Origin of the sequence: Adhaeretor mobilis (assembly GCF_007741515.1) — a bacterium.
Classification (GTDB): domain Bacteria; phylum Planctomycetota; class Planctomycetia; order Pirellulales; family Lacipirellulaceae; genus Adhaeretor; species Adhaeretor mobilis.
On sequence record NZ_CP036263.1, the window covers coordinates 3604630 to 3662300 of the forward strand.

Below are 57671 nucleotides of genomic sequence, written 5' to 3' on the forward strand. Positions count from 1 at the left end.
TCGGCATCTTGGAAAACGATTACCTAACCAATGGCGACACATCATTGTGGATTCAACTGAAGGCCACGGTAATTATCTGTGGTTGGTCGTTTGTCACCATGTTCGTGCTGTTCTCCATCATGAAAGCTGTCGGCATCCTTCGCGTGAGCGAAGCCGAAGAGCAACAAGGCTTGGATATCAGCGAGCATGGCATGAGCGCCTATACCAACTGATAGCGACGATGACTCTCGCCGCTTGCGGCTTAGCTTCCAATCCGAGCTAGGTCGCAGGCGGATAAATCAAACTAGAAGCATTCGACTCTTGCCTGGGTCGAAAGAGAAGTCCCAACGGCTTGACCGCTGATTGCCGCCAAATACGCGGTCAAGCCGGGACTTCTTGCATACAACGGCGGCTCTCTAAGGGCCCCATTCTTAATTCTTTCGTCGATAATTCCTACGAGCTTCGTAAGTTGGCGAGATACCTCCAGAAGGATGCCCCAGCTTGCCCCGAGCGTGCCTAACCGCCTTAGCACGTTCGGGGCGGGGTGTCCTATGAGGTGAATAGGGATTAGGTTATTAGGTATTAGGGTTGAGTTGGTCGCCTCCGATGAAAGCTCCAGCTGTGCCCTATCACCTAATCCTCTAACCCCTATTCCCCTATCATGAAGCTCATCATTGCCGTTATTCAGCCGAACAAGCTGGAAGATGTGAAGCAAGCCCTCTCCGAAGTTGAAGTGGTACGACTCACCATTATGGACGTACAGGGCTTTGGTCGGCAGAAGGGGCAAACCGAGATTTACCGCGGACGCGAGCTTTCGGTCAACCTTCTACGAAAAGTGCAGCTTCAAATTGCCGTGAATGACGACTTCGTGGAAGCGACTGTCGACGCCATCTTGCAAGGTGGACGAACAGGTGACAGTGGCCAAATTGGCGACGGCAAGATCTTCGTGCTGCCGCTGGACGACTGCATCCGCATTCGCACTGGTGAGCGTGGTGAAGAAGCGATCTAGCCTGCTGAACATGCCATCGCAGTCTCTACCGTCGCGCACTTTTCGAGAATGCATCCCCATGCTTCGCTTAGCCTTATCGTTTCTTTATTCGTAACACCTCACCCGTCTGAAGAGTTACCTATTTTCCTTTGGCTCGATTTTCCCCACTTGGAAGTAAGTATTGTGAAACTCTATCGCACGCCAGCACTGTTAGTCCTCCTGCTGTTGGGAGCGTCGGAACTGTCCGCATCCGAACCGGCGAAGTTTGTTGACCTATTCAACGGCAAAGACCTGACCGGATGGGCTAACGTCAACACGGCGAAAGACACTTGGACCGTTCGAGACGGCCTGCTCATATGCAGTGGCCACCCAATTGGCGTCATGCGCACCCAGAAACAATATGAAAACTTTCTGCTCCACATCGAGTGGCGTCACATGGAAGCTGGCGGCAACTCGGGAGTGTTTGCCTGGAGTGAAGGGACGGTTCCGGCAGGGGCGAACCTACCGAAGGGCCTTGAAATTCAGATGCTGGAGCTCGACTGGGTTAAGCTGCATCAGAGTCCTGATGGCACGCTGCCCCCGATCGCGTATGTACATGGCGAGCTCTTTGGGGCGGGCGGATTGGAGACTGTCCCAGACAACCCACGAGGCGTCCGCAGTAAATCGATTGAGAACCGCTGCAACGGGAAGGGGCAGTGGAATGAATACGACGTGGTTTGCGTCGATGGGGTCGTCAAACTCTCAGTGAACGGGAAATTTGTCAACGGAGTAAGAAATTCGACAATCAAGAAGGGCTACCTGTGTCTTGAATCGGAAGGTGCCGAGATTCACTTCCGAAATATCCGAATCTTGGAGCTTCCCGACGGTGTCACGACGGAAGAGCAGCAGGCAGCAATCGTGAGTGATTGAACGAGTTCGGAGCGATCAGTCGGGAGAGCCCGCTTGCGGCTTAGCTGCCACAAGCGAACGGAGGTGAAAGCCAAAACGCTCTATTTCCGCTTCGCAACCCGCAACTGAGCTCGCAGCTGAGCTACGGACTTTTCACTTAGAGCAATTTGCTCGTCACCAGCGGAGACACTATGTACTTCAGTCAAAATTTCTTGAGCTAGCTCATCCGCTTTGAGCTTCGTCGGGAGCTTGGCCTGGTTAGTCAACACAGACACGACGTTGTCCGCAACTTGGACGAAGCCGCCATCAACGTAGAAGCGTTTTTCGCCCTCAGAAGTACGAATGCGCAACTCACCGTAGCCAAGTCGGCCGATCATCGGGGCGTGATGCTTGGCTACGCCCAACTCGCCATCAAACAGCGGAAGCGCCACGAAGTCTGCCTCCGTTTCGAGAACGGTTTCCTCAGGAGTCACGACGACGCAGCGGAGGTTTGAGGTTGTAGCCATAATTGTCTAGTTCGGGAGAATGCTACCTGACGGCTCTTTGGTTGGCCGATGCCAATCTTAACTTCCTAATACCTAACCTCCTACTTACCCTTAGCTTGCAACTTCTTGAACTGCTCTTCAGCTTGCTCGATCGCACCGACGTACATGAAGGCATCTTCGGAGAGGTGATCCCACTTACCATCACATATTTCTTCGAAGCTGCGGATCGTATCTTCCAGTGAAGTGATCTCACCCGGCTTGCCGGTGAACACTTCGGCCACGAGGAATGGTTGCGACAGGAAGCGTTCGATGCGGCGAGCACGATGCACGATCATGCGATCTTCTTCGCTCAGCTCATCCACACCAAGAATTGCGATGATGTCCTGCAGTTCGCGATAGCGTTGCAAGGTCGTTTGCACACGACGAGCACAGTTGTAATGCCGTTCGCCCACATATTGCGGATCCAGAATACGGCTCGATGAAGCCAAAGGATCCACGGCAGGGTAAATACCCTTCTCTGAAATCGAACGTTCCAGATAAAGGAACGCGTCGAGCTGGCCAAACGCGGTAGCCGGGGCAGGGTCGGTAGGATCGTCCGCCGGTACGTACACGGCCTGCACAGAGGTAATAGCACCGTTCTTGGTCGAGGCGATGCGTTCCTGCAGCGCGCCCATTTCGCTAGCGAGTGTCGGCTGGTAGCCCACAGCAGAAGGCATGCGACCCAGCAGCGCGGACACTTCCGAACCGGCTTGGGAAAAGCGGAAAATGTTATCCACAAACAACAAGGTGTCAGCACCCGTTTTGTCGCGGAAGTACTCCGCCATCGTGAGTGCCGAAAGTGCCACACGAAGACGTGCACCTGGTGGCTCGTTCATCTGGCCAAACACCATACACGTTTGATCGATAACGCTCTTGCCGGTATCGCCGATCTTGGCTTCCTGCATTTCCAGCCACAGGTCGGTTCCTTCACGCGTGCGCTCGCCTACACCGGCGAATACCGAATAACCACCGTGGGCACTGGCGATACGAGCAATCAACTCCGTGAGAATAACCGTCTTGCCGAGGCCAGCACCACCAAACAGACCAGCCTTACCACCACGCACAAACGGCGTGAGTAGATCGACCACCTTGATACCCGTTTCGAAGAGCTCGGTTTTGGTGGAGAGGTCTTCCAGCGGGGGAGCATCTCGGTGAATCGACCAGTGTTCGTCCGCCTTGACTTCGCCACGTCCATCGACTGCATCGCCAAGCACGTTGAAAACGCGACCGAGAGTTGCCTCGCCCACGGGAACGGTTACGGGCTGACCAGTATCGACACACTCTTGGCCACGAATCAAACCATCCGTCGACCCTAGTGCGATACAACGCACCCGGCCACCGCCCAGCTGTTGCTGAACTTCGCCCGTGAGATCGATCTTCACGCCCTTGGTTTCCGACTGAACCCTCAACGCGTTGTAAATAGCGGGGAGGCTGTCCTCGGCAAATTCGACATCGAAAGTCGAACCGATGATTTGAGTGATGTGACCAACGTTGTTAGCTGTTGCAGTTGCCATAAGAGTTGCTTGGCGCGGGTTGTGGGTGGTGAGTCAGTGTTTTAGGACGGCGATCAGTTCAGCGCTTCGACGCCGCCGATCAGGTCCATAAGTTCGGAAGTAATCTGCCCCTGACGGGCACGGTTGTATTGCATGCTGAGTAACTTGATGAGGTCGCCGGCGTTTTCGGTAGCACTCTTCATCGCGACCATGCGAGCGATCTGCTCGCTGACCGCTGAGTCGAGGAAACATTTGAAGAGCTTCACTTTGAAACTCGTCGGCACAACCTCTTCGAGGATACTCTCTGGCGAGGGCAGGAACTCGTACTGAGATTGTGCACCCTCGTCCCCACCGCCAGCCCCATCATCGTCGCCGATCGAACCGAGCGGAAGCAACGTTTCTACGGCGACTTCTTGCCGGGCGATGGTATTGAACTTCATGTAGACGACATCCAATCGATCGAGTTTCCCTAAGGTGTACTCTTCGAGGTAGCGATTAGCGATCACGTCGACTTCGGCAAAAGTCGGCTTGTCTTCAAAATGCGTGAAGGCTTTGTCAGGCATATGACCGCGAAATTCAAACCCTCCGATGCCTTTCTTACCTGCGAGTTCCAGCGTGCAATTGGGCACCTCCGCTTGGATTTCTTTCCAGCGTTTGAGCCCAGCACGAGTCAGGTTGCCATTGAAACCGCCGCACAGTCCGCGATTCGCAGTGAGGACCAGAAGCTTACCGTTGGTAATCTCTTCACGCTTTTCCAGCAGCGGGTGACTTACTTCCAGGCCTGTCTTGGTGAGATCGCGGACCAACTGAGTGATGCGTTCTGTGTAAGCCGTGGCTGCAGCGGCACGATCCATGGCTTTCTTGAATCGCGCAGTGGCGATCAACTCCATCGTCCGCGTGATCTTGCGGATGTTGCGGATCGACTTACGCCGTTTATCAAGTGCTCTGGAATTGGCCATGGTATTTCTTGTCGCGTCTGTGGCTCACTAAATTTCGCAAGGCAAAAATAGCCGCAAGCGAACAGCCCGCTGGTAATTTGCTTGCAAACCTCGACTCGTACTAAACCCTACTGGTAGGCACCGGCGACCTGTGACATCGCGGCTACTGAATCTTCTGGCGACACTATGCCGTCGCTACTGCTTCCTCGTCAGGAACGAAGTCGTTCTGCTGCTCGAACTCCTTGAGCGCCGTCTCAAGCTGCTCGATGATATCGTCCTTGAGATCGCCCGAGTCTGTGATCGCTTTGCCAACTTCCGGCTTTTGGTCGCTCATGAACTGCAGGAACTTCTTTTCCCACTCGTCGATACGTTCCACGGGTACCTTGTCAAGATGGCCACGAGTACCGGCATAGATCATGAACACTTGATCGACCACGCCGAGGGGCTGGTATTGGCCCTGCTTCAGTAGTTCCACCATGCGATAACCGCGATCGAGCCGTGCCTGGGTGGCTGGGTCGAGGTCGGTACCCAACTGGGCGAACGCTTCGAGCTCGCGGAAGGATGCCAAGTCGAGACGCAAACCGCCGGCTACCTTCTTCATAGCCTTAATCTGAGCGGCACCACCCACACGCGAAACCGAAATACCAGCGTTCATAGCGGGCTTAATGCCGGCGAAGAACAGGTCTGGTTGCAAGTAAATCTGACCGTCGGTAATCGAAATTACGTTTGTCGGAATGTATGCGGAGACTTCGCCTTCGAGCGTTTCAATGATGGGCAACGACGTGATCGAACCCCCACCGAGCGATTCGCTGAGCTTCGCGGAGCGTTCCAGCAAGCGACTGTGGCAGTAGAATACATCGCCAGGGAACGCCTCACGCCCTGGTGGGCGTCGCATGAGCAACGATAACTGGCGATAGGCCACAGCTTGCTTGGAGAGATCGTCATACACAACCAGGGCGTGACCGCCGTTGAACATGTACTCCTCTGCCATGGCCGTACCGGCGTAGGGAGCAATGTACTGCAACGGAGCAGGGTCGCTCGCCCCCGCTACGATGACAGTGGTGTAGTCCATGGCTCCCGATTCGCGTAGTTTCTCGACCACGCCTGCAACCGTCGATTCCTTCTGACCAATCGCCACGTAAAAACACTTCACGCCAGAATCGCGTTGGTTAATGATTGCGTCGATCGCGATGGCCGTCTTGCCTGTCTTGCGGTCGCCAATGATGAGCTCCCGCTGTCCGCGACCGATGGGTGTCATCGCGTCGACTGCCTTGATGCCCGTTTGCAGAGGCTCGCTCACCGGTTGCCGCTCGGCTACACCCGTGGCGATGACTTCCACATCGCGACGCTTGTTCGTGACGACCGGCCCCTTGCCGTCTAGCGGCACGCCAAGCGGGTCGACTACGCGACCCAACATCTCGTCGCCAACGGGGACACTTAGCAGCTTGCCCGTAGAGCGAACTTCCTCCCCTTCGTTGATCGCCAGGTAATCGCCCAAGATGATGATACCGACGGAATTCTCTTCCAGGTTAAATGCTAACCCGATTACGCCGTTGGCGAATTCGACCATCTCGCCCGCCATGACACCGGAAAGTCCGTAGACCTGGGCGATACCATCACCCACTTCCAGAACACGGCCGACTTCACGGACGTCGATTTGTGCGGAGTAGTTCTCGATCTCTTTTTGAATGACCGAGGCGATTTCGTCGCTATTAAATTTCATAGTTCTATGACTAGTAACAGGTTACTTATGACTAATTGTAATAATCGTAATATCCAATTTCGCTACTCAACGGTGCGATCAATAAATTGCTCAGGGTGCTGCTGGATTGCCTCGATGGCTTGCACAACCATGCTCTGATGTGACTTTTCCAGTCGGGTGCGGACCGAAGCGTCATACACCTTGTCGCCTACGCGAACCACGAACCCTGCAAGTAGGTCGGGATTAATGCTCGTTTCGACTTGTGGGTCAGCGCCGAGCACTTTGCCTAGCGAAGCGAGGATCTCGTTTTGCAGCGCATCGTCTATCGGCTTGGGCAATTCCAACTGTACGCGAACCTTGCCGGCGCGATCCTCCCACATCTCGAAAGCACTGCGGGCCACATCGCGGACCATCCCCAGGCGGCCATGTTTGGTCATGACCTTAAGAAGATTGAGCAGCGACTCGGAGGCTTTGCCGCTGAAAATATGGTCCAGCAGTTCTAACTTCTCCTCTTTGGAAATCAGCTCAGAGCGGAAGATCTCTTCCATCTCTGAGTGTTTCTCCAGGACATCGGCCACAACACTATTCAACTCTTCCGCCAACGACCCCTGAGCGGACAAATCACCCGCTGCATCCAAACCCGCTTGAGCGTAGACACGCGCGAGGCGTTCGGCATCGACGTCGAACACATTATCGTGCCGAGATTCGTCGAGTTGGAGTTGGTCAGACAAGTCTGCCATGAGTGACTCTAATCCTTGAAGGCGTGCTAATTGTTGCTGGCCAATTGTGCTAACGATTCGCGAACCAAAGCGGCTTGGCGATCAGCGGAGATATTCTCGCCGATCACCTTTCCTGCCATTTGAATCGCCAAGTTCGCGCTATGCTCAGCCAGGTTCTTCATCGCTTGGTCCGCAGCAAGCTCAATCTCGCGAATGCCACGCTGCTGCTCTTGTTCAGCGGCAGTGCGTGCTTCTGCAACGATTTGCTCTTTCGTTGCTTCCGCATCTCGACGCGCCTCTTCCAACATGGCACGCACTTCGTCAGCCGTACTGGCGAGCCTCGCTTCGTGCTCGGCAAGCAAACGCTTTGCTTCCTCGTGCTTGCCCTCTGCCGCAGCAATTTGGCCTTCGATGTGCTTCTCTCGTTCAACGAGAGCAGAACTAATCTTGGGCCAAGCAGCTTTGGCGAGAATGGCCAGCAAAAGCCAAAACACGACGAACGTGTAGACGGCCAGTTGCGTGCTCCACTCGGCGGGGCTTTCCAGCCCTGCGTTTGCGTTCATGTGACCTGGATCATCGGAAGCATGGCCACCGTGACCAGCGCCACCCGCATCCTCAGCTACGGCAGTAGTGGCGAGCACAGCTACCGTCAGCAGGAAGGCAAACACACGGCGCAGGCTGTGCGATACAAAGTTACTCATCGTAATCCTCAAGAAACAACCAGAGCCAAACCAGTCCAGGTCTTCACGCGGCGATCTCAGTGGAACCGAGACTTAGCTAGCCCAGGGATTCTGTTGCGAACAGATGAACAATGCGTAGAAGGTGAAACCTTCGATCAGGGCTGCCGCAATAATCATGGCAGTCTGAATGCTACCAGCAACTTCAGGCTGGCGAGCCATGCTCTCTAGAGCGGAGCCAGCCAACTTGCCGATGCCCATGGCAGCACCAAGTGTTACTAACCCAGCGCCAATCGCACCTGAGAAGCTAATCAAAGAATCACCTTCAGCCGCGGCGGCGGGCGAAGCCAATACCACTAGCGCAACCAAACTCAACGCAATAGTTTTCGTTACCTTAATCACGAAACCAACTCCTTATAGACTTTAACTTCCCCCGCTTGTCGCCAAAGCTGAACACCTTAATGGTGATGCACAGCAGAGCCAATAAACAGGGCGGACAAAAATGTAAAAACGTAGGCCTGCAAAAAGGCTACGAACAATTCGAGCACACTAAACAAGGCTGATCCGATAATTGCTATCGGAGCGGCGGTAAACCATGTTGAGGTTCCTGCAGCTGCAACTGCCAATCCCATAATCGCAAGCAGCACCAAGTGACCAGCAACCATGTTGGCTACCAGTCGAACTCCAAGCACTGCATGTTTGATGAATAGTCCCAACACTTCAATCAGGAACAACATGGGTACGATGGGAATCGCCAAAGGGAGCGGCAGGCCCATCGAAGGAACTTGATTCTTCCAGAAGCCGACAATCCCAAAGCGGATGGAACCGGCTACGATCACCGTAGCAAACGTAACCAGAGCCAAGCCCATCGTTACACTGAAGCTACCGGTCGGAGCACCCAGCCACGGGAGCATGCCTAGCAAATTACAGCCCAGCACGAACAAGAAGATCGTCCAAAGGAGCGGCACAAAGCGGTCTGCATCGTGCTTGCCAATGGCGGGGCGGGCGATTTCATCGCGGATGAAAAGCAGGAACGTCTCAAACATGTTCCAGAGCTTGCCCTTCGCGGGTCGCCCGTTCTCAACCTTCTTGGAGAGGCGGCTGAACGCCCAGACAATCGCTCCGGCAATGAGGAGCATCAGAATCATGAACTTCGAGATACCAAAGCCCGACTCGACTTGATAGTTGTTTTGCAACTTGCCGAACGGCTGAGGAATCAGGATCTTGCCGTCGAGGTGGTCGTTGTACTCACGAATCTTCTCGGCACCCCAAGCGGGCGTTTCGCTGTAATAGGCTTCCAGGTTCTCTGCCTGAGCCTTAGCCACACGCCAGTCTTCTTGGAGCGTTTTGCCAGAAGCCTCGCGCGAACGCCAGGCATCGCTGGTTTCGCCAACTTCCTCACCAGTCTCTTTATCAATTTCACTCTGCTGCTTGGAGAACCTGCCTAGTGCCAACTGTTCTTGGAACCAACTCTGGCTGTCGGCTTCTTCCAGGAAGCGATCAAACGGCTTGCCATGATGAGCTTTCCCATGGCGCCAATGTGCGTACTCTTCGGTCAGGCTTTCGAGAGTCGGAACGCCTTCCAAACCCTTCATCTCGCCGAGCGACTCGTACAACCGGAGCGCTTCCCAATCCTGATATCCAGAATCGTTACGCACGAAGTGACTGGGAAATTCTTCTCGCTTGGACTTCTCTGAGCGCCACAACTGCTTGGGCACTTCGAAGTAGAAGGTGTCTTTGATGTGTAGGAGATCAGACATGTCACCGAACGCTAGAGAGCGGCTCCGTTGGGCGATTGTTTGCTATCCAGAAAGCGATCGCTGGAGAGCGGGTCAACGGGCGGCTTCTCGGAGGTATCCTGAGCCTTCTTAACGAGCCCCATCAGGAGGGGTGTCTCAACGACCAGGCCGACTAGATAGAACACAAGAACAAGGCCGGCAAAGCCAGCAGCAGCGAGGCGTTCTGACATTTGCGGTACTATCACCAGCGACGCCAAGGGCAAGCCTAAGCGGACGAGCATTCCCATCAACAAGGCATTCAGGCGAGAATGAGCATCTGACGCTAACGATGTCAGCACTAACCCGATAGTCCCGGCCAGCCACACTACCGCTGCCGCCAAGCCGCACGAAAGATACGCGTCGCTACCATACTTTCCAGCGGTAACCCCAGCGGCGATTGCAGCAACGACCACGAAGACGATGCCTAAGATCAGTGCTGGTTTCCAAATGCCTGTCACAGAATTTTCGATTTGCCAAATGTGATTGGCTTGCGTGCTGAGCGGGTAATTATGCGGGGATCGTTAATCTTGCAATGCCGACTAGGCATCGCGATGTATTTTGTTTGCTTCGGTAGCTGACCCTGGGTCTAGCTTGGTCTCTTGTTGAGCCGACTTTTTCAAACGTAGTCTTCTCAGCTCAGCTTGTTTCGTCTGTGCAATCAAGTAAGCCATCCCCGCTATGAGGCCACCAGCAAAGCCAATGAGTACCAAAAAGCTGGTACCCAATTGCCCGTCGAGCCACTCGCCAAGGAGGCCTGGCACGACCATGAGAATGGCCGCAGCGAAGATTCGCCCAACCCACTGCATGGCGGCTGCCATGGGATGCTGAGGATCAGGCGATGCCATTTTGCGTTGCCATCCTCTCTCGCAGGGCCAATCAGTGGCTCGGGAAGTAACTCTCAACTGCTTACTTCATAAAGACTTACGAAAACCGCACTTACTGCACGAAGCTCTATTTTGCCGCCCGCAGTGACGTCTAATATTTACGTAAATCTCTATGCCAGAACAATTTATTTCGATCCTAGAGGAGTGTCAACGGCCCGCGGAATGAATTCGTGCATTTTTTCACAAAGTCTTGGATAGCGACGTAAATCATTGGATGGCAATGACTTAGAAAGAGTTTCTCGCGAGAGCATCGGGCCACCGACAGAGTTCATTGGCTCACTTCCACGAGGCGGTTGCCCCACTGCGGCATTCACCATCCCGTAAGTCAATTGTGCCAAAGCACTTACAGCAATCCAAGTGGCTAAAACGATTGCATTTTTGAGCATTTTCGTTAGGATAGGTAATTGTAGCCGGGGCAGCTTCTGACTGACCGTCTGTAGAGGTGGTCTGCGCGGGTAGTGCCAATGTCTTAATTGCATCTACCATCAGACGTTACTTCCCTCCTGAGTTACCACACAGCGGACGTTGGGTTGATGTAGTGCCTAGTGCATTATTTCTAGCCAATCAAAACACCCGCTCTCTGGCCAAGGCTGGCCTCACACCACAAGCTCAGCAATCTTGTCGTGCTACTGCAATCGCCAAGCCAACACCTAACAGCCAGACAACTATGACTGCTTCATCACTCCGCTCTTACACTGCCAAAGATCTCGCCCAAATGGCCCGAGAGAAAGGCGTCTCTGGATGGCATTCCATGCGTAAGGAGCAACTCGTGAAGGCCCTTATTCAGCAGGGCGGCAGTCGCTCTCGCAATGGCAGTCCTAAACAGGTTCGGACCAACGGCAAGACGAGTCAAACCAGTGCCAAGGCACTCTTCAAGATCAACCAACTGCAGCAGAAACTGGCAACTATCAAGAATCTCGGCTGTGAGAACGGCCTGAAGTCGGTCGAAAAAGATCGACTGGTCGTTATGGTGCGAGACCCGTACTGGCTGCATGCCTACTGGGAATTGGAGCAACGTAGCGTCGATCGTGCCCAGGCGGCCATGGGACAACGCTGGCACAGTGCCCAGCCTGTGCTGCGACTCATCAAGGTAGAGGCTGACGGCAGTGCTCATCTAGAGCGCGATATAGCCATCCATGGTGGCGTGCAAAACTGGTACCTCGACGTCCAGGACCCTCCCAGTACGTACCGACTCGAAATCGGCTATCTCTCTGCGGACGAAGGCTTTCACTGCCTAGCTCGCAGTAACGAAGTCTCTACCCCTCCCGCGGGGACGAGCGACGCGGTCGATAACAACTGGGCTGATGTGGCCCAGCAGGCTGATCGCATCTACGCGATGAGTGGTGGCTATTCGCCAGCCGGTGTAAGCCGCGAACTTAAGGACCTGCTCGAAGAGCGCCTTCAGCGTCCTTTAGGTACGCCCATGAAGACCAAGTTCGGCAGCGGCGCTGCTGGGCGAGAGCAGGGCAATCTACAATTTGCCGTGGATGCGGAAGTCATCGTGTACGGGGCTGCCGATCGCGATTCGCACGTGACCCTCAAAGGAGAGCCTGTGCAGCTACGGGACGACGGCACATTCACAGTCCGCGTATCGTTGCCCGAACGCCGCCAGGTGATCCCCGTAGTGGCCAGTTCCGCCGACGGGGCCGAGCAGCAGACGATCATTCTGGCCATCGAGCGAAATACCAAGGTCATGGAAAAAGTTGAACGCGATGTCACCGGCTAGAGCAGTTGCATCTCTTTGAGGGATTTCCGTGCGACGCATAGCTAATTAACCTCAATAGACCTCGCTAGCTCTTTGCATTCCAATGAACGCATGAGTGAAACAACTACGAAGGCGTTCGAGCTAGCGGCCGCGCAAGACCAGCTCGTGAACCAATTGCGAAAATTCGAGAGTTGCGTCGTGGCGTTCTCTGGCGGCGTTGATAGCGCCGTGGTCGCCAAAGCCGCTCAGCTAGCCCTGGGCGAGCATGCCCTTGCGGTGACCGGCACGAGTGCCAGCCTAGCCGAGGGAGAACTCACCACGGCTCGCCAAGTTGCCGAGTCGATTGGCATTCGCCACGAAGTTGTTGCCACCGACGAACTGGCCGACGATGCGTACCTCGCCAACGCGCCTGATCGTTGCTTCCATTGCAAGACCGAGCTCTACGGATTGCTCAGTAGCTACGCTACCAAGCACGGCTTTGCCTGTGTGGTCGCCGGGGCGAATCTCGACGACCTGGGGGACTTTCGCCCAGGGTTGCAAGCTGCCTCGAACCACGAGGTCGTAAACCCGCTAGCCGATTGCGGGCTCGCCAAAGACCACGTTCGCCAATTGGCCAAAGCGTGGGATCTCAAGGTGTGGGACAAGCCGGCAACGCCCTGCCTTTCGAGCCGCGTAGTTTACGGCCTGGAGATTACCCCAGAGAGGCTCGCACGCATCGATGCGGCTGAGCAACTCCTTCGACGGTTAGGTCTCGCCACCGTGCGGGTGCGCTGCCACCAGGACGAGCTAGCTCGCCTGGAAGTGCCAGTGGACGAGTTGCCCAGGCTCTGCGAGCCCCAGGTACGCGAACAACTTGTCACTGAGCTTCGCCAGCTGGGTTTTGGCTACGTGACGCTCGATCTGGAAGGCTTCCGTTCAGGCAGCTTCCAACAGCTGGTGCCGGTGGAGCAGTTGCTGGCTGCCAAGGGATAGCCCATAGTCTAGCGACCGCCTCCCCCCCCGAACATGCCGCGTGGGCCTTTCACGGGATCCAATCCGCGCTCCTCACGCCGCTGGTTCATGATGTCCTTCAGTGCATCCATTTTGGCCCGCATCTCGGGCGTACTTCGGTCCAGTCGCTGCTTACTCCGTTGAGCGCGTTCGGCAGGAGTCGCATCGGCACCGCGATCGCCGCGCGGTCCCTGGTCGCCATTGGCTGCCCATTCTTTGCGTCGCTGCTCTGAGCGTTCGATCCACTCATCGAGTTCCTTGTCACGCTCTGCCTTGGGCATAGAGAGCAGTTGATCGACTCGCTGAATCATATCTTGACGGCCACCCTCCCACACAGCGCGACGTTGCTCGTCCGTTAAATCCCTAGTCTTCTCTCTTAGATTTTCGTAGCTAGCACGACGCTCACTTTCGGTCATTTTATCTCGGTCTTGAGAGAGTTGCTCGCGGAGATGCTTCGCCTCGGCCACTTTTGGGTCTTCACCCCCAAGTAACCCCATTGCCCATCCAACGCCTGCGAGCAACATCAAAGCTGCTAGTGACAGGATCACGTTCTTTTTGTTCATCATTTTCTCCTGTTCGGCTGTTGAGCCGCCGCTAAAGAATCACGTTGAATTGGAAAATACCTAACCAAACTTAGCATCGCAGCAGAGCCTATTCCGCTACTACCAACGCATCAACATGGCCGTCGAGGTAAAGGAAGTTTCTGCCACCATCCTGGCCCGGCGAGCCATGAAAGGACTCGAAATCGTAGACTACCCATACCTCGCCCGAACCGCGAACCTCGCCTCGACGAGTTTCTAGCACATCCTGTCGGGTGCGTCCTTCTAACCTGTAGGAGGGGTACTCATAGCTGGTTCCCTCGTTTTCAAAGTAAGAGTCGCCTCTTACGAACGGCCCACCATCAGGCCGTAGGTAGTCGTTCACGCCTGTATTGTCGTAGGTGTAGTTCGCAACGTCATCCTCGTTGGTGGGACCAAAGTCGCCCGCACAGCGCCAGAGTTCCTGATTGTTCTCCGTATACCCGGCCAGCACCTTGTAGATAGGCCAAGTCGTCTTGTCCTTCTCATCGAAAGGCTTAACCGCAGCAACGGCCGAGGGCATCATCACAGCCTCGGGAAACTTACCCCGTTCACCGCGACTATCCAAATACTGAGTCAGCGCGAGCCCGATTTGATGCAAGTTGGAATTGCACTGCGTCCGCCGGGCGGCCCCGCGGGCGGCTTGAACGGCTGGCAGCAGCAGCCCGATGAGGGCACCGATGATAGAGATGACCACCAGAAGCTCGACGAGGGTAAAGGCTTTGTTTCGGTTCATAGCGGTGCAACTAGGGAGGGTCGTTTGGGAGGGCTTGGTGCGGGAGGCTTACTCAAAATTCTGCCGATCTGGTTCCAACCCCGGAGCGTGGGACGGGTTCCGCAGAAATCATGGCAAACTTGGGTCGAAATCTGTGCGAGGCGTAGCTCACTGGCTACAGCTGCAAGGTCCGCAGTCATCCTAGGCGCAACAATCCCTTGAGAAGCCAAAAAACGCCACGATTCCCCGCAAAAGCTGGTGCAACAACTGCCAGCTACCAGAAGATAGCGTAGAGAATTAGCGTGATGATCACCACGACGATTCCGCAAGTCTTGGCACCTGCGGAGGGCTCCAGCGAGATCGTGGTATTCACTGGCAGTTCTTTCGGCTCGTTGAGCGGATTGACCATGGTCATGATCGCCATGACGCCCAAGTTGCAAAAGAACGCCACTGCCATGCGATCGAGGAATGCCATGTTGGGGAACCCAAAGGCTAGCGCCCCGTACAAGAACGGGTTGATCAGCAGCCCCACCACGCCGGCCATTGCTGGGGCACGCTTCACGAGGATGCCAAACACAAAAACAGCCAAAATGCCGGGGGAGATGTAGCCTTGGAACTCTTGAATATAGTTGAAGATACCGCGGAAGCGAGGGTCGCCCAGAACGGGGGAGATCAAGCACCCGATCACGGTAAACGCCACCACGCAAAGCCGTCCCACGCCCACGAGCGAGGATTGTGATGCATCGCGGCTAATGAACTTCGAAAAAATATCCATCGTGAATATGGTCGACGCGGAGTTGAGCATCGAAGCCAACGAGCTCATTACGGCACCGAGAATCGCAGCGAGCATGAAACCCCGGAGACCCTCGGGCGTGAGCTTCTTGATCAACAGGCCAAACGCGGAATCGTACTTGTAGCCGATGAGCTTGCTCTCAGCTTCGGTATCAACGCCCGCGGCGTTGATAGCCGATAGGTTGGAGTCATTCGCGGCAGCCAGTTCAGCAGGCGTACTACTCTGCTCGATGGCCTTCACGCCTTCAGCACTTGAGAACTGGTTGGCATGGTACAGAGCTAAGCTGCGGGCAACCTCAGGGCTTTGTTCAGCGAAATCGCCATCGAAGGGAAACACTTTGCCCGCCGCTGGGCTGCCTTCGTTGAATGCTTCAATAATCTCTGCGTTGTCCTTTTCCGCCTCGGCCACCATGTCCTGGCTGTAGATATTAAATGCAATTAAGCCGGGCACCACGATGATGAACGGGATGATCAGCTTCAACGCGGCAGCAAAGACAATGCCCTTTTGCCCCTCGCCCAGCGAATGAGCACCGAGGGTTCGCTGCGTGATGTACTGGTTGAGACCCCAGTAGTAGAAGTTGGGAATCCATAGGCCCAAAACTAGTGCTGTCCAAGGAATGTCGGGGTTGTCTTTGGGCAGCACCATGTGCAGCTTATTGCTATTGAGCGCGAAAAACTTTGTGAGCCCGCTCGACTCGTCCTGCAGGTTTTCGGATTGGACTGCCTCGTCGCCAAGAGTGGTGGCAAGCTCAGAGACAGGGGTTTTACCTAGCATCTGCAAAGCGAGTACCACGACGATGAAGCCGCCAATGATGAGTGCCGAACCTTGCAACAAGTCGGCCCAGGCACACGCCTTCAGCCCGCCAAAGGCCACGTACATGGCCGCTAGGACTCCGATGATCCATGAAGCACTTACGACATTGATCTCAACGCCCATCAACTTCTGGCCCGCAAACAACGTGTCGCAGACTAGGGCACCTGAGTAGATAACAGCGGGGATGGTGACCGCCACGTAGATAATCATCGTGAAGCCGGCCATCAACGTTCGTGAGAGCTTGTTGTAGCGGTACTCAAGAAACTCCGGGATCGTGTAGATGCCCGAACGCAAGAACATGGGTAAGAACACAAAAGCAACCACTACTAGGGTAATGGCCGCCATCCATTCGTAACTTGCAATCGCCAGTCCCAGCGATCCAGCCGCTTGGCCAGACATGCCCACGAATTGCTCAGTTGAGATATTGGCTGCGATCAGCGAGAAACCGATGACCCACCACTTCAAGCCACGACCTGCCAGGAAGTAATCTTCACTGGACTTCTCGCCACGACCCATCAAAAAGCCGACTGCCAAGACGGCAGCTATGAATCCAAAGAATACGGTTAGATCGAGACCGGAAAGTACCATGCGCGCGAAAACCTTAGAACTTGGCTTGATGAGCAACAAGCAGGATGAGTAGCTGCATGATAATCACCGCAACTCCGCAACGCTAGCAGCCCAGGGAGGGCCTAGAGCGGCCCAGAAGCGAGAAACTGCCCAAGCCTAGCGGTTAGGCAAAGTGAGTATCGAGCCTTCGCTCCGTCGAATCTTGATTTCGGGGAGCGGGAGATCAAACCTTGTGATGGCGGCGGCGAATCGGCTGACTGCGACGGGCGGCTCCGCCACCGGTGGCTCGGTAGCCGTACTCGATGGCAAACCACTCGGCGAATTGCTCGCGTTTCAGGTAAGAGCTATTGCGATCGTCGACCAAATGGCCAAGCTCGTGGATAAGGATGTTGTTCAGGTAGAAGTCGCGGATTGTATCCTCAGTCCAAGTGAGCCGCCAAACGCCTGCTTCCGGGCGATCCCATAGGCCGCCGAACATCTTGGCTTCGTTGATCACCTGCGGAGCCGGAGGGCTGTAGAAGTGTTCTTCGAGCGACTCTTCCAACGGATACAGGTAGATCGTGGTGCCCCATTGCAGTCCGTAACAGGGAAAACTCTGCTTCTTGCGCGTCATGCCACTAATTTGCACGACATCAAGTTCCTTGAGAAAGTGCTGCGGAACTTGTGTCAGACGTTCGCGCACTTCTTCGGGAGTAACGACATGCCGGTATCCCCAGCCTGGCGATTGCACGATGGATTTGAAGCTGCCGTCGCGCTTGTTATCTTCGCGCGGCTCGTACCAGTTCTCAGGCGGGCTAAACGGCTCCGCGAAATCGCGATTGAGTGTGCTGGAATGCGTACGACGTGCCTGCGGGGGACGGCGATCAGCGCGATTGAAGCTGCGGCCTTTCGCCTGCCGGGCGGCATCTTTTTGTGTGTTGGTTTTAGCATTTTTCTTCATCGTCGTACTCCACTTAAGTTGTTATTAAGGAAGAACTTGCTACGTTTATGGGGAGTCGCTTTTGTGGTCGCCTTGGAGCGAGACGTTCTTTGCGAAGCCTCGATTCGTTTGGTTCGCTTGGAAGGGCAGAACAGGGGGTTGCCAGGCGGTTGCCAAAAGCGGTACTTCCATCGTAGGCAGGCGGGAAGGCCGGCTCCAAACAGAACACCTAAGTCACGCTGGGGCCCCAACTTACCGCCTGCACCAAACTCCCCCTGCAGGGGGGTTGGACGGGTATTGAGGGCACCTCTACGGGAAACCACCAAGCGATATTTGAGATGCATTCAATGACCCACGAAGAGCAACAATCGAGCAACCAAGACCTCCAAGTGAACTTCTACACGCGCCGGGGATGCCACCTATGCGATGAAGCGCTCGCCATCCTCAATCATCAAGGCATCAAGCCGGAGGTTATCGATATCGACGAACAGCCTGAGTTGTTCGAGCAATTCAACACGTGCGTGCCCGTGGTGGAGATCGACGGCAAGGTGCGCTTTCGCGGCCGGGTAGACGAGGTGCTACTGCGCCGTTTGCTACATGCGGTGCGCGGGTCGAGATGAAAAGTATGACTACTGATAAATGCTGCCTTGGCGTGTTTGCCAAGCATTGGACACCCGGTAAAGTGAAAACACGGCTGGGAACATCAATCGGCGACCAGCACGCCGCAGAGGTGTACCGCCTGTTCGTCGCAACCACCTTAGCTCGGCTCCGCCGCTTGACGGCCAACCGAGTCGTGGCATTTTCTCCAGACGAAAAGGAAGCCGCTTTTCGATCAATAGCGACCGACTGGAATTTACAGTCACAAGGCTCTGGTGACCTTGGCAACCGCATGGCTCGGTTCTTTGAAGCTCAATTTGCCGCTGGCTACAAGCGGGTCGTGCTGCTGGGAACCGACAGCCCCAACGTGCCGCTAGAGTATATCGAACAGGCCTTCGATATGCTCTCGGAAAATGAAGCTGTGTTTGGTCCCTCTGAGGATGGCGGATACTATCTAGTTGGGCTAAGTCGCCCGCTGTCCGAGGCGTTTCAGGGAATCACCTGGAGCACATCCGAGGTGTGGCACATGACGCAAGAACGGCTTCGCCATGCCGGGGCGACTTATTTAATGCTCCCCTCGTGGTATGATGTTGATACGCTGGCCGATCTGCAGCGACTGCGAAGCGACCTGGCAAACTCTATCGAGACGAGTGATTCGGCACTGCAGGAACTTCGCGAGCAACTGGCCAACTTCCTCCCACCCAATTCCCCCCATTATGCCTAAGCCAGAGCACTATGAGGTTGCCATCATCGGTGGCGGTGTTATTGGGCTCTCGCTCGCGTGGGAATTGTCGCGCCGCGGGCGGAGCGTATGTGTCATCGAACGCGACCAACCGGGCAGGGCAGCTTCCTGGGCGGGAGCAGGGATGATCCCACCGGGCCCCGCTCGCGAGTTCTGGCCCGCAGCGGAACCGTACGAACAACTCGCCGGCTTGAGTGGGGAGCTCCATCGGAAGTGGCACGAACTGCTATTCGACGAAACGGGCATCGACAACGGCTATCGAGAGTCTGGCAGTATCTACTTAGCGGAAGACGAAAACACAACGGCAGCGTTGTGTGAACGGCAAGGTCGATGGCAACAGCTAGGTATCGAGGCAAATTCGCTCTCCGAAAGCCAGCTTGCGAACTATGAGCCTGTCCTTGCCAAAGCAGCTTCTTCGATTGAAGTCCCAGGGGAATCGCAGATTCGCAACCCTCGTCATTTGCAGGCGTTAGTACACGCATGCAAGCAAGATGGCGTGCGATTCGTGCTGGGCACTGAAGCGAGTGGGTTTCACGAAGACGACAAGCGCCTTATGGAAGTCAAAGCTGGTGACCATCGGATCGTTGCTGAGCAGTTTTGCGTTACTGCGGGCTGTTGGTCTGGCAAACTCACTGGCAAGTTAGGAATCAAGCTACCGATTCAACCGCTGCGAGGACAGATTGCTTTGCTCAAGGGCGCGCCGGGGATACTCAAGCGAATCGTGAATGTCGGCTCGCGCTACCTCGTGCCACGGGAAGATGGTCGCATTCTCGTTGGATCAACCGTCGAAGAGGTTGGGTTTAATGCTCGCACTACCAATGAGGGCATTGCCGGCTTGCTGGAATTTGTGGCGCGCATTGCTCCGCCACTTGCCGAGCTGTCGATCGAGAAAACATGGGCCGGCCTGCGTCCGGCAACGCCGGATGGGTTGCCGTATTTGGGCCCTTGTGGCGATTTGGAAAACGCTTGGGTCGCTACTGGGCACTTTCGCGCTGGCTTGCAGCTCAGCACCGGAACGGCACGAGTCATGGCTGATGCGATGTGTGAGAAACAGCCGGAGATTTCGCTGGCTGCGTTTTCGCTGGATCGTCAGAGCTTGCGCTGCGAAGTGTGATCCGTTTGCTTGGCGTGCATCCAGGCATGGCGCGAGATCGAGCCGAAACTGTACGCCATGAAAGCAATCCAACCACCGAGTACGCCGCACGATACGGCGCCAAGCCCCAGCCCAGGCCATGTGACTTCGCTGCCGAGCGCCATTGAAAGTGCCCACCCGCCCAACAACACCCCCGCCAGAACACCGACACCAGAGACCACGCGACCCCAGCGCACGACTGCAGCGTGAAGCGCAAGCGGTGTAGTCTCAGGCATCGACTCTTGCCACCTTGCCTTCGGTTGGCTCGCAGAAATCGCTTGGGTAGGATCGTGCGTCTCCCGTTTTGGAGAAGTATTTCGCAATCGTGTGCCAACCACATTGCCGAAAATGTGTGCTCCTACCAAGAGCGCACCCATCGCGATCACACCTGGCCAGTAGCCCGGCGCTTTCACCAGCAATGCACACAACGCAGATAGCAGTGCAACCATTGTCAACAGCTGGCGCAGTCCGAACCGCAATAGTGGTTCGGAAGCGGAATGCACTTGCTGTGGTTCGATGGTGGACATGACTGCGACAAACTCGTGCTGTGTACAACTGCTGCCCCGGAGGTGCTGGTTCGACGTTGGCACCTCCGGGTATTTTCCAACGCTCGGCCGCATTCGACAAGCAGACAAATCGACTAACGGCGGTAATCTTCCTCGGGTATGATGTGAGTACTAGAGGACATCTTCGCTTGTCCTTCCCTGGCGCATACCCTTTCCCACTATTGTCGATTCCAGATAACGATACCGGAATATCATGGCACTCCACTTAGCTATCGGCTCGCCCACAACTGACCTGTCCGACGACCAGCTGCGCGAAGCACTCACCGAAGTCTACGAGAAGCTGGGCCCGAGGGAGCGCGTGTTTGCCGTACCGCCGGACTATTCTCGCTACGCCAGTAGGGCAGGGCGGCTTACGGAAATGACGTGGGAGCACTACCGCGAGAAACTCGTCGACGTGATGCCCGCGGTCGGTACGCATAAGGAAATGAGCGAGAAGCAGCTGCGAAAGATGTTTGGCGAGACACCTCTGGAGCTTTTCAGCTACCACAATTGGCGGACTGACATCGACACGGTCGGCAGCGTGCCTGCGGAGTTCGTCGGCGAAGTGACCGAGGGCATCTACACCAAAGACTGGCCCGCACAGGTGAACAAGCGGATCAACTCTGGCGAACACGATCTGATTCTCTCCATCGGCCAAGTCGTACCGCACGAGGTGATTGGCATGGCCAACTACAACAAGAATATTTTCGTGGGCACCGGCGGCGTGCGAGGCATCAACGAAAGCCACTACATCGGTGCCGCCTACGGCATGGAGCGCATCATGGGCCGCGGCGACACGCCGCTACGGAAGATACTCAATTACGCTCAGGACAACTTCCTCCAGCATTTACCCATTATCTACGTACTGACGGTCATCGGTCCGAACCAAACCGGCGAGTCCGTGGTGCGTGGCCTGTTTGTGGGCGACGATGTGGAGTGCTTCGAGCGTGCTTGCGAGCTCTCCCGCGCAGTCAACCTGCAGCAACTCGACGCGCCGCTCAAGAAGGTGGTCGTGAACCTTAACGCGGAGAAGTTCGAAAGCACCTGGCTAGGCAACAAGGCGATCTATCGCACGCGCATGGCAATTGCCGACGAGGGGGAGCTTATCATCCTCGCCCCTGGTGTCGATTGCTTCGGCGAAGATCCCGATATCGACCGATTGATCCGCAAGTACGGCTACCGCACCACGCCGGAGATTCTCGAGTTCGTGGAAAAGAAGGAAGAACTGCGAGAGAATCTCTCCGCAGCAGCCCACCTGATTCACGGCTCGACTGAGAACCGCTTCAAGGTGACTTACTGCACAGGCGGGCTCACTCAAGAAGAGGTCGAGAGTGTGGGCTACGAGTACGGTGATTTGTCCGAATACCAAGAGAAATACCTGAGTGAAGGACTCAGCAACGGCATACACACAACTGCCGATGGCGAGGCGTACTTCTACATCGACGACCCAGCGATGGGATTGTGGTCCTACGAAGAATGATCTCTGAATCGTCATGCGTAAGTTGTCGGGTCATTTCGAAAGTCGGTAACGCTTCTAGGACGATCGTCTTTTCTCGCCTCTTGCTCATCGCTTGCGTGCAACCCGAGCCTCAAGCTAGGTTTGAACCATGAGAATTGTCGCATCCATTTTTTCGATCTGCTGCCTCCTAGACGGCGGCAGCCCGGCTGTCGCTGCGCCCTTTGTTGAATATGGGAACCATCCGGCCAGCTACGGCGACCACGCAATCGCAGCTACATGGTCCAACGGCCCCGTCACAAGCCTCACTGTACAGCTGGAAACAGACATCACGGTTTTGCACGCCGACGGCATAGGGCAAAGTCAGCGCACGGCACGCAATACACTCAACTACGTGCCTCCTTCAGACCCCGACAATCCCCAGAACTACGATAATCTTCAGCTGGTCGCAGAGTACGGAAGCCGGCTTCCCTTGCTGCAACACTTGTCTGCCAACGGCACGAGTTCATTAAGATATTTTTTCGGGACGCCGATCACCACAGGTTTCGATCTGTTCATAACCGATGTCGATTCCAGCGATCTCGCGCGCATCCGCGCCTACGACGCAGACGATCAGCTCATCGACATGAACACATGGACGCTGGCGGGCGAGGGTGACCTCTCACTCTACAAAGACACGGGCACCGTCTTCAGCTCTATCACAGCCCCTACGCCGAATACCACATTCAGTAGTAATCGCGTGAAGCTGGAGGCGGTCGATGGAACCAATTACAATCGGTCCTACAGCATCCTACGTGCCCCCAGTGGGGCCGACGTTGCGCGAGTCTCGATTCACTTTGAGGGTGTTCACAATAGTCCTAACCGCGAATTTGGCGGCAACGGCTCTCACATCTATGTGGGACTGACGCGCACACCGGAATTACCCGACTTCGATGATAACGATCTCGTTGACGGCGGAGACCTGTTAGCTTGGCAGCTTGGTTTTGACCCTAACGGCACAAACGCAGCTTTTGGCGATGGGGATGCCAATCTGGATGATACCGTCGACGAACACGACCTGCGGGCCTGGCAACTGCGCTATGGCTCGCCCGCGGCCAATGTCCCGATGGCATCCCAAGTCCCAGAGCCCACGATTAGCGCACTTCTAGTCACTGGAGTTTTTCTCGCAGTTGGCAGACGGCGGGCATAAGAAAACCCAAGCCCTACGCGGCAGGGGCGCAAGATCGCAAAAACAGAAGGTATCGACAGTATGTGCGGGATTGGGTTCGACGCTCACACGTCATCCTGTTTATCATGTCCTAGAACGGTTCGCATTGCCAGCGAAGCCCGCAAACGAGAAAGCCCGCCTACAGTCCGGGCTCAAAACAGGCCAACTCTCAAAGAAACTCCCCCGGTTATGCAAAGCGAAAACCTAAAAAACCGACTCCTGCTGGGCATCGGCACCTTCTTATGCGTCCTCTGGATTTCCTTTCCCGTTCGGGTCGACGCAGCTGTTATCGCACTAGCGGGCGATTCAACCGTCGCAAGCAATAACGGATGGGGCGACGCGCTGTCCAATTTCATACCGACGACCTATACCGTCAACAATCAAGGGATTAATGGGCGCAGTACCAAGTCTTTCATCAATGAAGGCCGTTGGCAAAACACGCTAGACCTCAACTCGGACTATGTGTTTATCCAGTTCGGTCACAACGATCAAAAGCTCAATAACTCAAGCTTAGGCACCTATCCAGATGACAATCCTACCCATGTCACTCCAGGCCCACTCGACCTCTACAGTGGTAATCTGCGAAGCATGGTAGATGACGTGGTGAGTAGCGGCGCTACGCCCATACTCTTGACACCCGTAGCTCGCCGGTGGACGCCTTACACCAGCACTCAGGCACAGATCAACATAAACAACTGGCTAGGGGCTACGGACGGCTTCGGCAACCAATACTCGCTCCTTGATTACGCTGATGCTGTCAAGGCAGTGGGTATCGAAAAGAATGTCACTGTAATCGATTTGAACCAGTTGAGTCTGAATCTCTACATCGAGATGATAGGAAACGGAGAGGACATATCTACGTTCGGCCCCCCTGAGGATAACACTCACTTTAGCGCCGTTGGCAGCCTAGCGATTGCCGGACTCGTGGGGGAATCGATTACAATGCTCTGGGGAGACTTTGACGCCGATGGTGACACAGATGGTCGTGATTTCCTGAGGTGGCAAATCGGTGAAGCTCCCAATCCACTTAGCCAATCAGACCTAGGGAATTGGGAAGCGAATTATGGGTGGGTGGCTCCGTCCGTGGAGGTGGCAGTAGTCCCCGAACCCACCTACCTCGTCTTGCTCTTGGGGATCCTGTCTTTAGGGGGTCAGTTTAGGCCGACTAGATAGCGATCCTACACACAAGCCTTCTACGGCATCTTCCTTTGGAGCCGCCTTCTACTTGCTGTTTATCTACGAATTTCACCTGGCAACGAGACTACACCGAGCCACAAACACTGAATCATCGAATGAAATAAACCCAGAAGATGATTTCTTTGACAGGTGCTTAAATCTGAAATTAATTTGTGCCTTGGTTCACCGATCTCGCGAGAAGTCTCGGAAACGATCGTACGGATGGCGAAGGAGAATCGCTCGTGAGGCTACCGGCAGATCCAGGGCGCGACATCGAACCCCGGCCATGACGTTTGCGACTCGACCGTAGATTCTAAAGAACGGCAATTACCGTTTTTGGCGATCGGCCTAATCTTAGAACCGATACAGGCCCGCTTAGAACTGATACGGGCCGCACTGTCGAACGTCGACAGGTAACAGAAACTCTTTGCTCGAAGGCACTTACGTCAAGCGACGCCGACGGGAATCGAACCCGCAACCTCTGGATCGACAGTCCAGTGCTCTAACCAATTGAGCTACGGCGCCATGATTTCATACAACGGCTTCATGCAAGTCAGTTATTGTAAGCAGCATCGCTCTTCTGCGAAAGGCTTACCAAGTGGGTAAAAAAACCCAATTTTGGCACCTGAGCTTTGGTAATGGCGACGGCTTGAACCATTACTATCGGCCATTGCGAGTAGAAAATATAGTCAGACGCCCCCAGAGCGACAAGCGGGGGAGTGGCACTGATTCCTATTTCAGCAGAGCTTGAAAATCTTCCCGCCCCCGCAGCGTCTCAAAATCCTCATCCTCACGCAGGGTCTTGAGCGTCGGTGCGTTGGAGAAGATCTTGAGCATCCCGGATTTGCGGCGGATGTAGCCGTTGTTCTTGAGGTCAGCTAGCCAAATGACGGCTTTGCTTGCGAAAGCTTCAACCAAGGCTTTTTGCTTTTCTTCGGTAAGCTGCTCGTCCTTGGAAATCCCGTTGATAGCCCGCGCGAGCAACTTGGCAGCAGTGAATTGGTCGCTATCGCGCTGGCGATACTCAACAAATTGGACCATCTGGTCGAGTAGGAAGTCATACCGCCGCTTCAAGACGAGCTGTCCACTGATCTTCTCGAGATTAGAGAGGGCATAGAGTTTCGAGGTCCGAGCCAAAGTGGCAATCAATTTGTAGCCCAAAACGATTGCTTCCGACTCGGGCAATTTACTCACTTCCTCGGTTTGACTGGCAACTCGATCGAGTTGCATGATGCCTTCCGCGAAACGGGCTTCCTGAAAATAGCAATCTGCCCTAGCGATAAAAACGAGTGCCAATTCGTGGTGGGCACTACCGAGTCCAGGTGCTGCTTCCAGCAACTTTTCAAATGTCTCTTCAGCCACATCGAGTAGCCTGATCGCATCGGCAGCTTTCTTTCGTTCCGTATAGGCCGCAGCTGCGGCGTAGAGAGTCTCGCCCAGGCTGAATTGGAGATCGATCGACTCTCCGCGACTTTCCTCTTGGTCGGGCAGGGCGGTCAGTGACTCGGCAAAGTAGCGATCGGCTTCTTCCTGATTGCCGAGCTCGGCGTGAAGTTCCGCCAGCGTTTTCTTTAATACACCCAGACGCATGCGATCGACAGCCTGCGATTGCATTTCCTGGATGAGCGTTTCTGCAATCTCGATACCTCGCTCGACACTCTCGATGCCATATTTCCGGTCCGCTTCATAATCGACCCCGATTTTTAGATCGCCGACCTGATTCAACAGATCCGCATACAGGCGATAATAGTCAGGCACATCGGGGTAGACCTCGTCGATAGCTTCAACCAGTTCGCGTCCCTCTTCAGCCAGTTGGAGTGCTTTGTTGCCGAGCCCATGTCGCTGATAGGCGATACTCGTCTGCTCCTTAATCGTCGCGAGCAGGTAGCCGGCGTCGGTGTACTCAGGATCTTCGTCATAGATTTCTTGCAGAATTTCCCCTGCCTCCTCGTATTTGGCTAGTGAAGTCTCAAATTTCCACAGACCGTTGCTTTCCAGGGACGCATGTTGCAGGAGAATCCGCCCCAGCAAGTAGCGCGTATCGAGGTCTTCTTCCTCGGTCATATCCGGCTGGAGCGGTTTTTGTTGGCGCAGCTCCCGCATCATTCCCGTTGCTTCGGCCAAACGGGCAGAAGCCTCAGCCAGGGATCCTTGGGTACGTAGGCGCTCAGCATCACTCGCCAGTGCATAGATCAATGCCCAGTGATAGTCGATTACCTCGGGTGCTTGTGTGACTGCTTTTCGAAGTTTCTCCAACCCTTGTTGAAGTGGTTCATTCGCTTCTCGAGGACGATGGCTGAAGACGAGCATGTCAGCCCTGTCAACTAATGCGCACGCTTCGAGGAACTCGTAATTGAGCTCTTGGGGGAATTCCTCTTGCAACTGGGCATAACGCGTTGATGCCGAGCGATAGGCTTCATTCGCCTCATCGACTCTCCCCATCTCGTAGTAAGTTTCCGCCAGCCGGCTGTAAGCGTTGGCGCGATCGGCGCGTTCAGATTCTGTCTCGCCGCTCATTTGCGAAAGCGTGGCGTAATACTCGACAGTGCTCTCCAGCAAGTCGCTTCGAAAACCGCGCATTGCGAAGCTCTTGAGTTCCTCAGCTTGACTTAGCTCCTCATACTGATCGAGCGAGCGTTTCGTCAAAGCAAGCAATTCCTCAGCGCGTTGGCTCTGCCGGTCGACTTCCTCCTTCGCTTCGACGGCGTGCCGTTCGGCAACGATCGCGTCCTCTTTGGCAGCTCGTTCGCGTTGGTTGGCTTCAGTGAGCATCCACAGCCCGCCCGCCGAAACGCCTAGCGCTACCACCAACGCCGCAACACTACTGGTCACGATGGTGCGATGCTTCTTCACCCAGCGTCGACTGCGAGAAAGGAACGACTCTGGCATCGCTAGAAGCGGTTCATCAGCCAGCCACGCTTCCACATCCTCGCCCAGTTGGCGCGCTGATGAGTAGCGATCCTCAGGCTTCAGCTGCATCGCCTTGAGGCAAATTGCTTCCAGTCCGCGAGGAATAGCGCTGATTAACGTGCGGGGCTTGGGGAACAACCCTCGCTGCACACGCATGAGAACCTCGCCGACATCCTTGCCTTCCTGTGGCGGTTGACCGGTGAGCAGCATATACAACGTGCCGCCGAGGCTGAAGATGTCGCTCGCGGGCCCCAGTTCGTCTAAGCGGCCTGCTGCCTGCTCGGGGCTCATAAAGGCGGGAGTGCCGATAGCTGAGCCCATCTGCGTGGGCGCTGAGCCAGAACCCGACTGCGGCTGGAGGACTGCTTCTGCGAGTGTTGGCCCCACGAGAATATCCGCCGCCAGGTCGGCACCCGCCTTGCCCATAGCTTTCGCTAAGCCCCAATCCACTACCAGCGTTTCGCCGTACTGCCCCAGCATGATGTTGCTGGGCTTTATGTCGCGATGCAATACGCCGCGACTGTGGGCGTATTCGATGGCATCGCACACGTCGATAATTCGAGCAAGTAATCGCCGTAGTTGCAGCTGATCGGTTGCTTGTGTCCACGTCTTATCAGATTGCTGGTGAAATCGTTCTATCCATTGGCGCAGGCTATCGCCGCGGATGAATCGCATAGCGTAGTAGGGACGACCGTCGGCATACTGTCCCAGTCCATAGATCGGCACCACGCCTGGGTGCTCGAGACCGCCGGTAATTTCTGCCTCTTGAAGAAAACGTGAACGGCTGTTGGGATCGTCGGCGTGACGATCCAATAGCTCTTTGAGAGCCACTTCGCGATTGAGCTCACCATCGCGAGCCACCGAAACTTGGCCCAGTCCACCAGCAGCGTGCGGACGGAGCACCGCATAGCGAACGTCCTCGCTGGACGCTTGCGCCTTGGGCGTTGCTACCGTGGCGTGAACGTCGTTAGCCGCTTTTGCTTCATTCGGATTGGGATCAGCCATGATTCAACAGCCAAGGGGGCGAAAAACACCAAGAATATACTCGTAAGTCAGACCTACAAGGAGTGACATCCATTCTGATTGTACGGGAGGGAACAGAGTGAGCAGAGAAGAACAACCACTGGACTCTGTTCTCCAAGACAAACTTTTCTCTCGGTGATCCCTGTTCAAAAAAAACTTCTTGGTACTTTTGGAGTCCTTGGCGGTTCAAAATATTTCACGACGGAAGGCACGATCTACTTCCCAGGCAACTGCCAGATGCTCGTGTTGCCGTGGTGCCCTGCGCTGGCGGCGTCCTCGACGCGCCGGGCGAGAGATGCGATGGCTCGGTCTTCGGGATAATCAAGCGCCAAGACATTGACCAGCGCCATCGCATCGTCGATCAGCTCATTTTCCAAAGCACCAAGTGCTTGCTCGTAGCGTTGGCAACGCACATCCCAATCCTCAGGTGGATGGGCTATAAGTTGAAAGAGGTCAATCGGCTGCTTAATGTTCACGACATTCACCCGACCTAAGCGTCGGGCGATCACACCTTCAGGTAGCGTTTCTAAGGTGCTTGACGTAACTAGGCAATCGGCCCCGAGATACTTGCTGGCGCCTTGCACGCGACTAGCAAGGTTCACCGTACCGCCGAGAGGGCCGTACTTGAACTTCTGTCGCGAACCGGTGTTGCCCACGCGGGCAATACCGGAGTTCAGGCCAACGCCGATTTTGATTTTCTCACCGAGCAACTCTTGCCAGTTCTCGTTCACGCCTTGTAGAGCTTCGCCCATTTGACGGGCAGCTTGGCAAGCAAGCGTTGCGTGATTGGGTTGGGGAACAGGAGCGCCCCACATGGCCATCAGTTCGTCGCCTATGTAGTCGACCAGAACACCATCGTGGTCGAGCACGCACTCGCTGAGGGCGCCCATCGTTTCCTGAATGAGCTGCATGGTTTTCTCAGGGCCTAGCTGCTCGCTTATCCGGCTGAATCCGCGGATATCAGCAAAGAGCACGGTCACATCGGCATCGCGTCCTTCGAGCAGCTTGGGATCGCGTTCCAGCTGCTCTGCCAGTTGTGGAGTGAAAAACTGCTCGAATTGCACACGCGCAGCAATGGCGGCCTGCTCCTCCTTCAAGCGAGCCAAGCCGGCGGCGATTCCCGTAGCCAACAGCTCAACGAGCTTCGCTTCGAACGGGCTGATGTCGGGCACACCACCGGCAACGGTCGTCCCGCGGCGATCTCCATACAATGCACCGATGACATTGCCCTCACCATTGAGAATGGGCGCGGCGACCAAGGCAGTCACATCTTGTAGACTGCGCGGCGTGTCGGATCCCATGTTGGGCACGTGACGAAACGTACGGCGCTCCGTGCGAACCCTCGAGAGCAGCGTCTGGCTCGGCGCCCAGTCGGACTCGGCAGTACCTTCTCCGTTTGTGCCCACTACATTTGATTTTAGCGCATCGATGAACCAGCGATCATCCTGGAAGCGAATCATGGCAGCGGTGTCCAAACGCACAATCCTGACGACCGCTGCGGCGGCTTGCTCGGGGAAGTCTTGCGAGCTAGCAGCACTCTGAAAAACGTTCAGCACCGTTTCCAACCAACGTAGTAAAGAGGCCTCGTCGAGAGTTGCCCCCTCGTTCAGCAGTGTCACTTCATTGACAGGTGCCGATTTGCCTGGTGCGACGGTGCGCTCGGGCAGGCCTTCGAAATCGAGGGCGTCCTCATCTTCGGGCGGGTCGACTCGCACAGCGTATTCGCCAAATTGAACGAGCACCGGAATCGTAGCCGGGGCTTTCTCACCCGGCTGGAGAGTCGTGTGTGGGGAAATGAGTACCGACAGGGTGCCGCTCAAGTTGGTAATTTCTACGCTGGCGTCGTCGAGGGGGCGTAGCAGGACATGCGATCGCGAAACTTCGACATCGTCGATCGGTGTGACGATAAGCCGAGCGTTATCAGAATGCTCGACCCGGACCACGGCCTCAGGCTCTCCTTCGCGTTGTCTGCCAATTTCCAGCGACGTGTCGAGAACCGTGGCGAGAATACGCTGCCGATGGTGATACACGAACACCGGTGGGGCAAATTTCGGGGGCTCTGCTAGCTCCCCCTCACTGGCGTGATCCGTGGTAGTTGACATGGCTGATTTTAGAGCGATAAGGTCTCATTGCTGAAAAGCGGAAAGTTGCGAGCAAACGCTTCGCTGGCAGCCCGTTTGCAAGTTACCGCAACACAACTATCTTAACCCAAGAGAATTGATTCTCCAAAGCCATCATGCTAGTGGTTGCAGGAGTACAGGCTTTACTTCTGCTTCCTGACTACCGCCAGCCAATCCTGCTGGGGCTCGTTGGGCGGCAACCCGAGGCCCACTTCCTTGCCGCCTGCTATTTGAGTGACTGAGCCGGTCGCCATGTCGCCACCGTTACGGGGATCGAACCAGGAGATTTCGTACTGGCCATCTTCCTCACTAAGATCGAGCTTTGCCTCACCCCCGGTCGGCAGATAGACAAGATAGACTTCCCCAGGCTTGGCCAGGCAGTAACGACTATTGTCGTGCTTAGGATTGCCGACCAGATCGTCACGGCAGCTCATCGCTTCAAGCGGCAGATCGTCGCGTTCAAAGAACGAACGAGCGATGCGGCCATACTGCCAGGACCGCTGGCGACTACGAAAGTCTTCACACCCGAGATCATTCTCTGGCAACTTATAGCCGAAGTAGTATTCCACCCCGGCACCACCCGCCATCAGCGTTCCCCACAGCGTATGTTTGCGAATGTCATGGAGATCGTACTTGCGACTCTTGCCATCGGTAGCATAGCCATCGGACACTTCCCCCGCCTTGGTCTTGTACCCTGGATCTGGCGGCACGCCCATGCCTGCCGGGCCTTGTTCGTCGTTACAGGCGACCCAAATTTTGCCTGCCGCTGCAGACTCAGCGATCCATTGCTGCGTACGCTGATGTGATTGATTCCAATGGTTTTGCAGGGAAACGCCGGTAAGCACTGATTTCTCACCCAACAGCGGACGGTAGACCTTCTCCTGTTGTTGAGGATACGTATGAATGACGATGAGATGATCGAATGGATCGACTTCCCGCAGATAGTTGGCCATCTGGCGCTGCACTTCAGGAGACTGCGTGTTTTCTTCGCCAAGATTCCAATTCAGGGCAAGTTGGTAGCCGAACCGGGCAATCAGTTCACGGAAATAGAGCTTCCGCTCCACACCCAGTTCGCCACCGTCTAATGCCGCGACAACTTCGCCGGTTTTTCCACCCCGGCCGGTGTTCTGATCGTCGTTCTCGGTTTCTTGCAGCTTGAAGTGCAGGAACACTCCCTGAGTTTGTGCATGGTCAAAAACCCGTTGCCATTGATCGAGCTTGGAGCAGTCGTAGTGCAATTTGTCGTCAGCAGCGATCATCGGCCACACATTGTTGCCGTCGCCTCCAACGTTGTAGGGTATAAACGAAATCGAATTAGCTCCCTGTTCTGCCAAATAGTTCATCGCCCCGATAAGCCCCTTGCCTTTGCCCTGTTGCCAAGTGGGATCGCCTGCGCGCCAATCCTGAATGTGGGGCTGCCATGTTTTCAGCGGTACGTTCTTCTTGTGGGCCGTGGTGCCGTCGAAGTCTGTGTATGCCAGTAGCGTTTCGGGAGAATCCGCCCCGACTTTCAAGAACGGCCTACCGGTGTCAGCGAATTGCAAGTATCGCTTACCGACATAATTCAGACGCCCCATCTCGGTAAAACCAACCTGCTTCCCAGTTGGTTCCAAGACGACGAAGGACCCTGTCAAGTTTTTTCCGGTCAGACAATGAAGAGCCCGTAAGGCGTTCGTGTCATCTGGCCGTGTGGTGCTCATTGCGATCTGCCGACCCTGAGCAAACTCTACCCGATAGTGCCACTTTCCAGGCATATCAGGGCGAAAGTCGGCGCGCCATTTCGTGCCTGACTCCGCGGAAGTTTCACCCGCATTACCATCGGTTGCGAAATACCCCGGCACGGCATAAGACAATTGCTTTTCATCAGGACTTTGCAGATCGCGGGTGAAGTACACCGTCATACGGTAGTCGATAAAAGGATTAGGCTTATTGTCGCGCTCATGGGCGTAGGGCCCGTCGAGCGTCACTGATACGCGGTGCCAGGGCAGCATTTCGCCCTCGACAGTCACCTCACCGTTACCATCCGATTGACGGGGCAAGACTAGCGGTGGCAGCGGCGACTTTGGCTTAGTCGCAGCCTTCTTGCTTGTTGCTTTATAGGCTGCTTCATAACCTTTTGGCTTGAAATCCCTATCGGTCGTCAGCAGCCACTTATCGAATTCAAAGCCATCTTCCCGCATCGAGAATTGGACCGTGTGTGCGCCCGGCTTGTCGATCTCAAGATAAATCTGGTGAGGTACGCCGCAATGCTGCTTGGCAGTTCGCTGGCGGCTTTCCCAGTGCCAGCGGTTCTTGCCGACACACCACTGCATGCGCTTGCCGCTCTCGGGCCACTTGCCATCAAGACCGACATGGATACCGTTGTCCTCGCCGCCTGTGGAATAGCCCCTCGCCCAAACATAATACCTGCCGGGAGTTTGGAAGTTGACTCGATACTCCAGCACGGCCATCTCTCCCGGCTTTTCCGTGAAGTTCTCGCCGTGAATTAACTTGTGGCCGTGATTGCGACGCGTGTCAGGAAGGACTTCGAGATAGGCCTTGCCGCTAGCCCCGGCGGCATGATTGGGATCGCCATCGGCAGAGGCTTTGGGAGTTTCTTCGGGGGTCGTCAATCGCCAGGAGCGCTTGTCCGTGTTTGACTGATTGAAAAAGTTCTCTGCCTCAACTTCAATGTAGCCAGCGGATTCTTGCTGGACTTCCTGAGTGTCCGCGGCTGCTACCGGTGGCAAAGCGGGAAGCGTGGTTCCGACAGTAATCAAAGCGAAATAAACGCGTAGCCGCGTAGTTCGTACTGTAAGTTCTTTCACAAGTTTGCTCCTGGAGAGTGCAAATTTTCATTTACAAATAGGCAATCTAGCGGCTGTATACTAGCGTGAAACGCCGCTGGTTTGCAGGATGGTTCTTTCCGCGTCTCAGTTTCAGGTCTTCACGCACATTGTTTCAGCTCAATGGCCAACAAATACCTCGAATCCCTTGAAACAGACTTGAAACAAAAAACCTCTACAAAACATGTCCCATAAGCCGTTACCTCTTCGTAGAGACTCGCAGGCAAGATTAGAGAATTCGAGGACTAAATAGGGCGGAAGTAACGGCCCCCACACAGAGACACCTAGCCGTGGTCGAGCTTCGCTGGGTATCATGGACGATGCAGCAAGCGACTTTCACGCCCCCGTAGCTCAACTGGATAGAGCACCGCTCTTCTAAAGCGGATGTTGCAGGTTCGAGTCCTGCCGGGGGTGCTATTCTTACGTCCCCTATCTGGGCGTTTTAGCTACCTAGCCTGTGGATTCTCGCAAATCCGTGCGACTTCTTCGGCCAAGTGCGGGATATTCCCGTTGGTTCCGCGTAGAATAGAGTATTCCGAAACCAACTGGCTTCATCGTTAATCTAACGCAATCGTGTCTCTCCCATGCCAATTCTGCGCTACTGTTTTACGCTCACCTTTGTATTTTGCTTCGCCAATGCGGCGTTGGCACAGTACGAACCACCCGCCAGCTACTACAACTCGGCGACGGGAACGGGGACTACGCTGAAGAACCAGCTGCAGTCGATCATGTCCAACGGACATATTCAGCGCTCATACGGTGATTTCCGATACTCTGCTGCCATAACCGACGCGGATCCGAATGTGTCCGGGAATATCTTGCTTGTCTACGATCGTTCGTCAGAATCGGGGCAATGGAACGCTGGCGGGTCACTACCTTGGAATCGTGAACACGTCTGGCCACAGAGCCTTCAACCGGGAAGTGCGAGCAACGGCACGAAAGGCAACCTGGGCGATCCACATGCTTTGAGACCTTCGGATGTGCAAATTAATTCTACCCGCGGCCATCGGGCTTTCGGTTTTGAGAATACCACTGGCAGCTACGGTACGATTGGAAGCGATTACTACTACACCGGCGACGCGGATCGGGGCGACATTGCCCGACAGCTGTTTTACTCCGCGACCCGATATCAAGATCTAGGTTTGACTTTGGTTGAAGGTGTTCCTGACGACAACGAGATGGGGGATCTTTCTTCGCTGATTGCGTACCACTATCTCGATGCACCGGACGAATTCGAACTGCGTCGGAACCATGCGATCTACAGTTCTTCGATGAACCCGAGCTACTACACAAATAACAGAAACGCATTTATCGATCGCCCCGAGTATGTGTGGAGCGTTTACGTCGATCAGAACAACGATAGCCGCCTTGCCATTAGCGGCGCGACGATCAACTCCAACGGTTCGAGCACAGCGAACGTAGACTTGGGCCGAGTGCTTACCGGAGCTGCGGTGCCAGGGGCTCAATCGGTCACGCTTAACAAGCTGGGCAACGATGGCACTTACTACGAAGTCACTACCAGCGGCAGTGCAACTAGTACGCTCAGCGGGCGTTACAACGCGATGACCACTGGCGGTGCCGACTCGCAGGTTTTTAGTGTGGGCTTGAGCACCAGCACTTCCTCTGCCGGACTGAAAAGCGGCTTAGTGATTATCGACAATCTGGACGTCACCACCAGTGGTGGGGCAGGGCGGGGGGCCAATGATGCGGACGATACGCTGAACGTCACCCTCGACGTGCTTGATCATGCTACCCCCTCGTTCGCAGCCACAAACATGAATACTCTGGCGTTCGACTTTGGCGACATCACCATAGGTTCAACAATTCCGACCTTCGACTTTGATTTGTTCAATATCGAGAGCACCACAGGGTTCACCGCAGCTCTGGAACTCGATTCGATCAACGGCAGTGGTGACACTTCGGCACTGACTACCGACCTGACAACTTTCACGGGTGCCGGCGCGTTGGATGCGGGCCTGTTCGATGGCTTCACAGCGAGCTTCGATACGGATTCGGTCGGGGTGTTCTCGGCTAGCTACACCTTGAGCTTCTCAGATGAGGACATTCCCGGCGCAATGAATCTTGGCGAGCTAACGCTCATGCTCACCGGCGAGGTGATCGCTGCTGTGGAGAATGCGGATTTCACTGGCGACACAATGGTCGACGGTGCAGATTTGCTCGCTTGGCAGGCTGGGTTCGGCATGGGTACCACACTAGCCAGTGGTGATGCGAACGGTGACGAACTCGTCAATGCGGATGATCTGGCCATTTGGAGTACTCAATACGGTAGCGGGCCGAGCATGCTTGGCTCAGTGGGCGCTGTACCTGAGCCGACAGCACTCTTGTTGTTGGCGACCAGTTTGCTTTGCTTCGGCGGGTTGCGTCGCAAAGTTTGACAGCGTCGCAGAGTTTACGAATTCGCTGAGTCTGATTGGTCACTTCACGCAACAAATGCCAGCAGGGTTTTAACGAACCAGCTGCTAACGGTGGTCGCCGCGCCTGGTTGCCACAGTATTCCTCCCGGCGGTAGGAACACAAGTGCGGCGAGTAGCGTTGCGACAAACTTCATGGCTACAGATAGGTCTTCGCGATCTATACGGGGCAGATCTCTTGACAAGTCTTTCTTGGGCACATCCATGCTTACTTTCTCCGGCAGTGGTTTTGAGGAGGGCAAGGCCTTGATCACTCAAGCTGTTGGGGGTGGCCTGATGCTTAAAGAAGGTACGGCAGTGTGCTGCTTTGAGTTCGCGCGTGCGTAAGAAAAAGCCCGCTTGAGTGCTAGCTCAACTGCACATGGCAGACAATTCTCGCAAATAGTGCAGGGCCTCGTCCAAGGTGCTTGCTGGGATGCCAGCAACTCGGCCTTGCCGGTCGCACTGCTCAAGAAGCATGAGTTCCTCGAAATTGGGCGACTGCTTCAGACGGCGGCGCGATCTTAGACCACCGCTTCCGTCGGTGATTTTGCGAGCTTCGGCGAGATTCTCAACGAGCCAACAAGTTCGCTCTGAAACATAATCGCCAAGGGCTTCTAATCCGGCTGTGGAGGAACTACGCACGTCAATCGCCTTGCCCACATCGTGCAGCAGAGCGGCAGTGAGGAACTCTTCGTCGTACGGCAGCTGCTCACGAGCCAGATCGAACACTTGCAAGCTGTGATAGAGTACATCTCCTTCAGGGTGCTCTCGCAGATTCTGTGAAACAGACTCGCAAGGGAGAAGTAAAAGACGCATGAGTTCCCAGCGGGCTTCTTCCTCGTCGAAACGAGACCGTTGAGCGGAGTAGTCGCCACTGAAGAGCTGCAGCTGTACTGTGACCTCAGCATCCTTGGGCAAATCGCTCGTCTTAACCCAGCCGCGTATGAGCCGGCGGGCGGCCTTCATTTTGGCTTGGTAGCAATCTGTCTCCTGCCGGTCGTAAAGCAGCCGAGCTGCTTGCCAGGCGATTTTCCGGCGTAGTTTGGAATGTTCCATGGGACTACTAGAAGTATGCCTATTGGCTTCGCAGGGCTTCTCAAGATGAAAAAGTAAGCGAGCTCTCCCGAGCTGCTACTCATCGTATCAGCCGTCCACAGCGAATGCGAGGACGCCTCGAACTGGTTCTAACGATTATTCGGGGCATCTCGCATAAGAGTTTCTGCCCGGCTGCAGACCAAACTGTTCCCGGCACGTTCGGTCATTGATTGCAACCTACCCTTACTAGTGCAAAACCGTCGCTCCCCGCGGCTGTCTGCTCGCGATGAGAGTCCATTCCCAGGGCGCAGCCTAACTGCGCACATCAATTTTTTTGAGGAACCCTACGGTGCAATACCTCGACCTTGTTGGACAGTTCTTTTCTGGTGCGCTCAACGACTGCTGGGCGTGGGTTACTCAACTGAATCTTGAGGAGTGGTTCATTCTGCTCGGTGTTACCTCGGGCGTGGGCTTCCTCGGCATGCGTGGATTCAGCAACAAAGATCGCTGCTAAACGAATCGCAACCCAACTAAACTAAACGCTCGTCTCGCTACTCGGCAACAAACGGCTGGCTATGTTCTCTCTACTCAATGAATTGCAGTTCCCCAATTCGTTACTGGCTGAAGCTGCGGCGTTTGCGGCCATAGCAACCCTCGGCTACCTGTTCGGAAAGCGTACGCGCCACGTGAATAGCAGCACTGAAGAGAAGCCCGAGGGGAGTCTGCACACAGAGCTAAATCGCGCCAAGCAAATTGCTGGTGGCTTGCAGGATGTGACCCTCAACATCCGCAAGGAACTTGCTGGCCATCACGCCAAGATTGCTGAGTTCCAAAAACATGTTAGACAGATACAGGAAGAAGATAACGAGGACGCTTGGAAGACACTTAGCGAAAAGGCGGAAGCAATTCTTGGCCCTACGCTTCGACTCACGACCAATCTCTCACTGGCATACGACCAACTTCGCAAGCAGTCGGCTCAGTTAATGACCTTCGCGGGCTCGCGGATCGATGCAGAAACAGGTGTTCACAATAGGCGCGCTTTGCAAGAACAACTAGAGGTACTGTTCTCCATGAACAGTTCTCAAGAAGACAATCATGAGAGACGCTTCGCGCTGGCCTTGTTCAGCATTGAAGTCGGTGATGATCCCCAAGATGCTGTTGCGTTTGCTCAACGATTGGCCAAGGACGTCCGTGGAACAGATTTCGTGGCTCGCTATAGCACAGACGAGTTTGCCGTAGTTATGCCACAGACTCACTTGGGAGGAGCGCTGGTGTTCTCGCAACGCTTCCTGGCCAAAATGAGCGACGAATGCGGCACGACCGTTTGGGGTGGTGTTGTGGAAACCAGCTCCGGGGACGACCCCAACCGCTTGCTCTCGCGAGCCGATTCGGCACTCTACAGCGCTCGTGCAACAGGGCAATCGTGTTTATTCCAGCACGTGGCCGGCATGCTACGTCGTGCCGAAACAAACACCACTCCCGTCGCTTCACCTTCAACCGAATATGACGAATCGCACGTCTCAGTCGGCACTCTCGTTGAGTAAACTGCCGACTGCTACTTCCACGTCTTCCTGACTGCCGCTAAAGGATTCTCCTGTCGCGAAGGCAAACATTGACTCCTGCCATCTTGATCGACTAGGATGCGGATAGTCGGGCGTCAGTGCCCTGCAAACGCGACGGAGATTTCTCTCTGGGAAATCTCTCTGCTGCGAACGGGCAGGCAGGACTAGCGCGCGACCTTACGACTTCTCACCCGTAAAGTGTCATAAGGAGCTAGCCATGCCATTATTTGAGGTTGAGACAGACAGTCATATCATTATCACCTGGGCAAAAGATAGCGACGACGCTTCGAGCGTGGTCACGGAAGCCTATCCGACAGACACCGTGCTCAGGCTTACGAAGCGACCTCGCGACACGTGGGTGATCTCCAAGGGTGCGCTCGGTTTGAGCGGCGAACTCGACCCGTGCCATACGGCCCGCGATTGCCTCTCGAAGTCTGAAGGCGACAAGGTCCATGCCATCCGTCTCTACATGCACGAGACAGGTGTTGATCTCGAACAGGCTCGCAAGGTTGTCGAGTCGAACATGGTCATGGGCTGGTAAATTAGAAACGGAGAGATGAGGGCGGAAGGTCGAGCGCCTGCAGGCATCTTTTCGCAATGATTTATTTTCTATCCGATTCAAAAAGCAAGGCCTCGTAGTTCCGTTGAACTACGAGGCCTTGTTTGTTGGCACTGTTTACTTGCCCTGTTTGTTTGAATTGGGCAAAGAGCCGTTTAGTAGCGACCTGTCGAGGACGTACCACTCGTTCCGCCGGCATCATAAGTAGGCGTAGCTGCTGATCCATTGTCGACTGCCGGAGCGGCTTCACGACTTGGTCGTGTTGCGACTTGAGTTGTCGTGGGATAAGTGCTGGTACCAGCGGGACGGTATTCCGCGGTGGGACGTGAAGCAGTTGCGACATCGAAGTTTTCAGCAGCAGGAGTCGCCGTAGCATAAGCTGCTGGCACAGAATTGGTATCTGGCGTGCTTACCGCAACTTGACCCGTGCTTGGCGACGCCATCGACGCCGGAGGCACTGCGGCAGTTGGTGACACGGCAGTAGGTGTTGTCGCAGCATAGCGACCACCCGGGTTGTAGGCGGGTTGTTGCTCAGTCGCAGCGCTGGCAGTAGTCTTGGCCGTTGCCGCTAAATTGGCGGAGGCCGCTTCGTACTGCGATTGGGCTGACTCTCCAGCAGAAGCGACGGCTTGCTGAGCAGCTCCCGCTGCCGAGGCATAGCGATCGTAAGCGGATGCAACCGGACTAGTAGGCGCTGGAGCTGATGTCGCCGCCGTCTGAGCGGCCGCGGGCATCACATTGGGATTGTACGGGCTACCGATTGGGCCCAGGTTTGAGCTATCGGAATCAACAGAATTTGTTCGGGCAGCTGATGCAGCGGCCGCGACTTGCGATGGGTTGTAGCTTGCCGCGCCAGTGGTTGGATAACTTGCTGGTGCGCTTACAGCAGCAGGCGTCGTAGCCACATAAGCCGGCGGTGCCGAAGCTGCGGTGCTACTCGCTGGCGAGAAAGGGGCAGGCTCGCCTACCAGTTCATCTGAAGAACTGGCCAGCTGGTCAGACTGCTTTGCCAAGTCTGACGGGAGGGCTGGTGCGGAGTGAGCAACTGCGGTCGACTCCCCTGCTTTGCCAGACTTCCACCAAGCCATTGATGGGACTGATTTACAGCCCACGAGACTCGATCCACAGAACGCAATCAGTAAAGCAATTGATGTTTTCTTCATGGCTTCCATGCCTGAAAAATGTTGGTCTAGTTCGATTTGAAACTCGATACGCATTTTGCGATCCACCGCTATCTAACGACATCTTCTATCTTGCCTAGTTCGGCGCAATCGGGTTCTGTCGCTTAGAGAAAGTGCGCTAAGTTTCCGGAAAATTCCGAAAGCCGGGGGATTCCTGTGAGATTGTGCTGTCCAAACTCAATCTCCGCAGGACTCTAGTGAACCAACTAGTGCAGCGTCAACGCCATTCGAAATACGTCCCCGCGGGCGTCCTGGGTGCTAGCTTGTCGCGGCGAGTGGTTCCGCTAGCACGCTAGCAAACACTGCATCAAGCTGCTCACTGTTGTAGGGCTTCTGCAAGAAGCCCTCAGGGCGAGAACCGGCAACTGCGGAAAACTTGTCCAGATCTGGCAAAAAACCTGAGCAGAGAACCACTGGGAGATCGGGATAGCGCTTTCGCAATCGAGGAAGCATCTCCGCTGCGGAGAGCTTTGGCATCGTTTGGTCAAGCAGCACCACGTCGGGAAGCGAATGCCCAGACACTTCTAATTCAGCAAGTCGTTCCAGCGCTTCTGCACCGTTGCAAGCGTCCGAGGTGGTGTGTCCCATCGATTGTAGTAGCATCATAGCCGAGCGACGCACGAAGTCTTCATCATCGACGACCAAGACGTGCAAACCCACCGAAGAATCAACTACATCTGAACTTGGTTGCTTCGTCGATTCCATTGCGATGGCTTTGGATTCCGCCAAGGGCAAGTAAATACGAAATTCGGTTCCGTGGCCCGGTTTCGAATCACAGTCGATCCAGCCTCCTAGCTGGCGTATGACACCCTGAGAAGTTGCCAGGCCCAAGCCTGTACCTTCGCCATGCTGCTTGGTTGAGAAAAAGGGCTCGAAGATATTCTCGATCACATCAGGAGGGATACCGCTGCCCGAGTCGGACACCGTTATTTCGACAAACGCACGGGTGGGGTCTCCCTCGTGTTCTGATGTTTCGACGTTTGCAGTCGAAATGCGGATTAGCCCACCCGTAGGCAGCAGCGCATCGCAGGCATTCATAACCAGATTCAGCAGCACTTGCTCAAGCTTGATGGGATCAAACTGAGCAAGGTGAAGTTGGGAATGGAGTTCCGTCTCAAGCTTGATCTTCGGATCGAGCGTTCGCTCCACCAATCCCAATAGCGTCGCGATTACGTCGTTTGCAGAGCCTGACTTTACTTGCATGGTGCTCTGGCGGGAGAAGCCTAGCAGTTCCTTAACTAACACAGCTGCCCGGCTTAGCCCTTGTTCGGCCGCTTCCAGATAATCCGACACATCCCATGAACGTTCGCTGACCTTGCGTTTGGTGAGCGCTACATTACCCGAGATGCCCGTGAGCATATTGTTGAAGTCATGGGCAACGCCACCGGCAAGCCGCCCCACGGCCTCCATTTTCTGCGATTGTAGTAGTGTCTGTTCAAGGCGATGACGTTGGGTAAGGTCGTGAAATACCCAAACGCGACCCAGGCTCTTGCCGGACTTCGCTTTGTTGGCTGCTACGGAATACACGTTCAATAGTTCCGCTTCACCGGAGATCCGGTGGAAACTCTTGTTCGAACCAATCTCGTCAGTTCCAGCCAGGCGATCCCACAGCTCGACAAATTCTTCGGATTCTTCAAAGCACTTTGCCAGCTGGTCGCGTAGTAGCCCCCCGCTCAAGCGGTTGTCTACGTTAGAGTCGAGCCCTAACAACTCCCAGAAGCGGGGGTTTGCTCTGCGGATATGCTGAGCATCATCGATCAGACAAATCCCTTCAAGCACGGCATTGTAGGAAGCATTCAGCAATCCAGTACTTTCCTCTAAATCCAGGGTTCTCCGCTTAACAGCCCGGCGCAATGCGAACACGGCAGCCAAGCTAAGCGCAAGTACCGTGAGCGCGCCCATCCCGATTCCACGGGCCGCAGCCGATTGGTACCACGCCTGCCGCTCCAACACCTTGATTTCCCTGAAATCCGCGGGAAAGATCGAGGCACCTTGGGAATCGAAATCCAGGTAGCCTACGATTTCCACTTCTCTGGCAGTTTCGAGCTGTAGCGTATTGAGGTCTCCCACAAGGCTATCGATATCGACCCGCACCGTTTCACTGTGGTCATCGACCACACCGAACCAACCTTCACGAAGTTGCTCTTGGAGGTTCTCGGAAGTTCGTCCACGTACAAGCACCCAATCACCCGCGACGTGCTGCTCCGACAGACGCTTCGCTTCGGCCTTTTCTCCTGTATGTACCCAATCCTTACTGGTGGAGTGTACTTCGAGCCCGGCCACCATCGTTTTGCGACCATCGCGGCTCATTACTTCCGTACCGACAAACCGCACCATGTCGCCGACATGCACGTACTGAGTGTCATAGACTTCCAGGTCGAGGATTTCCCGTGTATCAGCACGCAAGAAGTAACGGTTGGGCGATTTCTTACAAACGACGATGCCGTTGATTCTGCTAGCTTTGGAATCCGGGGGCCAATTGGGGCTCGGCTTGAGAATCTCAACCTCTGAGGCTGAGTTCACACACAACATGAGCTTGCGTAGTACCCCGGCGCTTTTCTCCCGTTGCAGTGCAACACCGGTTATTCGCACTCTTGCTCCAGCGAAGCTTAACCCGTCGGTTTCCTTTTCCGCATCGCGAAATTCAGCACGCACTGGTAAATCGTAGCCATCGATCCAGAGTACGTAGCGATCAAAATACTGCACGACATGAGCCACATTGCCTTCGACAGAGAGCAACCGGCCCTCAAGCTCCGTGACTCTGTCCAAGTCGATCTTGTGGGGCACAACTTCAGGACTAGGGAGTTCGCTACTACCGTAGCGCAAATGACTGGCTCCCTGGAGAATTCCGTGGGACTGCCTAAGAGACAACTCACCAACCACATCAACCTTGTCGCCCACATTCAGACGCTGGTGGGCTTGCTTGTCAGCCAACTGAACTAGCACACCTTGGGTCTCACCTTTCCGAGCAATCACGCATTGTGATTCAAAGGGATCTACCCACGAGATGATTCCCGAGCAGCGCACCTGCTGTCCCATTGCCGGCGAGTCGGCTCGGATCCCTGTAATATCGACCGGGCTGAGCGTCTTGATTTCGCCTTGGGCGACTTCACCGCCAGCGAAGTCTGCCTGCAGGCTAATCACTGCGATGGACATCGCAAAGACGGTGGCAACAGACGTTCGATTTTTTCTGGCGAAGTGCGTCATCGATTTCGGGAACGCGAGGAGGACGCCCCAAAGCGGCAGGCACCACTGACAAGGCTATTCAACACCTTCGATTGTAGCTGAAAAGGCAGCTTCCTTCTTACATTATTATTGGGTTCCCGCGTGCTTGCCAACGAAAAAGCCCCCTACTACCTGGTCGGCAATAGGGGGCTTGATAGACTCTACATAGCGAAAAGGCTAGCTTTTCGCGCTGACGTAGTGCTCGTCGACCGCTTTCCAATCGATCACATTAAAGAACGCTTCGATGTAGTCAGGGCGTCGATTCTGATACTTCAAATAATAGGCGTGCTCCCAAACATCGATGCCCAGAATCGGAGTGTTGCCGGACATGTAGGGATTGTCTTGATTCGGGGTGCTTTCAACAACCAGCTTGCCCGAGCTGTCAACCGACAGCCAAGCCCAGCCACTACCAAAACGCGTGGCTGCAGCTTTTGCAAACTCATCTTTAAATCCGTCGAAGCCATTCAATTCGTTGTCGATCGCTTCACCGAGAGCACCTACTGGCTTGCCACCTCCATCGGGGCTCATGGTGGTCCAAAACAACGAGTGATTCGCGTGACCACCACCGTTGTTGCGAACAGCACCTTGCTTGTCCTTAGGAACTGCGTCGAGATTGCGACACAGGTCCTCAATCGACTTGTCTATGCCGGTCCCTTCCAGTGCGGCATTAAGTTTAGTGACGTAGCCGTTGTGATGCTTGTCGTGATGGATTTCCATCGTCTGCGCATCAATGTGCGGTTCCAAAGCATCATTAGCGTAGGGAAGGTCGGGGAGTGTGTAAGCCATAATAGGTAGCTCCTTGTGTGCTTGGCGGACGAGTGACCGTTCGCTATTGGATTGCTTGGTGGGTACTGAGCATTGCTGAAAATGCAGGCGGCGGGGCTCGGCTGGCGGTATCAAATCGGCCACTTGTTGACCGAAATCAATGAAGCCTTGCAACACCTGCCGAGACTCACAACCTACCGCAATTGCCCTAGCAATGCAATCGGCTGAGCTCGGCTCACGACTAGCCCCATGAGCCCCGGAAGTGCGCGAGATACGACAAAGCGATAGATCGTTTTGAGACTCTGTGAGAGTCTACCTATCGACCGTCGCAAACCGAATCGAGACCGCCGCTCGAACTGGCGCTAGCGAGAGGTTCGCAGCAGTTCGCGTAAGCGTAGCTCTTGTTCTTTGAGTGAATTAAGCTGTTGAGTCAGATTGCCGAACAGCGATAACTCCTTGTCCTCAGGAGCTGTCGTGGGAGTAAGCCAGCGGGCTTCTTGATCCTCAAATGCGGCATCGACCGTGTGCGGACCAAGGAGAGTGCTACGACTTGAAGATCGCCCGAAAGGCTCAGCCGCAGGAGGCTGAGTCCCTGGAGAAGTCGACGCTGATGATTTCCGCGCCGGGGCGTGCGTGGGAGTAGGGCTACGCATCGGACTGTGGCCTTTTGTTTCGGAGGGGTAATTGCGTGGGGGGAGACCCGATCATTCGAAGTGCGATCAAACCACAGTCGGTTCAAAACGTCGTGGCTCGTCTTGGGGGGTGCCGTCATCTTCGCGGGCCATCAAGTAAGCTTTGAGACTTTGAACGAGCAAGCGCGCACGTTCGGCTGTGTCCGCGTTGCGACGACTGCGACCCCGTTTGGGGCGGACCTTCACGATTGTGTGGGTGCGAACCTGTTTGCCAGCACCAAAGCCGGCACCATTGGTCTTTTCAAAGCGTTCTTCGGAGAACTCGATCTCCACGATGAAGCGGATCTCGCGATCGCCGTTGCGACGTTGATACGCAACAGTTTCGCTAGTGATCTCCATATCCACACGATTTTCTTTCGTGCTCAGCACTTTCGCTTTGTGATCGGAAATGAAGCCGCGCAGTTTTTCAATAGCAATGTCGCTAGGGACCATGCTGCTGAGCTTGGTTTCGATAACAGCTTTGCCGCGAATACCACCCAAGCTCCACCACTTTTTCTTCTTCTTTTTTTGCTCTTCCATACCGTTTCCCAACTGGACGACTTGATTACGCCCTTGTTCTTTGGCCATAAGGAGGGCACGATCCGCACGGCGGAGCATGCTTTCAGGATTGTCGCCAGCCTGAAGTTCGGTAACCCCGAAGCTGGCGGTAATGCGTTTGTTGCCGAGAACCGAATGTGGCGTTTCGGACAGTTTTCGGCGAATCTGATCTGCACGACTTGCCGCGGTGGCATTGCCACAATCTGCGCAAAGGACGGCAAACTCTTCTCCTCCGTAGCGGGCAACGAGATCGCCTGATCGGCACATCGATTTCAGCAGGTTGGCCACCGTGATAATGGCTTCGTCGCCCGCCTGATGCCCAAAAGTGTCGTTAATACTCTTGAAGTGATCGATATCCACCATAATCAAACTGCATGGCATGCAGGCTTGTTCGTGGGCATCAATGAATAGGGCCTGCATGCGATCGAATTCCGCACGGTTGGCGACCTTGGTCATCGGGTCTTTGGTAACTTCGGCGTGGAGGGCTTCGCACTTTTCTTCTAACGAGGCCTCTGGCTGAGCATCGTGCAACATGACCGTGGCACCCAACAGGCTGCCACTAGTGCCATGCACTGGAACGGCATGCAGATCGATGGCGACATGCGTGCCTTGTCGACCGAGCAATTGCAAGCGTTGTCGAATCTGTGAGCTTGACTTGATGGCTTGGGCAACCGGGCAGGAGTCGTTAGCGACGCGCCGTCCATCGCTATTGCACATGTCGAGCAAGTCGGGCGTGAATATACGCCCTTGAGCAGCACCAGCACTCACACCGGTGAGCCGTTCGGCTCCCTTGCTCCACAGTTGAATGCGAGATTGCTCATCAACAAACATGACTCCGTCATGCATGGCGTCGATCAGCTTTTGCTCGAACAACGAATGCCCGTTGATCGCCTGCGGCTTGGTCGCTGGTCTTGAGGGGACCAAATCAGCTGGCACGGAAGAAGCCTGACCAAGTTGCCAAGGCATTTCTCGAGAATGTGTATTGAGTTCACCCAGCCAACGCGAGGCAACTTTCTCAGTAAGCAGGTCCTGACGCTGCGAGAGCAGATCAACAAACTGCTTCACAAGCACGGGGTCGAACTGTGTGCCGGAGCATTCAAATAGTTCGGCAATCGCTCGATCACGTGGCATCGCTTGGCGATACAAGTGATCGGTAGTCATTGCGTCGAAGGCATCGATGATCGCGATCATGCGAGCCTCCACGGGAATTTGCTCTCCCTTAAGAGGCAGATCACCGGATGTCCCATCGAACGAAGCAGTCGAGTACTTGACCGCATCCAGTACACGTTGCGAACTACAGCACGAGGCGAGAATCTCAACACCACTGCGACGATGCTCCAAAACCGTGGCAATCTCTTCCGCGTTGAGCCGACCCGGCTTTAGCAGAATGCTGTCCGGCACGCCCATCTTTCCAAGATCGTGCATTAGAGCAGCAAGTTCCACGGCGTCATGACTTTCGTCATCAAGCTTCTTATAGAACGCCCATGAACTGCATCCCAGTGCAACACGCAAGCAGTGCGACGCAGATTGTGGGTGCTTATGCTTTAGCGAGTTGAACAAACCACTAGCCATCCCAAGACGAACTTGCACAAGTTTGTTTTCGTGCTCGTTGGTAGGAACGGGCTGAGCTGAAGCGTTTTTTACCGATAGACCACTTTCCGCGGCAGCGTTTTCTAGGGCGCTCAGCAACGAGCTAATCTCAGCGACCCGTGTTTGAGTAGCCTCCATACGCGTTGTGACAGTTCCCTCGGCAGGTGCCGAAGCAGCATGTGCTCCTGGGGTAGCCACTTCAGGTGTGTCTGACGTCAGTGTGTCGGAGATTGAGAGCATGAAACGTGTGAGGTTTATGGGAATGCAGCCGAGGTGGCCGTTTGCATCCCTTCGTTTGAATTGAAGAGTCAGCTAGACCGCTATCTAGCGACCGCATCTAGGGGCGAACTGCTGCCTAACCGTACGTCACACAGCGTAAGCCCGCAAATTAGTGCGGCCGGGTAGAAAAGTTATGAGAGCAGAACTCTCTGAAACCGGCAGTATAGAAGGAATAACCGGTAGGAGTGGAAACGCTTAGGCAATGGAGTGTTCAAGCGCCCGTTGGATTCGAGCCATGCAGGATTCTCGGCCTAGGATCTCAAGAGTCTCGAAAACGCCGAATCCGACCGCCTTGCCGGTGACTCCCACACGGAGAGCGTGAATGATTTGCCCGATCTTGATCTGTTCACGCTCTACGAACCCATGCAAGGCCTTATCGAGCTCGCTGGCAGTGAACGGCTCCACCGTTTTCAGTGTGTCTGCGAACTTACGGAGCAACTCGCGTGCGTCCTCTGGCTTGTTGATGCGCTTTTGAAACGCTTTCTCCTCAAGAGGCAATTGCTCATTCGGCGTGAAAAAGTCGTTGTAGTCGAGAATATCGCCTGCAACTTTCACTCGATCGCCCGCCGCGGTGAGAATCGCCGACACGCGAGGAGCCGTATCGCAGGCAGGCGGGGTATCAATGAGACCAGCCGTCTGTAGAAAAGGCACGCACAGAGCGGTCTTCTTCTTCAAATCCAACTGAGTGAACGCGCGCTCTTGGAACGCCATGAGCTTTTGTGGATCGAAGCTCGCCGGAGAGTGGTTCACTCGCTCCAGCGAAAAGTGCTCGACCATTTCGTCCACTGTAAACTCTTCTCGCTCGCCATCCAAAGACCAGCCCAACAGCAGCAAGTAGTTAAGAATCGCTGACGGCAGAAAGCCAACTTGTTCGTAGAAGTCGACGATCACAGGGTTGAAGGTGTCGGCCGAGGTTTCCAAGCCAAGTCGTTCTGCGATGCTGTCGCCGTGCTTCTTCAAAGCCGCGAAGTCGCGATTCTTCAGATACTTATCAAGCTTGCGCTTGCTCAGCTTGTTCTTACTCCCAGGCTCGGCTACGTAAGGCAAATGAGCATACTCAGGAATCTCATACCCGAGGCTCTGTGCGATAAAAACTTGCCGTGGCGTGTTGGGCAAGTGTTCTTCAGCGCGGATTACATGGGTGATTTCCATCGCGCGATCGTCGACCACGCTCGCCAAATGGTACAGACACGACCCATCAGCACGCTGGATCACGTGGTCTTGCTCGCGAGCCCAATCGAAACGTACTTCGCCACGGATCAAATCGTTGAGAACCAGTGTTCCCTCGCGCGGCATCTTTAGTCTCACGACCGCTGCACGTCCCTCGGCCTCGAACTTCGCTACCTGCTCTGGCGATTCTGCCATCCACCGACGACTATAGGTAAATGCTTCTCCCGAGGCTTGTGCTGCTTCGCGTTCGGCTTGCAGCTCCTCAGTAGTAGCAAAGTCACGGTAAGCGAAGCCCCCTGCGACCAGCTGTTCGGCTGCTGCTTCATAAAGCTCTGAACGCTGCGATTGGAAATAGGGTCCGTAGTCTCCATCCCCACCGGCGCCGCCCGCCTGTGGGCCCTCGTCCCAGTCTAGCCCTAACCAACGGAAGCCGTTGAGAATCGGCTCGAGCGCTTCCTCCACATTGCGTTGCTGATCTGTATCATCCACCCGTAGCAAGAACTGCCCATCGTGCTTGCGGGCAAACAGCCAGTTGAACAGGGCGGTGCGCACGCCGCCAATATGCAGGTATCCGGTAGGACTGGGGGCAAAACGAGTACGGACACGCATGGTGTGTTCTACAAGCAAAGGCAGGGTTGGCAGGAAACCCACCAGCTTAAGTAGCAGGGAGACAATACAGAAGGGCTACCGCTCGGTAGCTGAACCTGAGCGGGTCTTAACAAAAGTAGGCAAAGGAAACAAAGTTCGGAAAATATCCAAGCTTTGTTCTCACTGTTACTTCCTGCAAGCCTCTTGGGACTTCCCACATAACAATATTGCTAAGCCGCTCGGCGGTTGGCGTTTTGCTTTCGCAAGCGTTTACGCTCTGCCTTGGATAATTTACGAGGCTTCTCATCGCCGTAGTCCTCAGGCTCGCTGCCGTCGACCCATTGGCTTGTTGCAGGTTTTTCCTTCTTGGCAGCATTCTTGCTCTTGGTGCTGGCAACCTCTGGCTTAGGCTCTTCGCGCGGCAGGGGCTTTTCTTCAGTTGGCTCTTCAGGTGCTGTCTGCTCGCTAATCTTCAAAGCGGGTTTCGGCTTGCGAACCACGGTTTCGATGAGTCCCTGCACGTCGAGTACCACGTGGCGTGCAAACAGCATCATTGTTGCTAAAGCAAAAACGTGGCCGACGAGCGGTAGTACGGCTGCGACGGCTGCGATCCAAGGAGTGGCTAACTCGGGTGTCCAGCCGAGTGCTACGACGCAAGTGGCAATGTAACAGGTGGCAGCCGCCAACCCGGTCGTGAAAGCACATTTCGATTCACGCATTTCCAGCAAGGCACGAACACCAATCCACAGGCCGAAAATCGCCGTCGGGGCGATCCACCACTCAGCGGCTGAGGCGGTGACGCTCCAACCCGTGGCGGACGCAACGGCTTGCGTGGCTAGGGTGTGCAGTTGTGCGATCGAGTTGAAACTCAACAGCGCCATGGCAGCCGACGCCCACCACCACACGCGATAACGGCCCTTGTCGTCGTCTACCCGGTGACGTCGCAACATATGAATCATGCGTAGATACACCGCGACAACGAGCAGCACGGCGGCCGATAGCCAAGCAATGGTGCCAGCTGCGACTTGTGTGCTTATACTAGCAGCCGATACTGCTGGCAACTTATTCGCCACTTGCGGAGCAAAATGCACAAGTAGTGCCGTTGCCGTTGCCGCCACTAGCAAGAGCGTCGAAAGCAGGACTACCGTACGACGCTGGCGAGGTACAAAATCGGTGACCTGCGGGTGATTCTCAATGTTTGCCTGGGCACCATATCGCGGCGTATCTCCCGCATTTTCTGTGCTTGCGTTAGAAGCCGCTACCGTCACTCCTGCTTGAGAGCGAGCTTCTTCATTAAGTACTCGGCGACGACGATCACCCCGTGATCTGCTGCTTGCCATAAGGTATTCATCCGTGAATCAAGAGAATCGCGCACTGCTAGCGCGTCGAGCAATCAAAAAACTTGTTGCGTACCTCTGCTTCGTTGCCAGCTACGCATGAGCACCGACAACGTAAAAGTGCCGACGCTACAATCCGCATCGGCATTTCTACTCGCCTGAGCGTTACCAGCAGAACCAGCTGCGGGTTGTTCCAGTTTGGTAAACTAGAGAACATGAGAGTTGTGAAACGACAAAGTTCCTTCGTTCATCTGCCTTCTTGGCACTCGTGGAATGATTCTTGATAAAGCTTGACGATTGTAGGGGTCGATTTGGGTTCGGATCAATAACATGCCTGGGGGGTGCCGGGCGTAAGCACTCGCTCGTGAGGATGGCAACAGGCAGGCCAGCATTATCAAAAACGACAGGAATTGGCACTGCTACGAGAAGACATCTACTGCTTGCGAGCAGCCGTAGCCCAGCGACGAAACGCATGCCTGAGAACTTTGCCGGTGACTTACCGCCTTTGCTGGGGCGCTGCAGCGTCTCAGCCTCTGGTTAGCGATATGAGCTTGAGTAATGCGTCATTTGCCCTTGCCCGTGTCGCTTTTGCTCTCGCCGTTTGCTTTCCCGCCACTCTTATTACCGCTGTCTTTTCCGGGTGGCTTGTTCCCGGGCCAAGGTTGACTGAGCGCTCCAGAGAGTGCTTCACGCAGCTTGTCTGACGAGACTGTCCCACGAACCTCGTGGACTTGAACAATGGTGGCGGGTTTGGCTTTCTCGTCGAGCTCGCGGACGATGGCAACAACCGAATCAAATACTTGTTCTTGAGCAGAGATGATAAGCGTGTTGGAAATCTCATCCACTCCAATCGAGAGTGCTCCTTCGAATGCCATCTTTACCGGGGCCGACTTCTTATTCTTGCTGTCGTCATTCCCGCCAAAAAAGCGATAATGTGTCTCGGTACGGGACTTACCCTGGCCGTCCTTACCTTGAAATTCCTTGTCCTTTGAACTCAAGAGATCACGAAACACTTCTTTGATGGAAGTGGCAATGTCTTGGGCACTGGAATACTGAATGGGGATTGCTTCGGTACGTCGAGCGGCGACAGAATCTTCACCTACAGGACGGTCGTAGATTTCCATGAGTTCGTCAATCGTCGCAATCTGAGCGGCGCTGGCGTTCTGAACGACAATGGTATTGGTATCGATGTCCCAGATGAATCGCAGTTGCCGACGCTTGCCAAGAGTCGTCGGACCGGCGGCTTTATTCTGCCTCCCACGGTAGTCCCCCCAGTAGTCGTAGCGTGATTCTGTCTGCCCCTTGAGCTCGTCCTTGAAGTAGTCTTCTAGATTGATCACAACAAGGCTCGCACGCGAATTTTTCAGCCAGTAGGTCTTGAATTCTTCGGCTGGGGGCTCCAACTGAGCCATGAGGTCTTCCAACTGGTCGAGCGCCGCTACATCGTCCGAGGCAACAATCAATCGGCCGTCGGGCGTTACGGTGATGCGAATCGGCTGAACTGGCTGTTCCGTTTCGACGGTTTGCGCTTGTGCCTCTGTGGGCTGTGTCTCGGTTTGGGTGGATTGCTCAAACTGCACAAATTGAACACGCACTCCGGTCGATCTTTCCGTGAGCTTATCTTGCTTCTTGGGAGGCGCTTCCTGCTGGGGCTGCTCTGCCGGAACGACTGGAGCACGTTTGATTTCTATAGGGTTCTTGCCGCCCCAGGCCTGCTGCAATCGTTCTAGCAGTTCAGCGGTCTCTTTAGGCGAATGCGCATCGTATACACGAACCCGATTCGGATTGGCTGCGTCAGGCGTCGTCAGAGCGCCAATTTCCTCGAGTAGCGTGACCACCTCCTCGTGTTCTTCTACGGTGGCCCACAGGAGCAAGCGATTGTTTTCAATATCGGCTTGAATGCGCATCTTGCCGGTGTCCTCATCTTCGTCACCCCCACCATAGCCATAGTATCTGTAGCGAGACCTGCGGTCGTTGTCTTCATCCTCTTCCTCGCCGACCATTAGCGCTTGAATAGTTCCCGCGACTTGGTCGGCTAGCACGCGTCGGTTCAGCCAAATCACATGCCCTGTACGGGCTACACCATCGAGTTGGTCGATGAGTTTCTTAATCTTGGCGTGATCCGATTCGGTAGCCGTGGCGTAAATCGTGTCGCTCTTGCTGTCGGATTGAAATCGCGTGAGGGGGTGAAGATCGCCGATTTCTTTCAGCGCGGTGACGATGGAGTCTGTACCAGCGGTCTCCGTGGTGTATTCCCTGAATTCGAGCTCCCGCCCCGCGTAAACTTCTCCACCGGTGTTAGGAACGTCCACCATCTTGATGGTCCGCTCGATAACTTCCATGGTCGCCGGTGGTGCGTTTGCGAGGATCACATTATTTTCCTTATCTACCGCAAGATACACTTTGATTTCGCTCGGCTTAAGCATCTTGCCAACATCAGCCCCTTGTTTCATCATGTCCGAATAGAGCTTCATGCGTTGTTGTTCAATCTGCAACTCTTGCGGCGTCTTCCGAGTCGCTGGGTCGAGCCCCAAGATGATCATTACTTGATCTACCACGTACTCCGCGCGGCGGTGCCTAATCATGAATTGGGTGGGTCGCACGTCTTTGGTGATGGCCGATTGTTGCTCGTAAATCAGTTCGCGAACGCTGCGCAAGTTGGCTACGGTATCAATGATGTGCAGCTTCTTGGTCGCCAGCAGCGGCTGAATTTTGGCATTGCTGCTCGTTAGTATGGCGACATCCTTGGCGGCTTGCTCGGGATCCATACTTTCTGGCAGTTGGAAACGCACGCGCACGAAGTCGTGCGGAGGATAATCCTCCAACTCATCAGGCTCGACACGCGGAATGAAGCTTGGGTCGAGGTCCTTAATCTTGTAGGCTGATAGTAGTTCGCCGGACACCACCAACGTGAAGCCACGCACCTGAAGATTACGATTCAAAAGATCGCGTGTCTGCTCAAGCGTGTGTTTGCGACGTGTCTTGAGATTAAGATAACCGTCGGGCAGTTCTTCATACTGAAAACTCAAATCGGCGACTTTCGCATACCATTCGAGTACGTCCTCCCAGGGTTGTCCCTGAAAGCTGAATTGCACAAAGCCATCTGCATCAGGCGTGATCTCTAGTTCCTCACGACCACCTCTCTTCTTGGGCTCGGTTGGACGTTTGATGGTACCATTTTCTTCTGATTTTTCGTCTTCATCCTTTTTGTCTTTCTCATTCTCCTCTTCTTCAGATTTCTCGTCCTTCTGGGCTTCTTTGTTATCGTCATCTTCCGAATTGGCAGCGGCGGCGGCTTGGACTGCCGCTTTTTTGGCTTCTATCTGCTCCCTAAACTGTTCCACCTGCTCCGAAGTGGGACGGCCGCGTCCCCCACGCTCTCCGCGTTCTCCGCGTTCCCCTCGCTCCCGTTGAGCGATGGCAACCTCGCCCAATGAAGCGGTTAGAAAGACCGCACACAGTGGCAAGATGCACATCCTAAGGTGAAACCTGCGGTGTTTGAGATAGGCAGATGAAGCAGTCGGGATATCGGCCATGAATATGCTCGTCAAAGTGAGGATTTAATGCCTAAAGCGGGACCGCGCTAGCAATGGATCATTATAGGCAGCAAAGGGCCCGCGCACAAAACGATTCCCGCAGCTGCAGGACATCGCTGGTCCGGCGTCTTCCACTCAGGAAATCACGGTAGATAACCCTGGCGTTACAGCTGGCCGATAACCGCGGCTACAAATTGAGCTGTATCCGCTTTACCGCCCAGATCGCCTGTGAGCGTTTCGCCTGCGAGTATCACGCTTCTGACAGCTTGTTCAATGGCGTCGGCCGGGCCTTCTTCGCCCAAATATCGTAACATGAGCACGCCGCTTAAGACCAGCGCCGTGGGATTCGCAATGCCCTTGCCGGCAATATCCGGGGCTGTACCGTGGACAGCCTCGAACACGGCAATTCCATCACCAATATTGGCGCTGGGCGTGACACCTAGCCCGCCGACAAGGCCGCTGGAGAGATCGGAGAGAATATCGCCGAACAGGTTTTCCATCACCAGAACGTCATACTCCTGGGGATTCCGCACCATCTGCATAGCCGTCGCATCAACAATCGAGTCGTTGAACTCGATGTCCGGGAACTCCTTGGCGACTCGGCCACAACATTCAAGAAACAACCCATCACTCAACTTAAGAATGTTGGCCTTATGAACGCAGGTCACGCGTTTGCGTTTCTGCTTGCGAGCCGTTTCAAAGGCGAATCGCGCAATTCGTTCGGAAGCTTTACGAGAGATGATACGTAGGCTCTCGACCACGCCATCTACGACCTCATGCTCCAGTCCGCTGTAAAGCCCTTCGGTATTCTCGCGAACGACGATCAGATCGACATCTTCGTACCGGCTAAGAATGCCGGGCATCGTCTTTGCCGGGCGATAGTTGGCATACAACACTAACTTTTGTCGTAGTGCGACGTTCACACTACGAAAGCCAATGCCTTTGGCGGTGGCCGTCGGGCCTTTCAAGGTAGCGTCCGCTGCGCGCACGCCTTCAAGCGTTGCCTCTGGGAGTGGATCACCAAACTTCTCGTGCGCTGCCCGACCGGCGTGCAATTCAGTCCAAGTCGCTTTGACGCCAGACGCTTCGATAATCTCGATGGCTGCCGCGACAACCTCAGGTCCAATTCCGTCGCCGGGGATCATAGCAAGTTGTCGAGTCATCGCTCTTCTTCCAATCTATTGGGCTTCTACGAGTGAGTTGCGAGTTCCATCTAGCAGCAAAAAACCGGTCGAGGCGTAGCTCGCCGGCTAGGGATATCTATCCGTCGCTGGGGCGTGCCTCAAAGGGCACGGTTAGCGCGCAGGCACCGCCGGCCGTCACCGAGATTGCGAGAAACCCGTTCTCACTGTCTTCAAGCTCGAAAACGGCGGAAAGGTACGGAAACAGCTCAGGAATCCGTTGCCGAGCCTCCTCATGCGATACCGCCGTTGCGAAGACGGTCGTGCTGTCTTCGCCAGCAGCCTCGCGACTGGCTTGCTGCTCAGCAATGGCGTCCTCCACAACGGATCCGCCGAGCCAGCCGGAAACGATAGGTCGACCGATCTCGTCTTCGCAGTCAATCAGTAACAGTACCGGCTGTACGACACCTTGTTCGAGAGCCGCATCATATTCAGCAAAAGCAAGCTCAAGGCTGTCCTCGAGCAAGTCCTGCTGCGCTGTCACTGCCGCGTCGTCGGTGGCTTGTTGTTCGCTGCTCACGATTGGTAACGCTCTTCTGCATTGGCGGGGGATCCTTATCTGCGTTCTGAACAGACCAAGGTACCAGACGTCTAATTTCGCACAAGCGATCTTGTAGGCCGCAACGAGCAACGCTTATTGCGGCATGTCCCACGTAGAAAGAGTGCCCACAGCCGATTGTCAGAGAAAAGCGTTACACTTATTCACGCCTACCTCTGCACGAATGGCGGCACAAAAAAGAAGCAGCCCGATCACTCGTGAGAGCAATCGGGCTGCTGTCGTAGGGTGCTTTGAGTGCAGGCCATTGAGACGGGTGTCTCGCAGGCGGGCGCTCAGAAGCAGGTGGTGGCTGTCCGTTGGACAACCCGCCGGAGGTCAACGGTTCACACCACCTCGTTGGCATAGTTCAATAATATTCAATTGACCACCTCCTTCCGTAATAGGTTTGTTGGCGGCCCGCGATGCTGCCAAGCACCGCCAGCGGCCCAATTGCCCGTCGTGTTGCGTTCACACGACCCGTGACTGCATTATAATCACACTCGCTGAGTAAACAGCAAGTGCGATCTGCGAATTCTCGTTAAATTCGACGCAGCCTGCACTTAGGACGGCGAATTAACCCAACGGGTTCGCCCTTTTTTGAGGAATTTTTCCAACAAATGCAGCCCGAAGCCTCCTACACCTGCGACTCCTGCGGCGAGGAAATCGTCGTGCCGATCGATCTAACCGCTGGTAGCGAGCAGCAATATGTTGAGGATTGCCCTGTATGTTGCTGCCCAAACGTTATCCGTGTGACCCTGGATTCTGAAGGAGAGGCTGATGTGTTCGGGGAGCGGGAGTGAAATTTCCCCGAGTACTGAGGAGACTAATGAACCGTAAAGAGCGTTAAGCTCGCATTGAGTCTGCGAGCATGACCATCTTCGAGAGACTCTTTGCGTACTTTGCGGTTCCATAACTAGTGGAAATCGCCGTCAACTACTGCAATAATCGGCGCTCGCGAATAACTCTCCTCGAAGGCCTTCAGTAATGACACAAGCTCTCGCACCCAAACCGCTTTCCCAGGTCGCTCTCAAAGACTTTGATCCCCGTCACATCGAAGGTGATTGGGACAAGAAATCTGCGGCTAAGCAGATTGAAGAGAATACCGAGGTCACCCGCGAGTTGGCGTATCGTTTGTATGCTGAGAATCGTCGCGCGGTGCTGTTGGTCCTGCAAGGTATGGATACCGCGGGCAAAGACGGCACGATTCGCACGGTGTTCACCGGCGTAAATCCGCAGAGCTGCCAGATCGTGCCGTTCAAGCAGCCGAGCAACGAAGAACTTGATCACGACTTCCTGTGGCGCATCCACAAAGCGGTTCCCCGCCGCGGCAACATTGGCATCTTCAATCGCTCACACTACGAGGATGTGCTCATAGTACGCGTACACAACCTCGTTCCCAAGAGCGAATGGGAAACCCGTTACAAGCGGATCAACGAATTTGAAGAGCTGATCTCTGATGGCGGCGTGGTGCTATTGAAATGTTTTTTGCACATCAGCAAAGAAGAGCAAAAGGAACGCTTACAAGCACGTCTCGACCGACCGCACAAACGCTGGAAATTCAGCAAGGGCGACTTGGCAGAGCGTAAACTGTGGGACGACTACCAACAGGCTTACGAAATGGCAGTCAGCAACTGCAATACGGAGCACGCCCCTTGGCACATCATCCCGTCAGATCGCAAATGGTACCGCAACATGGTGGTGAGCACACTACTGCGAGAAACCTTAGAAAAGCTCGACCCGCAGTTCCCATCGGAAGAACAGGGCCTCGACGACATCGTCGTGGAATGAGAGGGAGGCTAACCCTCGGAATGACACCTTCGAATCAATTATTCGAAGGATCGCTCGTGCCATCCACATTCAAATGCTGCCTGAGGTAGGTCGCCCGCTCTATATTCCGATCCGCAGCATCGAGCTCATTCCCTGAGAGCTTCTGCAGGTGAGCAGGCTGTGTGTGGATCAATAGCTTGTTGATCGTAGGGATCGGCAGATCTCCGATGAGCCCTAAGTTGATGCCCATTCGTACGCTGGATAGCAGATGCAGCGTTTCCTCGGAACTAATTGTCTGGGCAGTGCGTAAGATGCCAAATGCACGGCTCACG

At 55.0% G+C, this 57671-nt stretch carries 48 protein-coding genes and 2 tRNA genes (2 of these 50 only partly in view); 18 read left to right on the forward strand and 32 right to left on the reverse strand.

From position 1 onward, the window contains the following. From HG15A2_RS14225 to HG15A2_RS14235, 3 genes are all read left to right on the forward strand, one after another. Positions 1 to 212 carry the 3' portion of an ammonium transporter gene (locus HG15A2_RS14225; protein WP_246117743.1) on the forward strand. The gene continues 1201 nt to the left of window position 1, outside the view, so only the last 212 of its 1413 coding nucleotides appear in the window; its start codon lies off the left edge, out of view; its stop codon occupies positions 210 to 212. Positions 213 to 640: 428 nt separating this feature from the next. Next, positions 641 to 988, forward strand: a complete 348-nt coding sequence (locus tag HG15A2_RS14230; protein WP_145060858.1) for a P-II family nitrogen regulator — start codon at positions 641 to 643, stop codon at positions 986 to 988. Between the two features lie 162 nt (positions 989 to 1150). Beyond that, complete coding sequence (locus HG15A2_RS14235; protein WP_246117744.1) at positions 1151 to 1876, forward strand: 3-keto-disaccharide hydrolase; 726 nt, start codon at positions 1151 to 1153, stop codon at positions 1874 to 1876. Positions 1877 to 1956: 80 nt separating this feature from the next. Here the strand turns inward: HG15A2_RS14235 and atpC are convergent, their stop codons facing one another. From atpC to HG15A2_RS14285, 10 genes are all read right to left on the reverse strand, one after another. Then, positions 1957 to 2361, reverse strand: coding sequence for an ATP synthase F1 subunit epsilon (gene atpC / locus HG15A2_RS14240; RefSeq protein WP_145060860.1), 405 nt, complete (start codon positions 2359 to 2361; stop codon positions 1957 to 1959). A gap of 80 nt (positions 2362 to 2441) precedes the next feature. Continuing rightward, a complete protein-coding gene (gene atpD, locus HG15A2_RS14245; RefSeq protein WP_145060861.1) occupies positions 2442 to 3893 on the reverse strand; it encodes a F0F1 ATP synthase subunit beta in 1452 nt (483 codons plus the stop codon). 53 nt (positions 3894 to 3946) lie between these two features. Further along, the gene (gene atpG / locus HG15A2_RS14250) at positions 3947 to 4831 is read right to left on the reverse strand and encodes an ATP synthase F1 subunit gamma (protein WP_145060862.1); all 885 of its coding nucleotides are present in this window, start codon (positions 4829 to 4831) and stop codon (positions 3947 to 3949) included. 163 nt (positions 4832 to 4994) lie between these two features. Then, a complete protein-coding gene (gene atpA / locus HG15A2_RS14255) occupies positions 4995 to 6533 on the reverse strand; it encodes a F0F1 ATP synthase subunit alpha (protein WP_145060863.1) in 1539 nt (512 codons plus the stop codon). 62 nt (positions 6534 to 6595) lie between these two features. After that, entirely contained in the window at positions 6596 to 7252 is a 657-nt protein-coding gene (atpH, locus tag HG15A2_RS14260; RefSeq protein ID WP_145060864.1) for an ATP synthase F1 subunit delta, read from the reverse strand. A 26-nt stretch (positions 7253 to 7278) separates the two neighbouring features. Continuing rightward, positions 7279 to 7932, reverse strand: a complete 654-nt coding sequence (gene atpF / locus HG15A2_RS14265) for a F0F1 ATP synthase subunit B (protein ID WP_145060865.1) — start codon at positions 7930 to 7932, stop codon at positions 7279 to 7281. 72 nt (positions 7933 to 8004) lie between these two features. Next, on the reverse strand, positions 8005 to 8259 hold the full coding sequence (gene atpE, locus HG15A2_RS14270) for an ATP synthase F0 subunit C (RefSeq protein WP_246117968.1): 255 nt from the start codon (positions 8257 to 8259) through the stop codon (positions 8005 to 8007). A 107-nt stretch (positions 8260 to 8366) separates the two neighbouring features. After that, positions 8367 to 9668, reverse strand: a complete 1302-nt coding sequence (atpB, locus tag HG15A2_RS14275; RefSeq protein ID WP_145060867.1) for a F0F1 ATP synthase subunit A — start codon at positions 9666 to 9668, stop codon at positions 8367 to 8369. 11 nt (positions 9669 to 9679) lie between these two features. Further along, positions 9680 to 10144 carry a hypothetical protein gene (locus HG15A2_RS14280; RefSeq protein WP_145060868.1) on the reverse strand — a complete coding sequence of 155 codons (465 nt, stop codon included), beginning with the start codon at positions 10142 to 10144 and terminating at the stop codon, positions 9680 to 9682. Positions 10145 to 10225: 81 nt separating this feature from the next. Continuing rightward, complete coding sequence (locus HG15A2_RS14285) at positions 10226 to 10531, reverse strand: AtpZ/AtpI family protein (RefSeq protein ID WP_145060869.1); 306 nt, start codon at positions 10529 to 10531, stop codon at positions 10226 to 10228. A 706-nt stretch (positions 10532 to 11237) separates the two neighbouring features. Here HG15A2_RS14285 and HG15A2_RS14290 point away from each other — a divergent pair. Both HG15A2_RS14290 and larE read left to right on the forward strand, forming a co-directional pair. Next, positions 11238 to 12296: a DUF4912 domain-containing protein gene (locus tag HG15A2_RS14290; protein ID WP_145060870.1), complete on the forward strand. Its 1059-nt coding sequence runs from the start codon at positions 11238 to 11240 to the stop codon at positions 12294 to 12296. 90 nt (positions 12297 to 12386) lie between these two features. Continuing rightward, on the forward strand, positions 12387 to 13247 hold the full coding sequence (gene larE / locus HG15A2_RS14295) for an ATP-dependent sacrificial sulfur transferase LarE (RefSeq protein WP_145060871.1): 861 nt from the start codon (positions 12387 to 12389) through the stop codon (positions 13245 to 13247). An 8-nt stretch (positions 13248 to 13255) separates the two neighbouring features. Here larE and HG15A2_RS14300 read toward each other — a convergent pair whose 3' ends face one another. From HG15A2_RS14300 to HG15A2_RS14315, 4 genes are all read right to left on the reverse strand, one after another. Next, on the reverse strand, positions 13256 to 13831 hold the full coding sequence (locus HG15A2_RS14300; RefSeq protein ID WP_218931970.1) for a hypothetical protein: 576 nt from the start codon (positions 13829 to 13831) through the stop codon (positions 13256 to 13258). 85 nt (positions 13832 to 13916) lie between these two features. Next, a complete protein-coding gene (locus tag HG15A2_RS14305) occupies positions 13917 to 14579 on the reverse strand; it encodes a type II secretion system protein (RefSeq protein ID WP_145064079.1) in 663 nt (220 codons plus the stop codon). A 253-nt stretch (positions 14580 to 14832) separates the two neighbouring features. Next, positions 14833 to 16752: a sodium:solute symporter family transporter gene (locus HG15A2_RS14310; RefSeq protein ID WP_145060873.1), complete on the reverse strand. Its 1920-nt coding sequence runs from the start codon at positions 16750 to 16752 to the stop codon at positions 14833 to 14835. A gap of 202 nt (positions 16753 to 16954) precedes the next feature. After that, positions 16955 to 17671, reverse strand: coding sequence for a hypothetical protein (locus HG15A2_RS14315; RefSeq protein ID WP_145060874.1), 717 nt, complete (start codon positions 17669 to 17671; stop codon positions 16955 to 16957). Between the two features lie 326 nt (positions 17672 to 17997). On the opposite strand from HG15A2_RS14315, the gene HG15A2_RS14320 reads away from it, so the two are divergent. From HG15A2_RS14320 to thiO, 3 genes are read left to right on the forward strand one after another with little or no spacing between them, the layout of a single operon-like run. Beyond that, complete coding sequence (locus tag HG15A2_RS14320) at positions 17998 to 18270, forward strand: glutaredoxin family protein (RefSeq protein ID WP_218931971.1); 273 nt, start codon at positions 17998 to 18000, stop codon at positions 18268 to 18270. A gap of 5 nt (positions 18271 to 18275) precedes the next feature. Then, on the forward strand, positions 18276 to 18971 hold the full coding sequence (locus HG15A2_RS14325; protein ID WP_218931972.1) for a TIGR04282 family arsenosugar biosynthesis glycosyltransferase: 696 nt from the start codon (positions 18276 to 18278) through the stop codon (positions 18969 to 18971). Next, positions 18964 to 20103 (forward strand): glycine oxidase ThiO, encoded by a 1140-nt coding sequence (gene thiO, locus HG15A2_RS14330; protein WP_218931973.1) that lies wholly within the window; start codon positions 18964 to 18966, stop codon positions 20101 to 20103. The genes HG15A2_RS14325 and thiO overlap by 8 nt, the downstream gene beginning before the upstream one ends. On the opposite strand, the gene HG15A2_RS14335 is transcribed toward thiO, so the two are convergent. Continuing rightward, a complete protein-coding gene (locus HG15A2_RS14335; RefSeq protein WP_145060878.1) occupies positions 20079 to 20648 on the reverse strand; it encodes a hypothetical protein in 570 nt (189 codons plus the stop codon). The genes thiO and HG15A2_RS14335 overlap by 25 nt on opposite strands. A gap of 232 nt (positions 20649 to 20880) precedes the next feature. On the opposite strand from HG15A2_RS14335, the gene HG15A2_RS14340 reads away from it, so the two are divergent. The 3 genes from HG15A2_RS14340 to HG15A2_RS14350 all read left to right on the forward strand — a co-directional run bounded on the left by HG15A2_RS14340 (position 20881) and on the right by HG15A2_RS14350 (position 24502). Continuing rightward, entirely contained in the window at positions 20881 to 22146 is a 1266-nt protein-coding gene (locus HG15A2_RS14340) for a lactate racemase domain-containing protein (RefSeq protein ID WP_145060879.1), read from the forward strand. Between the two features lie 127 nt (positions 22147 to 22273). Next, the gene (locus tag HG15A2_RS14345) at positions 22274 to 23311 is read left to right on the forward strand and encodes a hypothetical protein (RefSeq protein WP_145060880.1); all 1038 of its coding nucleotides are present in this window, start codon (positions 22274 to 22276) and stop codon (positions 23309 to 23311) included. A gap of 207 nt (positions 23312 to 23518) precedes the next feature. Continuing rightward, the gene (locus tag HG15A2_RS14350; RefSeq protein WP_218931974.1) at positions 23519 to 24502 is read left to right on the forward strand and encodes a GDSL-type esterase/lipase family protein; all 984 of its coding nucleotides are present in this window, start codon (positions 23519 to 23521) and stop codon (positions 24500 to 24502) included. A 454-nt stretch (positions 24503 to 24956) separates the two neighbouring features. Here HG15A2_RS14350 and HG15A2_RS14355 read toward each other — a convergent pair. From HG15A2_RS14355 to HG15A2_RS14370, 4 genes are all read right to left on the reverse strand, one after another. Continuing rightward, positions 24957 to 25030: transfer RNA gene (locus tag HG15A2_RS14355), tRNA-Asp, on the reverse strand. Positions 25031 to 25237: 207 nt separating this feature from the next. Further along, positions 25238 to 28420: a serine/threonine-protein kinase gene (locus HG15A2_RS14360; RefSeq protein ID WP_145060882.1), complete on the reverse strand. Its 3183-nt coding sequence runs from the start codon at positions 28418 to 28420 to the stop codon at positions 25238 to 25240. A 233-nt stretch (positions 28421 to 28653) separates the two neighbouring features. Next, entirely contained in the window at positions 28654 to 30540 is a 1887-nt protein-coding gene (locus HG15A2_RS14365; RefSeq protein WP_145060883.1) for an adenylate/guanylate cyclase domain-containing protein, read from the reverse strand. 161 nt (positions 30541 to 30701) lie between these two features. After that, positions 30702 to 33365, reverse strand: coding sequence for a DUF5060 domain-containing protein (locus HG15A2_RS14370; RefSeq protein WP_246117745.1), 2664 nt, complete (start codon positions 33363 to 33365; stop codon positions 30702 to 30704). 358 nt (positions 33366 to 33723) lie between these two features. Here HG15A2_RS14370 and HG15A2_RS14375 point away from each other — a divergent pair. After that, positions 33724 to 33797, forward strand: a tRNA-Arg gene (locus HG15A2_RS14375). Positions 33798 to 33967: 170 nt separating this feature from the next. Further along, entirely contained in the window at positions 33968 to 35779 is a 1812-nt protein-coding gene (locus HG15A2_RS14380; RefSeq protein ID WP_145060884.1) for an endonuclease, read from the forward strand. 44 nt (positions 35780 to 35823) lie between these two features. Here HG15A2_RS14380 and HG15A2_RS14385 read toward each other — a convergent pair whose 3' ends face one another. After that, positions 35824 to 36057, reverse strand: a complete 234-nt coding sequence (locus HG15A2_RS14385) for a hypothetical protein (RefSeq protein ID WP_145060885.1) — start codon at positions 36055 to 36057, stop codon at positions 35824 to 35826. A gap of 109 nt (positions 36058 to 36166) precedes the next feature. Beyond that, on the reverse strand, positions 36167 to 36853 hold the full coding sequence (locus HG15A2_RS14390; protein WP_145060886.1) for an HD domain-containing protein: 687 nt from the start codon (positions 36851 to 36853) through the stop codon (positions 36167 to 36169). Positions 36854 to 37181: 328 nt separating this feature from the next. Here HG15A2_RS14390 and HG15A2_RS24115 point away from each other — a divergent pair, with 328 nt between their 5' ends. The 3 genes from HG15A2_RS24115 (at position 37182) to HG15A2_RS14400 (ending at position 38935) form a co-directional block, all read left to right on the forward strand. Then, entirely contained in the window at positions 37182 to 37346 is a 165-nt protein-coding gene (locus HG15A2_RS24115) for a hypothetical protein (protein ID WP_218931975.1), read from the forward strand. A 61-nt stretch (positions 37347 to 37407) separates the two neighbouring features. Further along, positions 37408 to 38376: a GGDEF domain-containing protein gene (locus HG15A2_RS14395; RefSeq protein WP_145060887.1), complete on the forward strand. Its 969-nt coding sequence runs from the start codon at positions 37408 to 37410 to the stop codon at positions 38374 to 38376. Positions 38377 to 38611: 235 nt separating this feature from the next. Beyond that, a complete protein-coding gene (locus HG15A2_RS14400) occupies positions 38612 to 38935 on the forward strand; it encodes a DUF6793 family protein (protein WP_145060888.1) in 324 nt (107 codons plus the stop codon). Between the two features lie 173 nt (positions 38936 to 39108). On the opposite strand, the gene HG15A2_RS14405 is transcribed toward HG15A2_RS14400, so the two are convergent. From HG15A2_RS14405 to HG15A2_RS14450, 10 genes are all read right to left on the reverse strand, one after another. Continuing rightward, on the reverse strand, positions 39109 to 40170 hold the full coding sequence (locus HG15A2_RS14405) for a hypothetical protein (RefSeq protein ID WP_145060889.1): 1062 nt from the start codon (positions 40168 to 40170) through the stop codon (positions 39109 to 39111). A gap of 222 nt (positions 40171 to 40392) precedes the next feature. Continuing rightward, on the reverse strand, positions 40393 to 43341 hold the full coding sequence (locus HG15A2_RS14410; protein ID WP_145060890.1) for a hybrid sensor histidine kinase/response regulator: 2949 nt from the start codon (positions 43339 to 43341) through the stop codon (positions 40393 to 40395). Positions 43342 to 43536: 195 nt separating this feature from the next. Next, positions 43537 to 44145 (reverse strand): superoxide dismutase, encoded by a 609-nt coding sequence (locus tag HG15A2_RS14415; RefSeq protein ID WP_145060891.1) that lies wholly within the window; start codon positions 44143 to 44145, stop codon positions 43537 to 43539. A 341-nt stretch (positions 44146 to 44486) separates the two neighbouring features. Next, entirely contained in the window at positions 44487 to 44777 is a 291-nt protein-coding gene (locus HG15A2_RS14420; protein WP_145060892.1) for a hypothetical protein, read from the reverse strand. A gap of 66 nt (positions 44778 to 44843) precedes the next feature. Further along, positions 44844 to 47183, reverse strand: coding sequence for a diguanylate cyclase (locus tag HG15A2_RS14425; RefSeq protein ID WP_145060893.1), 2340 nt, complete (start codon positions 47181 to 47183; stop codon positions 44844 to 44846). A 234-nt stretch (positions 47184 to 47417) separates the two neighbouring features. Next, the gene (gltX, locus tag HG15A2_RS14430; RefSeq protein ID WP_145060894.1) at positions 47418 to 49001 is read right to left on the reverse strand and encodes a glutamate--tRNA ligase; all 1584 of its coding nucleotides are present in this window, start codon (positions 48999 to 49001) and stop codon (positions 47418 to 47420) included. A gap of 209 nt (positions 49002 to 49210) precedes the next feature. After that, entirely contained in the window at positions 49211 to 50320 is a 1110-nt protein-coding gene (locus HG15A2_RS14435) for a hypothetical protein (protein ID WP_145060895.1), read from the reverse strand. A 560-nt stretch (positions 50321 to 50880) separates the two neighbouring features. Beyond that, complete coding sequence (locus HG15A2_RS14440; RefSeq protein WP_145060896.1) at positions 50881 to 53853, reverse strand: secretin N-terminal domain-containing protein; 2973 nt, start codon at positions 53851 to 53853, stop codon at positions 50881 to 50883. 164 nt (positions 53854 to 54017) lie between these two features. After that, positions 54018 to 55016 carry an isocitrate/isopropylmalate dehydrogenase family protein gene (locus tag HG15A2_RS14445; protein ID WP_145060897.1) on the reverse strand — a complete coding sequence of 333 codons (999 nt, stop codon included), beginning with the start codon at positions 55014 to 55016 and terminating at the stop codon, positions 54018 to 54020. Positions 55017 to 55113: 97 nt separating this feature from the next. Continuing rightward, a complete protein-coding gene (locus tag HG15A2_RS14450; RefSeq protein ID WP_145060898.1) occupies positions 55114 to 55554 on the reverse strand; it encodes a hypothetical protein in 441 nt (146 codons plus the stop codon). A 635-nt stretch (positions 55555 to 56189) separates the two neighbouring features. On the opposite strand from HG15A2_RS14450, the gene HG15A2_RS14455 reads away from it, so the two are divergent. Further along, positions 56190 to 56372, forward strand: a complete 183-nt coding sequence (locus HG15A2_RS14455; RefSeq protein ID WP_145060899.1) for a CPXCG motif-containing cysteine-rich protein — start codon at positions 56190 to 56192, stop codon at positions 56370 to 56372. A gap of 184 nt (positions 56373 to 56556) precedes the next feature. Then, the gene (locus HG15A2_RS14460) at positions 56557 to 57360 is read left to right on the forward strand and encodes a polyphosphate kinase 2 family protein (protein WP_145060900.1); all 804 of its coding nucleotides are present in this window, start codon (positions 56557 to 56559) and stop codon (positions 57358 to 57360) included. Positions 57361 to 57394: 34 nt separating this feature from the next. Here the strand turns inward: HG15A2_RS14460 and HG15A2_RS14465 are convergent, their stop codons facing one another. Next, positions 57395 to 57671, reverse strand: partial view of a protein arginine kinase gene (locus HG15A2_RS14465; RefSeq protein WP_145060901.1) — the 3' portion only. The gene runs 812 nt beyond the window's last position; the window shows 277 of its 1089 coding nt (coding positions 813-1089); its start codon lies beyond the right edge, outside the window; it ends in the stop codon at positions 57395 to 57397.

What these genes read in the sequence shown, in the direction of transcription:
- HG15A2_RS14230 (WP_145060858.1), top strand. Translation starts at nt 641, where the DNA reads ATGAAGCTCATCATTGCCGTTATTCAGCCGAACAAGCTGGAAGATGTG.
- atpC (WP_145060860.1), bottom strand. Translation starts at nt 2,361, where the DNA reads ATGGCTACAACCTCAAACCTCCGCTGCGTCGTCGTGACTCCTGAGGAA.
- atpD (WP_145060861.1), bottom strand. Translation starts at nt 3,893, where the DNA reads ATGGCAACTGCAACAGCTAACAACGTTGGTCACATCACTCAAATCATC.
- atpG (WP_145060862.1), bottom strand. Translation starts at nt 4,831, where the DNA reads ATGGCCAATTCCAGAGCACTTGATAAACGGCGTAAGTCGATCCGCAAC.
- atpA (WP_145060863.1), bottom strand. Translation starts at nt 6,533, where the DNA reads ATGAAATTTAATAGCGACGAAATCGCCTCGGTCATTCAAAAAGAGATC.
- atpH (WP_145060864.1), bottom strand. Translation starts at nt 7,252, where the DNA reads ATGGCAGACTTGTCTGACCAACTCCAACTCGACGAATCTCGGCACGAT.
- atpF (WP_145060865.1), bottom strand. Translation starts at nt 7,932, where the DNA reads ATGAGTAACTTTGTATCGCACAGCCTGCGCCGTGTGTTTGCCTTCCTG.
- atpB (WP_145060867.1), bottom strand. Translation starts at nt 9,668, where the DNA reads ATGTCTGATCTCCTACACATCAAAGACACCTTCTACTTCGAAGTGCCC.
- HG15A2_RS14285 (WP_145060869.1), bottom strand. Translation starts at nt 10,531, where the DNA reads ATGGCATCGCCTGATCCTCAGCATCCCATGGCAGCCGCCATGCAGTGG.
- HG15A2_RS14290 (WP_145060870.1), top strand. Translation starts at nt 11,238, where the DNA reads ATGACTGCTTCATCACTCCGCTCTTACACTGCCAAAGATCTCGCCCAA.
- larE (WP_145060871.1), top strand. Translation starts at nt 12,387, where the DNA reads ATGAGTGAAACAACTACGAAGGCGTTCGAGCTAGCGGCCGCGCAAGAC.
- HG15A2_RS14300 (WP_218931970.1), bottom strand. Translation starts at nt 13,831, where the DNA reads ATGATGAACAAAAAGAACGTGATCCTGTCACTAGCAGCTTTGATGTTG.
- HG15A2_RS14305 (WP_145064079.1), bottom strand. Translation starts at nt 14,579, where the DNA reads ATGAACCGAAACAAAGCCTTTACCCTCGTCGAGCTTCTGGTGGTCATC.
- HG15A2_RS14310 (WP_145060873.1), bottom strand. Translation starts at nt 16,752, where the DNA reads ATGGTACTTTCCGGTCTCGATCTAACCGTATTCTTTGGATTCATAGCT.
- HG15A2_RS14315 (WP_145060874.1), bottom strand. Translation starts at nt 17,671, where the DNA reads ATGAAGAAAAATGCTAAAACCAACACACAAAAAGATGCCGCCCGGCAG.
- HG15A2_RS14320 (WP_218931971.1), top strand. Translation starts at nt 17,998, where the DNA reads ATGACCCACGAAGAGCAACAATCGAGCAACCAAGACCTCCAAGTGAAC.
- HG15A2_RS14325 (WP_218931972.1), top strand. Translation starts at nt 18,276, where the DNA reads ATGACTACTGATAAATGCTGCCTTGGCGTGTTTGCCAAGCATTGGACA.
- thiO (WP_218931973.1), top strand. Translation starts at nt 18,964, where the DNA reads ATGCCTAAGCCAGAGCACTATGAGGTTGCCATCATCGGTGGCGGTGTT.
- HG15A2_RS14335 (WP_145060878.1), bottom strand. Translation starts at nt 20,648, where the DNA reads ATGTCCACCATCGAACCACAGCAAGTGCATTCCGCTTCCGAACCACTA.
- HG15A2_RS14340 (WP_145060879.1), top strand. Translation starts at nt 20,881, where the DNA reads ATGGCACTCCACTTAGCTATCGGCTCGCCCACAACTGACCTGTCCGAC.
- HG15A2_RS14345 (WP_145060880.1), top strand. Translation starts at nt 22,274, where the DNA reads ATGAGAATTGTCGCATCCATTTTTTCGATCTGCTGCCTCCTAGACGGC.
- HG15A2_RS14350 (WP_218931974.1), top strand. Translation starts at nt 23,519, where the DNA reads ATGCAAAGCGAAAACCTAAAAAACCGACTCCTGCTGGGCATCGGCACC.
- HG15A2_RS14360 (WP_145060882.1), bottom strand. Translation starts at nt 28,420, where the DNA reads ATGGCTGATCCCAATCCGAATGAAGCAAAAGCGGCTAACGACGTTCAC.
- HG15A2_RS14365 (WP_145060883.1), bottom strand. Translation starts at nt 30,540, where the DNA reads ATGTCAACTACCACGGATCACGCCAGTGAGGGGGAGCTAGCAGAGCCC.
- HG15A2_RS14380 (WP_145060884.1), top strand. Translation starts at nt 33,968, where the DNA reads ATGCCAATTCTGCGCTACTGTTTTACGCTCACCTTTGTATTTTGCTTC.
- HG15A2_RS14390 (WP_145060886.1), bottom strand. Translation starts at nt 36,853, where the DNA reads ATGGAACATTCCAAACTACGCCGGAAAATCGCCTGGCAAGCAGCTCGG.
- HG15A2_RS14395 (WP_145060887.1), top strand. Translation starts at nt 37,408, where the DNA reads ATGTTCTCTCTACTCAATGAATTGCAGTTCCCCAATTCGTTACTGGCT.
- HG15A2_RS14400 (WP_145060888.1), top strand. Translation starts at nt 38,612, where the DNA reads ATGCCATTATTTGAGGTTGAGACAGACAGTCATATCATTATCACCTGG.
- HG15A2_RS14405 (WP_145060889.1), bottom strand. Translation starts at nt 40,170, where the DNA reads ATGCGTATCGAGTTTCAAATCGAACTAGACCAACATTTTTCAGGCATG.
- HG15A2_RS14410 (WP_145060890.1), bottom strand. Translation starts at nt 43,341, where the DNA reads ATGACGCACTTCGCCAGAAAAAATCGAACGTCTGTTGCCACCGTCTTT.
- HG15A2_RS14415 (WP_145060891.1), bottom strand. Translation starts at nt 44,145, where the DNA reads ATGGCTTACACACTCCCCGACCTTCCCTACGCTAATGATGCTTTGGAA.
- HG15A2_RS14420 (WP_145060892.1), bottom strand. Translation starts at nt 44,777, where the DNA reads ATGCGTAGCCCTACTCCCACGCACGCCCCGGCGCGGAAATCATCAGCG.
- HG15A2_RS14425 (WP_145060893.1), bottom strand. Translation starts at nt 47,183, where the DNA reads ATGCTCTCAATCTCCGACACACTGACGTCAGACACACCTGAAGTGGCT.
- gltX (WP_145060894.1), bottom strand. Translation starts at nt 49,001, where the DNA reads ATGCGTGTCCGTACTCGTTTTGCCCCCAGTCCTACCGGATACCTGCAT.
- HG15A2_RS14435 (WP_145060895.1), bottom strand. Translation starts at nt 50,320, where the DNA reads ATGGCAAGCAGCAGATCACGGGGTGATCGTCGTCGCCGAGTACTTAAT.
- HG15A2_RS14440 (WP_145060896.1), bottom strand. Translation starts at nt 53,853, where the DNA reads ATGGCCGATATCCCGACTGCTTCATCTGCCTATCTCAAACACCGCAGG.
- HG15A2_RS14445 (WP_145060897.1), bottom strand. Translation starts at nt 55,016, where the DNA reads ATGACTCGACAACTTGCTATGATCCCCGGCGACGGAATTGGACCTGAG.
- HG15A2_RS14455 (WP_145060899.1), top strand. Translation starts at nt 56,190, where the DNA reads ATGCAGCCCGAAGCCTCCTACACCTGCGACTCCTGCGGCGAGGAAATC.
- HG15A2_RS14460 (WP_145060900.1), top strand. Translation starts at nt 56,557, where the DNA reads ATGACACAAGCTCTCGCACCCAAACCGCTTTCCCAGGTCGCTCTCAAA.